This window comes from Sulfuritalea sp. (assembly GCF_017302275.1).
Classification (GTDB): Bacteria; Pseudomonadota; Gammaproteobacteria; order Burkholderiales; family Rhodocyclaceae; genus Sulfuritalea.
Window position 1 is genome coordinate 1 of the sequence record NZ_JAFLDR010000009.1, and the last position, 57,671, is coordinate 57,671.

Here is a 57,671-nt window from a genome sequence, read left to right on the forward strand (position 1 = left end):
CGAGCTGGGCCGGGCGGCCTCTTTCTGGCACGGCGCGAAGGGCATCGATGCCCCCTTCATCGAGCAGCCCTTTCCACGTATATACCGTTTGCCGTGCCACGCCCACCGCCTTGGCTACGTCCGAGCAGCCTTTGCCCGCGAGCAGCATCCGGCCTGCCTTCAATCGCTTCTTTGTTGCGTCGCTTAACCGCTTTTGTGCCATGACAACATTCTCCAATATCACCATTGGAGATACAACGTTTCAGATGATCAAAAGTTGTCCTGTTTTACGGAAATATCAATAACTCCCAACATTTCGCGTGCAATTCATTGCACGCCCCGGTCGCCTGTGGCACAATGCGCGCCTTCCAACGCGGAGTGGTAGTTCAGTTGGTTAGAATACCGGCCTGTCACGCCGGGGGTCGCGGGTTCGAGTCCCGTCCACTCCGCCAAGTCACAAAACAAAAAAAGCGCCTTCCAGGGCGCTTTTTTGTTGCCCGCAGTCCGCAGCGGAGCGACCCACGGCACAACCGTCGGTGCGCTGCGTCCGTGCCGGGCGGGGTATCATCCCGGCTGATTTCCGATTGGGCATCCGCGTTGAAAATTCCTCCCGTTGAACCCGGCACCGTCGGCCCCTGTCCGGTGGCGCCCGACGCCCTGCAGGGCATCGTCCGTCAGCAGACCAATGCCGCACGCTGGAACGGCGCCGGCTGGCGCGAGTTCGTCGCCGAACTGGGCGCCGCAGGCGTTGCGCTTGCCGAAGGCGCGGCGGCGACGGGCATCTACGCCACCGACGCGGGCGGCACCGCTTACGGCCTCCCGCACGGCGTGCTGGTCGCGCGCAGCGCCGCGCAGGTGGCCGCGCTGCTGATGGCGGCGCAGGCGCATCGCGTGCCGGTCACGGTGCGCGGCGGCGGCCTTACCACCGAGGGCGAATCGGTCGCCTATGGCGGCGTTCTGCTCGACATGACCGGCATGGGCCGCGTGCTGGCGATAGATGCAGAAGCAATGACCGTGCGCACGGAGGCCGGCATCTATTGGCACGACCTGGCCGAGGAACTGCGCCGCGCAGGGCTCGACTACCTCTCGGCGCCGCTCAACATGACATCGTCGGTGGGTGGCACGCTGGGTGTCGGCGGCATCGACGTGAATTCGGCGCGCCTGGGTTGCAGCGCCGATCAGGCGATCTCGCTGCAGGTGGTGACGCCGACCGGAGAGATCGTCGAATGTTCCGACAGCGAGAACGCGGATCTCTTTCAGCGCGTGATCCTCGGCTACGGCCAGTTCGGCGTGATCACCGAGGCGACGCTGAAGATCCGCCCCTACACGCCGCTGTCCATGCACTACTACTATTACTCGACCTTGCGCGAGGCCATAGAAGACTTGCAGATGCTGGACGCCAACGACGCCAGCGACTACTCGGGCATCCTCACCATCATGGATTGCGCGGTGAACCTGCTGGTGGCCTTCGATTCGTCCGAGCGCGAGGCCGCGTTCAAGGCCACGTGGGAAAAGCGCCTGCGCGGCCATGGCGAATTCGGCTTCGCCCTGTGCGTGGCCGGTCACTACGCCATGCGGCCGTGGAAGCTCGGCGAAGCGCTGTACCTGCTGAAGCGCAAGCAGGCCGTCTTCCCGGAATTCCGTCGTGCCGAATTCCATCGCGACGGCCGCATGGAAGACCGCACCGTGGTCTTCTCGCGCGCGGTGTGGAAGCACTGGGGCTCGCGCAACATGGTGATCCCCGACCTGGCGACCTCGGCCGACAAGTTCATCGAGGCCGTCGAGCGCGGCAATGCCGTGTGCCGCAAGTTCTTCCCGCATTACACGCTGTATTGCGTCGGCATCAAGCTGCGCGCGGAACACAAACCGCACTACGAGATGTCCTGCGTGCCGCCGGACGCCGCTGGCTGGGCTTACGGCTGCGAGTTCGAGCCGATGATCGAGGACGCGGTGTACAGCCGCGACCATTTCCAGTCCTTCAAGAATGCCATCTACGACATCGGCGTGGACCTCGGCGCCAGCTACTACCGCTTCGGCGGCATGATGAAGGGCTACATCCGCCGCGTCTTCGGCGATGCCCTGGTGGATCGGCATCTCGCCATGAAGCGCCGCGCCGACCCGGCGATGATCCTCAACCGCGACGTCATTTTCTGATGTATTCGAGCGCCCATCCCCGCGCCTACTCGGCCTGCAGCGGCTGCAGTCTTTGCCGCCTGGTCTGCCCCATGTGGCGTGCCCGGCGCGATCCGTGCTACAGCCCGGAAGGCATCGCCAAGGCGCGCCAGAGCGGCGCGGCGCTTGCCGAACTGGCGCCCGCGCTGGAGGCCTGCACGCTGTGCGGCGCCTGCGATCCGGTGTGTCCGGAGGATATAGCCCTGTCGGCCATGATCATGGCCCTGCGTCGCGAACTGCCGCCGCATCCCGAACTCGTCGCGCTGCAGGTCGGCTACCGGCAGGCGGCCGAATCTGCCGCAGCCGACCCGGCGGGCGCGCTGCTGCTGCCGGGTGCCGCCATGCGCGCCGACCCGGCGCTGCACGAGAAAGTGACGGCCCTGCTCGGCATCCGCGCCGCGCAGGACGACGGCGCCGACATTGCCGTGGCGCTGGAAATCGGCGGGCAGATCGCGCCGCAACGCCTGCGCCGCTTCCTCGACGGCCTCGATGGCCGCGGCCTGGTGGTCGGCGACGGCCTGCTGCTGGCCGCATTGAGGCGCTGGCTGCCCGCCGCGCGGCTGCAGGGCCTGGGCGAGGCGCTGGGCAACCTCAACGCCATCCGGCGCCGTATCGCCAGCGCCGACTTTTACGTGATCGAGGCGCGCGCCTACCATGCCGACCATGAACGCCTGGTGGCGCACTACGACGCGCTGCGCAAGGAAAGCGGCTGCGCCATGAACCTCGACCTGCAGCGCATCGCCATGCCTCCGCATGCCAGCGCCTATCCAGGCCTGCGCATCGGTTCGGCGCGCGAGGACCTGGCCCAGGCGCGCTGGCTGCTGCAGGGGCGCAACCCGGCACGCATCGTGGTCGAGAATGCGGCCGAGCGCGAAGTATTCCGGCGCGTGGCCGACGTGCCGGTGCTGCACCTGGCCGAGCTGGCCGCGTCGAACGAGGAAATTCATCATGCGTGATGTCGATGTCGTCATCGTCGGCGCCAGCCTCGCCGCCGCCGCCGCCGCCAAGCGCACGGTCGACGCCGGACTGGAAACAGTGGTCCTCGAACGCAAGGAATTGCCGCGCCACAAGATCTGCAGCGGCATCCTCTCGCCGCGCGGCCACCGCTTCCTGCTGGAGAACTTCGGCCCGCTGCCGCGCGAAACGCTGCACGAGCCGACCTCCTGCCGCGGCGTCACCTTCCATTTCCCCTGCCGCGTCGAAATGCCGATGGATTTCTTCCACGGCACCACGCCGCACCTGCATCGCAAGTATTCCGACCACTGGGCGATCCAGCGCAGCGGCGCCGAGGTTCACGACCAGACTTCCTTCGCCGGGCTCGAGGAACGCACCGACCACATCATCGTCCATGCCCGGCGCGGCGGCGAGCCCATCGAATACCGCGCGCGCCAGGTGATCGGCGCCGACGGCCCGAGTTCGCTGGTGGTGCGCGCGGTCTATCCGGATTATCCCAAGCAGATCCCCTGGTTCTTCGTCGGCCAGAAGTTCCACGAGATCATCGACTGCCCCTTGTCCCCGGATTACTTCCATTTCTGGTTCCACCCAGGCCTGGGACACTACACTTGGAGCCACGCCCGCGACGGGCGCCAGATCGTCGGTGTCGGCTTCAAGCGCGGCGACAATTTCGCCAGGAAGCACCAGGTGGTCGAGCAGTACCTGAAGGACAAGCACGGCGTGCAGCTGAAGCCGGCCGACGATGACCACGAGGGCTGCGCCGAGAACTTCGGCCCCTCGCTGATCAACCGCTACGTCTTCGGCAAGGGCAATGTGCTGGTCACCGGCCAGGCCGCCGGTTTCCTCAACATGATCGGCGAGGGCATGAGCTGCGCCCTGCACTCGGGGGCGATCTCCGGCGAGGCCATCGTCGAAGCGGCGCGACGCAACCGGCCGGTGCAGGAGATCTACCGCAAGATGATTGCCTCGGAAGTACGGCGTTGCAGCGACCAGTGGAACCCGCTCAAGATCGCCTTCGACCGGCCGCATGAAGCGGATTTTCCGGAGGCGCTGCTGAAGCTCTCCTGGCGCGAGCGCAAGCTGGTGTTGCGCGACATGTGGAACTTCATCGTGCTGTTCAAGGAATTTAAGTGGGGCCGCCAGATCGCGGCGGCGGCGCTGCAGCGGCCGCTGCTCGGCGGCTACCCGCTGCAGAAGTGGTTGTAGGTGAGCGAGCCGTGCCGGCGCCACGCCTGCTGCGGACGCTGAAGGCCTGGCTGCGGCGCAAGCCGAAGCTGCCGCGCGAACTGCAGGCCGGCAAGGAGGTGGTCGACGCCGTCGACGCCGGCGGGCTGCCGCTCGATGCGACGCGCATCAACCGCATCGCGCGCGAACTGGGGCTGGAGGTATCGCCGCAGGCGCCGGTCGAGGCAACCGTCATCCGCCTGCGCGCCGCCGTCGAGCGCGGGCTGCAGAATCTCGCCATGCAGGATGCGGCGAAACCGAAAAAGGGAGGAAGAAAATGAACATCCGTAACGTCACCACCACACCCTTCGGCGACCAGAAGCCCGGCACCTCGGGCCTGCGCAAGAAGGTCGCCGCCTTCCAGGTGCCGCACTACCTGGAGAACTTCGTCCAGGCGGTGTTCGACACCATTTTCGACAACGGCCCGGCGCCTGCCGGCATCACGCTGGTGGTGGGCGGTGACGGCCGCTACTACAATCGGCAGGCGATCCAGGTGATCCTGCGCATGGCCGCCGCGACCGGTGTCGCCCGGGTGCTGGTGGGGCAGGGCGGCATCCTGTCCACCCCTGCCGCCTCCTGCGTGATCCGCAAGTACCAGGCCTTCGGCGGCCTGATCCTTTCCGCCAGCCACAACCCCGGCGGGCCCGAGGGCGATTTCGGCATCAAGTACAACACCGGCAACGGCGGCCCGGCGCCGGAGAAGGTCACCGACGCCATCTTCGCCCGCAGCAAGCTGCTGTCCGCCTACCGCATATTTGACGCCGCCGACATCGACCTCGATCGCATCGGCGGCCAGGCGCTGGGCGGCATGACGGTGGAGGTGATCGACCCGGTCGCCGACTATGCCGGCCTGATGGAGTCGCTGTTCGATTTCGCCGCCATCCGCGAGCTGATCGCCGGCGGCTTCGAGCTGTGCTTCGATGCCATGCACGCGGTGACCGGCCCCTATGCGCGGGAGATCATCGAAGGGCGCCTCGGCGCGCCTGCCGGCACGGTAATCAACGGCGTACCGCTGGAGGATTTCGGCGGCGGCCATCCCGACCCCAATCTGACCTATGCCCATGAACTGGTCGAGATCATGTTCGGCGCCGACGCCCCGGATTTCGGCGCCGCCTCCGACGGCGACGGCGACCGCAACATGGTGCTCGGCCGCGGCTTCTTCGTCACGCCCTCGGACAGCCTGGCCGTGATCGCCGCCAACGCCACGCTGGCGCCGGGCTACGCCAAAGGCATCGCCGGCATCGCGCGCTCGATGCCGACCAGCGCCGCCGCCGATCGTGTCGCGCACAAGCTCGGCGTGCCCTGCTACGAAACGCCAACTGGCTGGAAGTTCTTCGGCAACCTGATGGACGCCGGCAAGGTCACCCTGTGCGGCGAAGAAAGCTTCGGCACCGGCTCCAGCCATGTGCGCGAAAAGGACGGCCTGTGGGCCGTGCTGTTCTGGCTCAACATCCTGGCGAAACGCCGGCAGTCGGTGGAGGCGATCCTCCATGCGCACTGGGCGGAATACGGACGCAACGTGTATTCCCGCCACGACCACGAGGCGATGCCGACCGAGGTGGCCAACGGCATCATGGCGCAGGTGCGGACCCGCTGCGCCGGCCTTGCCGGGGCATCCTTCGGTCGCTACACGGTCAAGTTCTGCGACGACTTCGCCTATACCGATCCGGTCGACGGCAGCGTGTCCACCGGGCAGGGCCTGCGCGTCGTGTTCGAAGACGGCTCGCGCATCGTGTTTCGCCTTTCCGGCACCGGCACCGAGGGCGCGACAGTGCGCCTTTACCTGGAAGCCTTCGACGCAGATCCCGCCACCCAGCGCATCGACGCGCAGCTCGCGCTGGCCGAACTGATCGCCATTGCCGATGACATCTCGCAGCTGAAGGCCCGCAGCGGACGCGAGAGGCCGACGGTGATTACATAAAGAAGCCGAAGGACTTGCGTCCCTCGGCCATTGTTGCGTCGGCTTGCGACCGGTTTAAACCGCGGCCAGCGCCTGCTCCAGGTCGGCCTTGATGTCGTCGATGTGCTCGATGCCGATCGACAGGCGCACCATGTCTTCCGAGACGCCGGCCTTCTTCATTTCCTCCGCCGACAACTGGCGGTGCGTGGTGGAAGCCGGGTGGCAGGCCAGGCTCTTGGCGTCGCCGATGTTGACCAGCCGCGTCACGAGCTTCAGCGCATCCTGGAAGCGCGCGCCGGCGGCGGCGCCACCCTTGACGCCGAAGGAAAGGATGCCGGAGGCGCGGCCGCCGCAGTACCTCTGCACCAGCGCGTGGTCGGCGTGGTCGGGCAGGCCGGCGTAATTCACCCAGCCCACCTTGGCGTGGCCCTTGAGGTAGTTCGCCACGGCCAGGGTGTTCTTGCAGATGCGGTCCATGCGCAGGGCCAGGGTTTCGATGCCCTGCAGGATCAGGAAGGAATTGAAGGGCGAGATCGCCGCGCCGGTGTTGCGCAGCGGTACCACGCGGGCGCGGCCGATGTAGGCCGCGGGGCCCAGCGCTTCGGTATAGACCACGCCGTGGTAGGAGACGTCCGGCGTGTTGAGGCGCTTGAAGCGCTCCTTGTGCGAAGCCCAGGGGAATTTGCCAGAGTCGACGATCACGCCGCCGATGCTGTTGCCATGGCCGCCGAGGTACTTGGTCAGCGCATGAACCACGATGTCGGCGCCGTGCTCGAAGGGGCGGCAGAGGTAGGGCGTGGGCACCGTGTTGTCCACGATCAGCGGTACGCCGCCTTCATGCGCGACCTTGGCCAGGGCGGCCAGGTCGACCACGTTGCCCAGCGGGTTGCCTATGGATTCGCAGAATACCGCCTTGGTGCGGCCGTCGATCAGGGCGCGGAAGCTCTCGGGGTTGCGGTAGTCGGCGAAGCGGACTTCGATGCCGTATTGCGGCAGGGTATGGGCGAACAGGTTATAGGTGCCGCCGTAGAGCGTGCCGACCGAGACGATGTTGTCGCCGGCCTCGGCGATGGTCTGGATCGCGTAGGTGATCGCCGCCATGCCCGAGGCCAGGCCAAGTCCGGCGATGCCGCCTTCGAGCTCCGCCATGCGCTTTTCCAGCACGTCGGTGGTCGGATTCATGATCCGCGTGTAGATGTTGCCGGCGACCTTGAGGTCGAACAGGTCGGCGCCGTGCTGGGTGTCGTCAAAGGCGTACGATGTGGTCTGGTAGATTGGCACCGCGACGGCCTTGGTGGTCGGGTCGGGGCTGTATCCGCCATGCACGGCGATGGTTTCGATTTTCATGTTCGGGCTTCCTCCGGTCGATGGGACGCGGAAGTATAGGGTCAATGGGCGCACTTATGAAACGGGTCATGCTCGCGCTGCTGCTGTGGAGCACCCTGGCCTGGGGCCAGGCGCTGGAGATCATCGAGCTGCGGCATCGCAGCGCCGAACAGCTGCTGCCGCAGCTCGCGTCCTTCGTCGAGCCGGGCGGCGCGATCACGGGCATGAACGACAAGCTCTTCCTGCGCGCATCGAGGCGCAACCAGGCCGAGATCCGCGACCTGGTCGCCGCCCTCGACAGGCCCCTGCGGCGGTTGATGATCAGCGTGCGCCAGGACGGCGCCGACAGCGGCGCCGAGCGCGGCGCGGGAGTCTCCGGTCGCGTGGAAGTCGGCGTCCCACGGGGACTTCCTCCGGTCGCCGGCGGCACGGCGATTACCGGCCACGGCCACCTCTACCAGTCCGACAGCAGCAGCCGGCGCGACATCTCGCAGCAGGTGCAGACCATCGACGGCGGCCGCGCCGCGATCCTGGTCGGCCAGTCGCTGGTGCTGCCCTTGCGCCAGGTGATCCTGACCCCGCTCGGCGTCGTGGTCTCCGAATCCCTGGTGCAGCGCGACCTCGGCACCGGCTTCGTCGCCGTGCCGCGCCTCAATGGCGATCGCATCTCCCTGGAGATCAGCCCGCGCGACGACACGCCGGGGCCGCTGCCGGGCTCGGTGAATACCCAGCGCCTGCTCACCACGGTCAGCGGCCGCCTCGGCGAATGGCTGGAGCTGGGCGGTTCGGTCGGCGAACAGAGCGGCAGCACCGGCGGGATCACCAGCTACGGCACCCAGTCGGCGTCGCGCCAGCGCCGGCTTTTGCTCAAGGTCGACGAACTGCCCTAGCCCGGATATTTCACCAGCCCCATGATTTGGGCGCGTAGATATGCTGGACAGGTTGATCGTGATGCGAGCGGGGGTATTTGATCAAATTTTGATCGAATACGCGAACTTCATACGGACGCCCCCCAACCCCCGAAGATCACCATGTCGGGAGCGCTCTCGTTTGTCGCCATGGGGTCGCCAAGGCGTTGGCGGCGACGAGGTAGATGTCGCGCAGCGGATGGTGCGATGCCAGCAGGATGCGGATTCGCCGCGTATTGCGAATCGCCGCCGCGGGTATGCCGTGCCGCCAGCGCCGACTTTTCACCTGCTTCGCCATTCACTGACTCTTGCGTGCCCGGAACGGAGCGCCGGAGTCCGAAGGGAGTCGGAGACCGATCGCCGCTATGTGACAGTTGCCGGCGCGGCGGCCTTTTCGGTCTTTTGCAGCCAGCCCAGCAAACTCGCATACAGCACCTTGGGCGTCACCGGCTTGCCGATATGGTCGTTCATGCCTGCGGCCAGGCAGAGGGCGCGATCCTCGTCGAAGGCGTTGGCCGTGAGGGCCAGGATCGGGATATCCGCCCCGGAAGGCAGTTGGCGGATGGCGCGCGTCGCGTCCAGTCCGTTCATCACCGGCATCTGCATGTCCATCAGGATCAGTGCGCAATCGCCGCCACGCGCCATTTCCACCGCTTCCTTGCCGTTGGCCGCCAGGGCGGGGACCAGGCCGGCTTCCCGCAGCAGGAAGACCATGACCTCGCGGTTCACCGGCTCGTCTTCCGCAAGCAGGATGCGGGTGCCTGCAAAGCGGCGCGCCAGCATCGCCTGCTGCGATTCGCCGGGCGCCGCGGCGGCGGCCAGCGGCGCCGCAACCGCGAGCCGCAGCCGGACCGTGGCCCAGAACGTGCTGCCCTTGCCTTCCTCGCTGACGACGCCCACGTCGCCGCCCATCAGCTGGGCGATGCGCTTCGAGATGACCAGGCCGAGGCCCGTGCCGCCATACTGGCGCGTCATCGAGTTATCGGCCTGGGTGAAGGAGCGGAACAGCCGCGCCTGCTGCTTCGCGCTGATGCCGATGCCCTGGTCGGCCACTTCCAGGCGCAGCAACAGGCCGTCGGCGTCTTCCGCGACGCGGCGCGCGCGCAGGCTGATCAGGCCGCTCGGCGAGAACTTGACGGCATTGCCGACGAAGTTGATCAGGATCTGTTGCAGGCGCATCGCGTCGCCGTGCAACTGGGCGGGCAGCGCCGGATCGATGTCGGAGATCAGGCGGAGGCCCTTGGCCCGTGCGGCTTCCTCCTGCATGTGCAGCGTGTCGTCGAGCACCTTGCCGAGCGAAAAGTCCTGCTCGTCGAGGACCATGCGCTCGGCTTCGATCTTGGACAGGTCGAGGATGTCGTTGATGACGGAAAGCAGGTGCCGGGCGGAATCCTGGCTCTTGTTCAGCCAGTCGATCTGCTGCGGATCCGTCGCCCGGCGCAGCACCATGCCGGTCATGCCCATGATGCCGTTCATCGGCGTGCGCAGCTCGTGGCTCATGTTGGCAAGGAAAGCGCTCTTGGCGCGGTTGGCGGCTTCGGCCGCGTCGCGCGCGGCCGCCAGTTCGGCGGTGCGGGACGCCACCAGTTCTTCGAGGTGGTGGCGGTGTCCCTCGAGTTCGAGTTCGGCTGACTTGCGTTCGGTGACGTCGCGCGAGAGCACCATGAAGCGCGGCTCCTCGCCCGCGGCAACCTCCTTGCGCGCGGCCGACAGTTCGAACCACCGCGTGCCGAGGGGCAGTGGCAGCGCAAACTGGTGTCCGCTCGACCGTCCCTCCCGGTTGGCCTTTTGCAAGGCCTGCAGGCAGGTCGCGGCCGCATCGGCGGGCAGGACATCGCTTACCGTGCGACCGATCAGGCTGTCCGCCGGGGCCGCCAGCAGGTCATCGCGCGGGGAAAACACCTCGTGGTAACGCCCGTCCAGACCGACCTCGAACATCAGGTCAGGGATCGCATCGAGCGTGGCCTGGAGCTGGTTCCGGGTGCCGAGGATTTCGGCCTCTATCCTCTTGCGCTCGACCAGTTCGGCATTGAGGCTGGTGTTGTTCCTTTCCAGCGAGGACAGCATCGCATTGAAGCCGTGCGCCAGCTCGCCGATCTCGTCGTTGCTCACGATCCGCGCGCGCTGGCTGTGGTCGCCTTCGCGTTCGACCTTGCGCATCACTGCGGTGAGATCTTCGATGGGGCGGATGACCGTCCCGCTCAAGCGCCGGAACATCAGGTTGGCAGCAACCAGGATCAGGACGCCGATCAGCATGCCGGCACCGACCGTCAGCAGCATGTCGCGGTTGATCCTGTCCAGGCTGGCGACGATCATCAGGCGCGCGGAACTGCCGGTCGCGGAAACTATGTTGCGGGCCACGCCATGGCGATGCAATGTCGTGAATTCGTCTTGTGCCGAAAGCAGCGCTATGCTGTGGTCGGTCGCGGCGCTGCCGTCCCTCCTGTAGCGCGCAAAGACCTTGCCATCGGTCAGTATGATGGTGGCGTCATGGACATCGGGATAGTGGTGCAGGGCATCCAGCGTCTGTTGGGCGAAGCCGGCGTCGCCGAAGGCCACTGCGGCATCGAGGCTGCCCGCCAGCACGACGGCCTGCGTGTTGAGGTTCTGGTGGGCGATCACCCGCGCCTGCTGGTACAGGTAAGTCAGCGAGATCATGCAGGTGGCCAGGATCGCGGAAATGGCGACGGCGAGGAAGATGCGCGTCAGCCGGGTGGCGATCGGACGCAGGGTCGACGGGGTGTCGCTCATTTCACCGTCCCCGCCAGCTTGAGCAGTTGCGAGCTGAGGCGCAAGCCGGTTTGCCGGGCGACGCCGAGGTTGATGTCGAAACGGTAGCGGCCGCCCACCGGCACCAGGCCAATCATGCCGCCGGCCTCGATGAAATCCGGCGAGTCGCCGACGGTCAGCGCGCCACCTTGCTGTGCCGCGTTGAGCCAGGGGGCGGCGGGCCCCGGAGTTTCCGCGGGAATGTAGAGTACCTGGCAGCCTGCCGCCTCGCCGGGCCGCTGCAAAGGCCTGACGGCGATGGCATGTCCGGGAACCGTTTGGCGCGCCAGGTCGCCCAGGTGGGCCGCCATCTCGGCATCGCCCGGGGCGAGGCAGATGCGCAGCGGCGCGCCCGGCTGCAGCGCGGATTCCGGCCATTCGACAAAGCGGCTGAAGTTCAGCAGGAAGCCCAGCCGCAAGGCCGCCGCGCTCTGCGCGCAGGCGCTACCGGCGCCAAGCAGCAGCGCCAGGGCGAGCAGGAGTGGTTTCAGGCGCGACACGGGAGTTGGTCAGAAGTCGATGCGTACCTGGCCCACCAGGCTGCGCGGCTGGCAGGTGGGAATGACGTCGGAATTGGTGGCCGCCGCCGGCAGGCCGGCCAGGGCATCGCAGGCGCCGTTGTTCAGGTTCTGTCCGGCCAGCGACAGTTCCAGCGTCCTTGTCGGCCGCCATGCCACGCGCAGGTCGAATCCGTCGAAGGACTTGCGCTCGAGTTGCGCGCGTGCCGGCGTCCCCGGGCGCGACCCGGTATGGCGCAGCCAGGCGTCGACATTGATGCTGGCGGTCGGCGTCCATGACAGGCGCAGCGAGGTGATGCTGGCGGGCACCGTGCCCGCCGGATCGATGGTCGTGGGCAGCGCTCGCTTCAGCTGGTTCCAGGTCTGCGCCAGTTGCAGGCGCCAGGCCGGGTCGAAGCGCCAGTCGGCGCTCAGCTCCGCGCCGTTGAGCGCCAGCTCGCCGCCATTGCGCACCTCGACGTTGACGATGGTGAGCGGAAATCCCGGCACCAGAGTCTGGGTGCCGCCGACGCGCAGCAGGTCCTTGTAGCGGTGGCTGAAGGCGACGAAATCGGTGGATAGCGTGGACGCCCATTGCGAGCGCAGGCCGATCTCGGCGGCCTTGAGCTGTTCGCTCGCCTGGGCTTCGGTGCTGTGAAGGACGGTCAGGATGTTGGGCAGGCCGGGTATGAAGACATTGTTGCGTCTGAAACCGCTGTCCACCCGCGAGGGCGCGCGCGCGGCGCGGGAAAAGGCGCCCCAGAGCGTATGCGCGGGTTGCAGGTTCCACGACAGCCGCGCCGTGGGCTGCGTGTCCCAGCCGGAAATCGGGTTGTGGTCGGCGCGCAGCCCGAGCGTCAGGCGCAGGTGTTGCGCGAGCGTGATCTCATCCTGCGCGAAGATGCCGTAGTAGCTCATGCGGCGCGAGGGCACGTTCATGGCCATCATCGGGCTGGGCGCGATGGTGTCGTCGCTGGCGCGGTAGTTGGCGCCCCAGACGAAATCCTGCGCGTCGCCGAGGCCGAAGCGGTGCTGGAAGTCGAGGTCGAAGGTGTCGCGCCGGTCGGTGAATGCATATGGGATGCTCAGCAGGGTGCCGGCATAGGCCGCCTGGACCTGCAGGTTGCCGCCGTCGGCCAGCGCCTGCTCGTAGCGGCCGCGCAGCGTCGTGCCGCGGTGGCGCTCGGTCTGCCGGTCGATGGTGGTGCCGGTGGGAAGGTAGGTGTAGGCGGTGCCGTCGCTGCGGTTGGCGAACCAGTCGGCCGAGATGTCCCAGCGTGCGCCGCCCGCGAGATAGCCGTCGACGCGGACGCCGGCGGACTCGTGGCCGTAGCCGTCCCTGCCGTCGCCGCCCGCCGCCGTCTTCTGCGCGTTGGCATGCTGCGCGGAGCCATAGACGCGATAGAACACGCTGCCGTCGGCATTCTGGCCACCCCAGCGCATGCGGCCGTAGCCGCCCTCGACCGTGCCGCCGCCGACCACCGCCTGACCGCCCTGGGTCGCGGCGGCGGACTTGGTGATGATGTTGATCACGCCGTTCATGCCGTTGCTGCCCCAGACGGCGGCGGCGGGACCGCGGATCACCTCGATGCGCTCGATGTCTTCCAGCGGAAACTGGAAGTCCTGCCACATCACCCCTGAAAAGGCTGGGCTGAAGGCATGGCGCCCATCGACCAGGACCAGCAGTTTCTCGGCGAAAACCTCGGAGAAGCCTCGCGTCGACACCGCCCAGCGATTGCCCGACGAACGCGTGGCATCGACGCCCGGCGCCAGGCGCAGCACTTCGGGCAGCGAGTTGGCGCCCGACAGGCGGATGTCGTCGGCAGTGATGACATGGACAGCGGCGGCGACGTTGGCGAGCTTCTGCGGCTTCTTTGCGACCGAGGTCACTTCGACCTGCATCAGGTCTTCCAGGGAGAGCTGTCCGAGCGGGCTGTCCGGCGGCGCGGCGAGACCGGCGGCGGGCGTCAGCGGCAGTGCGGCGGCCACCAGGAAGATGGCGGTGCGTTTGGATGTCATTGCAGGCTCTCCTTTTTATTTCCCATGTTGCATTCCGTTTCAATGGCCGAAGACGGCCTGCTGCGGGCGAGTCCAGTTCCGTGGCGGGCTGTTCAGGTAATCGCGCGCCTTGAAGTTCGCGCCGAGGCGGCCGACCACGCTCGGCACCTCGGCAATTGCCGCGCTGTTCGCATCGAAGATCATCAGGCCGCCATTGAGGCGCGAATGCAGGGAGTTCCGCATTTCAAGGAAGCGCTGCAGCGATGCCGTGTCGCCGGGATTCACCGTTGCAAGTTCCCCGGCAGCCGCTTCGAGTGCGTTCACCCGCCCGGCAAAAAATGCGTTGAGTTCTGCCGCGAGCAGCGAGGCGGTCGAGAATTGGCGCTCGCCGCGGAGTTTCTGCATGTCCTCGCGCAGCGTCCGGCTGGCGTAATCGGCCAGCGACCAGATGCCCGGCAGGAAAATGGCCAGTGTGACCAGGGTCACGCGTACCTGGAGCGAGCGCCACGGCAGACTGCTCATTTGATCTGCATTCCGTTTCGGGTTCCTGTGCTCGGGAAAACAACCGGATGTCACCGGACGGCCCGGTGCTGCTCCAGTCGGCGTACGGCCAAACCGTTGCTCGATGCGGATCAACGCAGCGGTCACAGCCCAGCTTGCCGGTGGCAATTCTCGCAACGAAACAAGCATCGATAAATCAGTGAATTCCGCGGCGAACTGCGGAACCTACGTAGTCGGCGTCCGGGACGGTCCGCCCCGCACCCGCGTGCTACGATGCCGCGCCCGCCATGACCGATCCCATCCACGAACTTGAGCGCATCTTCGCCCCCGAGGGGCCGCTCGCCGCAACCGTGCCCGCGTTTCGCCCGCGTCCGCAGCAGGTCGAGATGGCGCGGCGCATTGCAGAGGCGATCGCCGGCAATCTTGCCCTGGTCGCGGAGGCGGGCACCGGCACCGGCAAGACCTTCGCCTACCTGGTGCCGGCGCTGCTTTCGGGCGGCAAGGTGATCGTCTCGACCGGCACCAAGACGCTGCAGGACCAGTTGTTCAACCGCGACCTGCCGACGGTGCGCGCCGCGCTCAAGGTCGGCGCCAGCATCGCGCTGCTCAAGGGGCGCGCCAACTACGTCTGCCCCTACCACCTGGAGCGCGCGATGAGCGCCGGGCGGCTGGCTTCGCGCGAGGAGGCCGCGCAGTTGCGGCGCATCGCGCGCTTTGCCGAACGCACCAAGACCGGCGACAAGGCCGAGTGCATCGATGTGCCGGAGGATTCGGGGGCCTGGGCGCTGGCGACCTCGACGCGCGAGAACTGCCTGGGCCAGGAATGTCCGCAGCAGAAGGGCTGCTTCGTTCTGGCGGCGCGCCAGGAGGCGCAGACGGCGGACGTGGTGGTGGTCAACCACCACCTGTTCTTCGCCGACGTGATGCTCAAGGACGAGGGCATGGGCGAACTGCTGCCCGCCTGCAACACGATCATTTTCGACGAGGCCCACCAGTTGCCCGAGGTCGCCGGCCTGTTCTTCGGCGAGAGCGTGTCGACCAGCCAGATCATCGAGTTGGCGCGCGACACGAAGAACGAAGCCATCGTCGCGGCCAAGGATTACCCGGTGCTGCAGGACGCCGCCCAGGCGCTGGACAAAGCCGCGCGCGACCTGCGCCTGGCGGTGAAGGGCGAGAACCTGCGCCTGCCGGCGGCCAGGGTCGAGGGCGAAAGCGAATTCGTCGCGGCGCTGCGCGGCCTGGCCGACGCGATTGCCGAACTCGGGCGGCACCTCGACAGCCAGGCCGAACGCGGCGAGGGGATCGCCAACTGCCTGCGGCGTACCCAGGAACTGGCGGCGGCGCTCAAGCGCTGGCGGGGCGGCAGCGCGGACCCCGCGCTGGCTGGCGCGGGTTTGCCGAATGAAGATGTGGTCAAGTGGGTCGAGGTCTATTCGCAGGCCATGTCGCTGAACCTGACGCCGCTCGACATCGCACCGATCTTTCAGCGCCAGATGGAAGGCCATCCGCGCGCCTGGATCTTTGCCTCGGCGACGCTCGCCGTCGGTACGAACTTTTCGCACTACTGCGGCGAACTGGGCCTGGCCGAGGCCGACACCGCGATCTGGGGCAGCCCCTTCGACTACGAAAGGAATGCACTGCTTTACGCCCCGCCGCACATGCCGGACCCGAACAGCCCGCTTTACCAGGAGGCGGTGGCGGAAGCCGCCTGGCCGGCAATCCGCGCCTCGGGAGGGCGCGCCTTCGTGCTGTGCACCTCCCTGCGCGCGATGCGGCGGATCCGCGAGCTGCTGCAGGAAAAGCTGGCCGGCGAAGGACTCGACCTGCCGCTGCTGATGCAGGGCGAAGGCTCGCGCAGCGAGTTGCTGGAGCGCTTCCGCTTCCTGGGCAACGCGATCCTGGTCGCCAGCCAGAGCTTCTGGGAAGGCGTGGATGTGCGCGGCGAAGCGCTGTCGCTGGTGGTGATCGACAAGCTGCCCTTCGCGCCGCCCGACGACCCGGTGCTCTCGGCGCGGGTTGACCGGATGCGCGCGGCGGGGCGCAACCCCTTCCTCGAGTACCAGTTGCCGCGCGCGGTGATCAGCATGAAGCAGGGTTCGGGGCGGCTGATCCGTGACGAGGACGACCGCGGCGTGCTGATGATCTGCGACCCGCGCCTGATCGGCAAACCCTACGGCAAGGCGATCTGGCGCTCGCTGCCGCCGATGCGGCGCACGCGTGACGTGGCCGAAGTCGAGGCTTTCTTCCGCGAGCCGGTAAAATCGGGCGCATGAACAGCAGCGTCCAACTCGCCGAGCGCCTCAACGCCGATTGCCAGTGCGTCTCGCTCGACAGTCGGCGCCTGGAGGCGGAACTGGAGCGCGTCAGCCCCGGCTTTCATGCTGAAGTCATGGCCGGGCGGCCGCACCTGTTTTCCGCGTCGACGGCCTTCGTCGGCGCCGAGCACGTGGTGCGCATGGCACGGCTGGTCGCCGCGGTCGAGCGCGTGGCCGCGTTGCCTGCCTATGCCGCGCATGTGCTGGCCTGGGCGCCGGAAATCGCGCAGCACCCGACGCCGGTGCGCGGCGTCTTTCTCGGCTACGACTTTCACCTGGGCAGCAGCGGACCGCAGTTGATCGAGATCAACACCAATGCCGGCGGCGGCCTGCTCAACGCCCTGCTGGCGCGCGCGCAGAAGGCCTGCTGCGACGACGTCGAGGCCCTGTTGCCGGGAGACCTCGACAGCGACACGCCGGAGCACCTTTTCCTCGACATGTTCCGCGCCGAGTGGCGTGCGTTCGCCGATCATGCCGGCAACGGCGCCGCGCTGGGGACGGTGGCCATCGTCGACGAGGCGCCGCGCACCCAATACCTCTATCCCGAGTTCGTGCTCTTCCAGCGCCTGTTCGAACACGCCGGCATTCGCGCCGTGATCTGCGATCCGGGCGAACTGGCGTTTCGCCAAGGGGCGTTATGGCACGACGGCCTGCGCATCGACCTGGTCTACAACCGGCTCACGGATTTCCCGCTCGAGGCGCCGGCCAACGCGGCCCTGCGTGCCGCCTGGCTGGCCGAGGCGGTGGCGCTGACGCCGCATCCGCGTGCCCATGCGCTGTACGCCGACAAACGCAACCTGGTCGCGCTCTGCGACGATTCCCTGTTGGCAAGCTGGGGCGTCGATGCCGAAACCCGCTCCATCCTTGCGGCAAAGATTCCGCGCACCGAACTCGTCCTCGCGCACAAGGCCGATGATCTCTGGGCGCGGCGCAAGGCGCTGTTCTTCAAGCCGGCGGCGGGCTACGGTTCGAAGGCGGCCTATCGCGGGGACAAGATCACCAGGCGCGTGTTCGACGATGTGCTGGCCGGCAACTACATTGCGCAGGCGCTGGTGCCGCCGTCCTCGCGCACCCTGAAAGTGGGCGAAGCGCCGGTGGAGCTAAAGCTCGACCTGCGCAACTACGTCTACAACGGGCATGTGCAGTTGATCGCGGCGCGCCTGTGGCAGGGCCAGACCACCAACTTCCGCACGCCGGGCGGCGGCTTCGCGCCAGTGCTGACGGTGCCGTTTTCCGAGGCTGCCACATGAAAGTATTCGGACTCGCAGGCTATTCCGGCTCGGGCAAGACCACGCTGCTGGAGGAACTGATCCCGCGCCTGAATGCGGCCGGGCTGCGGGTTTCGCTGATCAAGCACGCCCACCACCGCTTCGACATCGACCAGCCCGGCAAGGACTCCTACCGCCTGCGCGAGGCCGGTTGTTCCGAGGTGTTGCTGGTGTCCGACCACCGCTGGGTGCTGATGCACGAACTGCGCGGCGCGCCCGAGCCTTCGTTCGACGAACAGCTTGCGCGCTTTTCGGCATGCGACCTGGTGCTGGTGGAAGGCTTCAAGCAGACGCCCATCCCGAAGCTGGAAGTGCATCGGCCATCGGTCGGCAAACCGCTGATCGCCGGCACCGGGGTCGAGACCATCGTCGCCGTCGCCACCGACGAGCCGGCCGCGCTGGCCGGGCAGACATCGCTGCCGGTACTGGAACTCAACGACCGCGACGCGATCGCGGATTTCATTCTTCGCCACCTGGAGTTTCGCCAATGAGCGGGATGCTTGAATTCGACGACGCGCTCGGGCGACTGCTTGCCGGCGCCTGCCCGGTCGGCCAGACAGAGTCGGTGCCGACCCAGTCTGCCGCCGGACGGGTGCTGGCCATGGGCCTGCATTCCGCCATCGACGTGCCGCCACTGGACAACACCTCGATGGACGGTTACGCCCTGCGTTGCGCCGACGTGACGGCCAGCGGCGCCCGGCTCGCCGTGGCCCAGCGCATCCCCGCCGGCAGCGTCGGCCACACGCTGGCGCCCGGAACGGCCGCGCGCATCTTTACCGGCGCGCCGCTGCCGGCTGGCGCCGACGCGGTGGTGATGCAGGAACTCTGCGCGGTGGACGGCGACGCCCTCACCGTGAACCACGTGCCGCATGTCGGTGAATGGATACGGCGGCGCGGCGAGGACATCGCGGCTGGCGCCGAAGTACTGGCGCCCGGCACGCGCCTGACGGCGGCCCATGTCGGTGTCGCCGCCTCGGTCGGTGCGGCCCGGCTCACGGTGTTCCGCCGCCTGCGGGTCGCGCTGTTCTCCACCGGCGACGAACTGGCGATGCCCGGCGAGCCGCTCAAGCCGGGCGGCATCTACAACTCCAACCGCTACACCCTGCGCGCCCTGCTCGAAGGCCTGGGCTGCGCGGTCGACGACATGGGCATCGTGCCCGACTCGCGCGAGGCGACGCGCGCGGCGTTGCGCAACGCGGCGGCGGGTAACGACCTGATCCTGACCAGCGGCGGCGTTTCTGTAGGCGAGGAAGACCACGTCAAACCGTCGGTCGAGGCCGAGGGTTCGCTCGACCTGTGGAAGATCGCGATCAAGCCGGGCAAGCCGCTGGCGTTTGGCTCGGTGCGGCGAGAAGTTATGCCGCCGGCGAAGCCGGGGGCGGTATCCCCTGCGGACGGCGCTGGCGACACGGCGGCATCGGCCGTCGCGGGCCCTGCGGCGGCCTTCATCGGCCTGCCCGGCAACCCGGTGTCGAGCTTCGTCACCTTCCTCATGCTGGTGCGGCCCTTCATCCTCAAGTGCCAGGGCGGGTCCGAACTGCGGCCGCGCGCGCGGGGCCTGCAGGCGGATTTCGATTGCAAGGGCGATCCGCGCCGCGAGTTCCTGCGCGCCCGGATCAATGACACCGGCGGGCTGGACCTGTTTCCCAACCAGAGTTCCGGGGTGCTGACCTCCTGCACCTGGGCCGACGGCCTGATCGACAATCCGCCGCGCCAGGCCATCGCATCCGGCGACACGGTGCGCTTCCTGCCTTTTTCCGAACTGCTATAGTGAAACCATGACAGTCAAAGTGCTCTTCTTTGCCGGCTTGCGCGAGGCGCTGGGCACCGGCTCCGAATCACTGGCCCTGCCCGGCGGCATTGCCACGGTGGGTGGCCTGCGTGACCTGCTCGCGGCGCGCGGCGAGCCCTGGTCGGCGCTGGCGACGACGAAGAACCTGCGCGTGGCGCTGAACCAGCAGATGGTCGGCCTCGACGCCCCGCTCAAGGGCGGCGACGAAGTGGCCTTCTTTCCGCCGGTGACGGGGGGGTGACATGACGGTCAGCGTGCAGGAAGCCGACTTCGACGCCGGCGCCGAGATTGCCGCGCTGTCGGCCGGGCGTGACGACGTCGGCGCCGTGGCCAGCTTCGTCGGCTTGGTGCGCGCCGACAAGGCGGCAAGAGTCGGCGCTGATCATACGGCAGCCGTGCAGGCGATGACCCTCGAGCACTACCCGGGCATGACGGAAAAGGCCCTGCAGGAAATCGTCACCGAGGCACGGGGCCGCTGGGAATTGCAGGGCGTGCGCGTGATCCACCGCGTCGGGCGCCTGCTGCCGGGCGCGCGCATTGTCTTCGTCGCCGTGGCTTCGTCGCATCGCGGCGATGCCTTCGCCGCCTGCGAATTCATCATGGACTACCTGAAAACGCGCGCGCCCTTCTGGAAGAAGGAAGAAACCCCTGCCGGCGGCCGCTGGGTCGATGCGCGCGAAAGCGACGACGCGGCGGCGGGTCGCTGGCAATCCGGAGCGGGTTGAAGCGGCCCGCGTCGGCGACGGGCCGCTTGCCGTCGCGCCCCGACTTCCGCGTGGCTAATCGACCGTATCCAGCGCCGGCATCCACTTCAGGGAAATGGCATACAGCCTTTGCGGGTCGAAGGGCTTGGTGAGGAAGTCGTTCATGCCGGCATCGAGGCAGCTCTTCCTGTCTTCGACGAAGGCGTTGGCCGTGATCGCGATGATCGGCGTTGCCTCCGTTCCGGGCAGGCGCCGGATTTCCCGGGTCGCCGCCAGGCCGTCCATGACCGGCATCTGCATGTCCATCAATATCAGGTCATAGTCCGTACGCCGGACCATGTCGAGCGCGACGCGGCCGTCCTCGGCCGTGTCGATGCGGAAGCCCACGCACTCGAGCAGCATTTCGGCCACGCTGCGATTGACCTCGTCGTCGTCGACCACCAGGATCCGGCGCCCCGCATGGCGCTGTCGCAGGATGGTCTCTGCATTCGCCTCGTCCGGCCCCGGCGCGGAAGGCGAGACCGCGGCCGGTACCTTCTTCAGGCGCGCCGTGAACCAGAAGCGGCTGCCGACCCCCGGCGTGCTTTCCGCTCCGGCATCGCCGCCCATGAGCTCGGCAAGGTGGCGCGTGATGACCAGGCCGAGGCCGGTGCCGCCAAAGCGCCGCGTCATCGAGTTGTCGCCCTGCTCGAAGGAACTGAACAGGCGGGACAGGGTTTCCTGGTCGATGCCGATTCCCGTGTCTTCGACCTCGAAGCGCAACACGAGGTCCTCGGGCGCCTCCAAGACGACGCCGACACGCAGCGTGACGCTTCCTGCCGCGGTAAACTTGAGGGCGTTCACCGCGTAATTCAGCAAGGCCTGCTGCAGGCGGGCCTTGTCGCCCAGCAGCCTGGCGGGCAGGCCGCGTTGCTCGATGCGTAGCGCCACGTTTTTGGCGCGGGCCTTTTCCGCGAGGATGGCCACGACATTGGCGGCTATCCCGCCAATATCGACTTCCGCTTCGTCGATGGAGAACTTGCCGGCCTCGATTTTCGAGAGGTCGAGCACGGCACTGATGATTTCCAGCAGATGCTGGCTGGCGGTGTCGATCTGGTCGAGCTGTTCCGCCTGCTGCGGACCGACGCCGCCGCGTTTGATCAGGTGCACCATGCCGGTGATGGCATTCATCGGCGTGCGGATCTCGTGGCTCATGTTGGCGAGGAAGGCGCTTTTCGCCACGTTCGCTGCATCCGCCTGCATCCGCGCCTGCTGCAGCTCGCGCGTGCGCTGCTGCACCAGGTCTTCTAGATGGTGGCGGTGGGCTTCGAGTTCATCCGCCATGCGCTTCTTTTCCGTGATGTCCTGCAGCGCGGTAAACACCACCGGCTTGCCGTTCAGCTCACTGATGCGGGCGGCCATCAGGCAGGTGCGGATCGCGCCATCGGGGCGGCGGAACTCGCCTTCGAAGCCGGATATTTGGCCGGTGCGTTGCAGCTCCGCGACCAGCCCTGCCCGCTGCCCGGGGTCGACGTAGGCTTGCAGTTCGCCTACCGTCCTGCCGACGATGGACTCGCGGTCGGCGGCGGTCATTTCAAGCCCGGCCTGGTTGATGTCGATGATTCGTCCTTCGTCCGGCGTCGAGATCATCAGGGCGACCGGCGTCGTGGCGAAGACCGCGGCGAGATGCCGCTCGCTTTCGCTCAATTGCGTCAGCGCGGATTCGAGTTTGGCATTGGTTTCGAAGTCGGCGACCAGCTGCCTGCCGGCGAGCAGGGAGTACTGCACCAGCAGAATGTAAGCCACGGTGAGGCCGGCGGCCATCTCGATGCCGAACTGCGGGCTGCTGGTCCCCGCGTGCAGCGCGGGCAACAGCAGCAAGCCCGCATAGAAGGCCATCATCGACACGCGATCCGGCGAGAAGATCATCTGGCAGACGCCGGCGACGCCCATGAGGACCACGAAGATCAACAGATAGGAATGAAAGTCCGTCCCGGGGCCGAGGAACCAGACCGATGAGCCCCAGGCGATGCCGATCACCATTGACAGCGCGGTCATCCGCGGCATGGTGTAGCGCATTGCCGCCTGCCGGTCCGGCGCATTCCGGTGGCGATGGGCGACAAGGATGATCAGCGCCTCCACGACATTGATCAGGCCCAGCCAGATCAGCGCGGGCTCCCAACCAGCTCCGGATCTGGACATGATCCAGGCAACCAGGCATGTTCCCAGCGGCGAGGTCAGGGCGCCGCCGTACTGCCGGTCGACAAAGACGTCGACCCTTCTGGCCTCTACCCTGGTGGCGATTGGGGTTGCGCGGGTGGATGTTTCTGGCATGGGTTCGGTCTTGCGGGGCGGGGAGTGGCGGCTGCGGCGCCAAGTCATGGCAGATAGTATCCCTGTTGCGCCCGCGACCAAAAAAAGGCCGGCCGCTATTGCGGCCAGCCTTCAGGAGGCTCCTCCTCCGGAAAACTTACTTGCGCTTGGCGACAGTCTTTTTGACCGCATCGCCGACGCTGCTCATCGCAGCGGTGGAGGCCTTGCTGATTTGCTCGAAGGCCTGGTTGGCGGTGGCGATCGCCTGCTGGAAGGATTCCATCATGTTCGGCGTCTGGCCGGGCAGGCTCTTCATGAAGTTCTGCAGCGACTCGGTCATGTCCTGGCTGCCCGACGCGAGTTGCTCGGTGACGAGGCGGGAGAACTCGGCGCGCGCGGAGTTGCCGATCTCGGCGATCTGCTGGGCGGCGGCGACCATGCGTTGCGTGGTTTCCTGCGCGTACTGGGTACGCAACTGCATCATCGATTGCGGGTCGCGGGCGGTGGATTGCGCCTTGGCGTTCTCGACGCCGGACTGGAACATCTCCTTGGCCAGCTCGGTTTGCAGGGCCATGATGCGCTGCGAGTTCTCGATCGAAAGCTGGGCCATGCGCATGGCGGCTTCCATGTTCTTGCGGTGCAATTCGCTGAATTGTTCGACTTTGCCTGCCATGTTGCTCTCCTGTGATTGGATTGAAAGATTCAATGTAACACCAATGGCTTACGGGACTCTGACCTATGTCAATGGCCATGCGTTTAGTATCCGGCGTTGTTTTCGCGCCCGAGGTAGCCGATACTGGGCACATTCATTTCAGGTGGCAAAGGATAGTACATGAAGATTCTCGGCGCGGTTCTGGTGCTTTTCGTCGCCCTCGAACACCTGTATTTCCTCTACCTCGAAATGTTCCTGTGGACCAAGCCCAAGGGACTGAAGATCTTTGGCAACACGGCGCAGAAGGCCGAGGACTCGAAAGTGCTGGCGGCCAATCAGGGGCTCTACAACGGATTCCTCGCCGCCGGCCTGATCTGGGGGCTGACGTATCCGGGAGCGGCGGGGCCGCACATACAGGTGTTCTTCCTCGCCTGCGTGGTGGTCGCCGGCATCTACGGCGGCATGACGGTGAAGCCGCGCATCATGTATTTGCAGGCGGGGCCGGCGCTGCTGGCATTGGCGGCGTTGCTGCTGGCCTAGCCGGCAGGCACCGGGCGCTCCTCGGTAGCGGAAAGTCGTGCCTGCGGCCGAGGATTGAAATCGGCCACGCAATCCCCATGTTCTGCGCAATGACATCCTTTCGGGGCTACCTCCATGCGCATCGACAAACTCACTACCCGCTTCCAGCAGGCGCTTTCCGATGCGCAGAGCCTGGCCGTGGGCAACGACCAGCAGTTCATCGAGCCGCAGCACCTGCTGCTGGCCCTGCTCAACCAGGAGGACGGCTCGACCGCCTCGCTGTTGCAACGTGCCGGCGCCAATGTCGGCGGGCTGAAGGCGGCCCTGGGCAAGGCGCTGGAGCGCCTGCCCAAGGTTGAAGGCCATGGCGGCGAAGTCAGCATCGGCCGCGACCTCTCCAACCTGCTCAACATCACGGACAAGGAGGCGCAAAAGGCCGGCGACCAGTTCATCGCCTCGGAGATGTTCCTGCTGGCCCTGACCCAGGACAAAGGCGAGTGCGGCCGCCTTCTCAAGGAAGCCGCCTTGAATCGCAAGGCGCTGGAAGATGCGGTCAAGGCGGTGCGTGGCGGCGAGAATGTCGGCAGCCAGGAGGCTGAAGGCCAGCGTGAGGCCTTGAAGAAATACTGCCTCGACCTCACCGAGCGCGCCCGCCAGGGCAAGCTCGACCCGGTGATCGGCCGCGACGACGAGATCCGCCGCGCGATCCAGATCCTGCAACGGCGCACCAAGAACAACCCGGTGCTGATCGGCGAGCCGGGCGTCGGCAAGACGGCCATCGTCGAGGGGCTGGCGCAGCGCATCGTCAATGGCGAAGTGCCCGAGACGCTGAAGAACAAGCGCGTGCTGGTGCTCGACATGGCGGGCCTGCTGGCCGGCGCCAAGTACCGCGGCGAGTTCGAGGAGCGGCTCAAGGCCGTGCTCAAGGAAGTGGCGCAGGACGAGGGCCGCATCATTCTCTTCATCGACGAGCTGCACACCATGGTCGGCGCCGGCAAGGCCGAGGGCGCGATCGACGCCGGCAACATGCTGAAGCCGGCGCTGGCGCGCGGCGAGCTGCACTGCATCGGCGCCACCACGCTCGACGAGTACCGCAAGTACATCGAGAAGGACGCAGCGCTGGAGCGCCGCTTCCAGAAGGTGCAGGTCGACGAGCCCAGCGTCGAGGCGACCATTGCGATACTCCGCGGCCTGCAGGAGAAATACGAACTGCACCACGGCGTGGACATCACCGACCCGGCGATCGTCGCCGCGGCGGAACTCTCGCATCGCTACATCACCGACCGCTTCCTGCCGGACAAGGCCATCGACCTGATCGACGAGGCGGCGGCGCGGATCAAGATGGAAATCGACTCCAAGCCGGAAGTCATGGACAAGCTCGACCGCCGCCTGATCCAGTTGAAGATCGAAAGCGAGGCGGTGAAGAAGGAAAAGGACGAGGCCTCGCAGCGCCGCCTGGTATTGATCAAGGACGAGATCGACAAGCTCGAACGCGAGCTGGCCAACCTCGACGAGATCTGGCGCGCCGAGAAGGCCCAGGTGCAGGGCTCGGCCCACATCAAGGAAGAGATCGACAGGATCCGCAACCAGATGGCCGAGTTGCAGCGCAAGGGCGCCTTCGACAAGCTGGCCGAGCTGCAATATGGTCGGCTCCCCAAGCTCGAAGCGCAACTAAAGGCGGCAGAAAAAGTCGGCGCTGACGGTACGGCGAAGAACAAGCTGCTGCGCACGCAAGTCGGCACCGAGGAGATCGCCGAGGTCGTTTCGCGCGCCACCGGCATCCCGGTCAGCAAGATGATGCAGGGCGAGCGTGAAAAACTGCTGAAAATGGAAGACAAGCTGCACGGCCGAGTGGTCGGCCAGGACGAGGCCGTGCGCCTGGTGTCCGATGCCATCCGCCGCTCGCGCGCCGGCCTGTCGGAGGAAAGCCGGCCGTATGGATCGTTCCTGTTCCTCGGTCCCACCGGCGTGGGCAAGACCGAACTGTGCAAGGCGCTGGCCGAATTCCTGTTCGACGCCGAGGACCACCTGATCCGCATCGACATGAGCGAATTCATGGAGAAGCATTCCGTCGCCCGCCTGATCGGCGCGCCGCCGGGCTATGTCGGCTACGAGGAGGGAGGCCACCTGACCGAACAGGTGCGGCGCAAACCCTACAGCGTGATCCTCTTCGACGAAGTGGAAAAGGCCCACCCGGACGTGTTCAACGTGCTGCTGCAGGTGCTCGACGATGGCCGCATGACCGACGGCCAGGGCCGCACCGTGGATTTCAAGAACACCGTGATCGTGATGACCTCCAACCTCGGTAGCCAGATGATCCAGCAGATGGCCGGCTCGGATTACCAGGTGGTGAAGATGGCCGTGATGGGCGAGGTCAAGACCCACTTCCGCCCCGAGTTCGTGAACCGCATCGATGAGATCGTGGTCTTCCATGCGCTCGACGAAAAGAACATCGCCGGCATCGCCCGAATCCAGTTGAGGTACCTGGAAAAGCGACTCGCTCGGCTGGAGATGACGATGGAGGTCAGCGACGCCGCGCTGGCCTTGATCGCCGAGGCCGGCTTCGATCCGGTGTTCGGCGCGCGGCCGCTCAAGCGCGCGATCCAGGAGCGCATCGAGAACCCGCTCTCGCGGCTGATTCTCGACGGCACGCTGGGCGCGAAGGATCGCGTCAAGGTCGGTGTTGGGAAGGGACAGCTCAGCTTTACGAAGGCTTGAAACCGGCGCGTGCCTGCCTATACCCCGCCAAGGGCGGTTGATTTGTCCATTCTTGCCTGTCTGCAACTTTTGGACGAGTCAGGCGGGCGTTTCAAGCAACTTCACCGGAAACAGCATCGTAAACGTCGTTCCACTGCCAAGTTCGGTTTCGGCGAAAACCGCGCCATGATGGCTTTGGGCAATGCCATAAACCGCCGCCAGCCCCATGCCGGTGCCTTTCCCTTCATCCTTTGTTGTAAAGAAGGGCTCGAACAGGTGTTTGAAAACTTCCGGTTCGATGCCGGTGCCGGTATCCGCCACGGATACGCTGGCGTATGTTCCAGTCGCACATGTCAATCCGTGTTTGCGGCGATACTCTTTGTTAACGTCCACGGTCTTTGTAGTAAAAGTCAGTGCGCCGCCGTTTTTCATTGCGTCGCGTGCGTTGAGCCCCAGGTTCAGTAGCGCACTTTTGATCTGATCGACGCCACCGTCGAACACGGGAAGCTGCGCATCGGCAACATGCGAAATGGCGATGCTGTGCTTTACCGCACTCGAGAGCAGGGGAATGAGTTCCTGGATCAGCGTGTTGAGGTTCACAGGCCTGACAGGGAATTTCTTTTTGCGTGAAAAGGCCAGAAGCTGCGAAGTAAGTTCTGCCGCGGTTGCAGCGGCCTTCTCCACATTGAGAGCCCATTCGATCAGTGGCGAATCTGGTTCGAGCTTTTTGACGAGGAGAGCACTGTAACCAAGAATGATGTTGAGGTAATTGTTGAAGTCGTGCGCAATGCTGCCGGCCAGATGGCCGATCGCTTCCATTTTCCTGGCCTGCGTGAGGAACTCGTTGACTTTTTCAAGCTCGCGGGTACGTGCTTCCACCCGTTGTTCGAGTTCGTTCTGCAGCAGCATGAGTGACGCCTCCGCTTTTTTGCGCACGTCGATTTCATTACGGAGGTCCGCTGCGAGTCTTCCGAAATACCCCAGCAGAAGTGCAACACCGATGTGCACCAGGATACTGATGATCGCTTCCGGTGGATATGACCTGGTAAATTCAGGAGCGAGAATGAGAAATGCCGTGGATGTCCATAGATGGTTCAACGCCACCAAGGCGAGGCCGGCAACCGCACCGTTTCTCCACGCGATATAGCTGACGAATACTATCCCGAAGGTCGGAAGCGCCGAAGAGCGGACGAAGTGAAGCGCGACAAAAAGCAGGACAAAGTAGACAAGCGAAAACAAAAGGATGACGCCGGCAAGAACAAGGGTCTGTTGTCGGGGCATGTTCTTGCTCTCGGAAGGGTCTGGTGGATCCGGCGCCTCGGATGCGGATTGATCACGGTTTTTGCCAGAATCCATTGTTTGCTGTCCCTGCTGTCCGTTCGATTTCATGACAGAATAACCCCACTAAGGCTACGGCTTCAAGCCGAAGATCATCGTGACCCGGGTCGGCCAATTGATCTTCGACTGTCTCAAATGCGTTGCGGTGGCTTGTATCCCGGCGCCCCGGAGAAGGGCACGCGCACCGCAGGCGCTGAGTATCGCCTTTGCCGGGATGTATGTGCAGGGCGCCTCCACCCGCAAGTGACGGACATCCTGGTGAAACTTCCGGGACCAGCGGTGTGGATCTCCCAGCCCCGGGTTAGTTGCGGCGCCGAACAACTCGATGCCGGCCTGTCCGTCAGGCGCAACCGACCGCTGGATGAAACCCCGTATGTCTTTCTCGGTGCGCGCGACGAGCGTGTGCGTGCAGGTGGCGCCTGGTCGATTGCGCGGTGGGGGTGGCGGTCGGCATCTCGCGGGCCGGTCATCGCCGCGTGCCATGAGCAACTGGCGGAGCATGGCGGTGCGGCCGATCTCGGCGACACGGCCCTGCTGGACTCTGCGCTGGCACGTCCCGAAAATTCCGCCGCCCATGGCAAACCCGATGTCGCGTTGCTCGCTGCCGCGCATGGGTTCGGCCTCGTTCGCAAACATCCCAAATTGGACGGCAACAAGCGTGCCGCGCTGATTGCGACCGAACTGCTTCTCGCGCTCAACGGTTCCGATCTTGTTGTCGATAATGCCGAATGCGTGCTTGTCGTTGTCGCTCTTGCCGCGGGCGAACTCGCGGGGGGGGGAATTCCCTGCGTGGCTTCGCGCCCACGTCGAGCCGCGCCAGCCGAAAGCCTGGTCAGCGCGTTTCGGCGGCCTTCCACGCCGCCACCCGTGGGTCCATGAAGCGCCGCCACAGCGGCGGCAGTAGCGCCAGCAGCACCAGCGAGGCATAGCCGGTTGGCAGTTGCGGCGCTTCGTCGTGGTGGCGCAGAATCTGGTAGCGGCGCGCGGCGAAGGCGTGGTGGTCGGAGTGGCGCTGCAGGTTGAGCAGCGCGAGGTTGGACAGGTGGTGGCTGTCGTTCCACGAATGGCGCGGCGTCACCCGCTCGTAGCTGCCGTCGGGGCGTTGGCGGCGCAGCAGGCCGTAGTGCTCGATGTAGTTCACCAGTTCCAGCAGCACGATGGCGACGAAGGCCTGCAGGGCGAAGAAGCCAAGCCCCGCGGCACCCAGCCACGCCGTCATTCCTGCCGCGAACAGCAGCGTCAGCCCGTGCCACAGGTACATTTCATTGCGCCAGTGCCAGGCCGGCAGGCCGCGCGCGCGCAGGCGTTCGCCGGCCAGCTGCCAGGCGCGCAGCGGATTGACCAGCAGTGAGCGCAGCAGGAAGGCATAGGCCGACTGGCCCAAACGCGCCGTCGAGGTGTCGCGCGGCGTGGCGACATCGACATGGTGTCCGTAGACGTGCTCTACCTTGAAGCCGCCGTTGGCGACCAGCGCCAGCAGGATGCCACCGGCATTGCGCTCCAGCGCCGTCGGCTTGTGGATCAGCTCATGCGCGTAGGTAATGCCGATCGCGCCGCCGACGATGCCGACCGCCAGGCACAGGCCGAGTGCGCCCAGCGGGCTCTGTGCCGCCAGCGCGACCGCCGCGGGCGCGGCCCAGAGCAGCATCAGCGCGTGGGCCGGCAAGGCGGCCAGCGGCAACAGGCGGTAGCCCGTCGCGGCGGAAAGGGCGGCATCGCTTCCGGGCGGCGGATTGCGTGTGTCGATTCCGATCCAGGTGTCGATCAGCGGAAATGCCACGAACACCCAGAACGGCGTCAGCAGGTTCCCCAGGCCGGGCATCCCGCCGAGGTCGCCGAGCGCGTAGCCCAGCAGCGGCAGGCTGAGGAACTGCAGCAGGACCAGCCAGGCGACGCGGAGGTTGTAGGGGGTGCGTTCCATAGGGAGCAATGTAGCACCCCCGCCGAAGCGCTGCCGACCGTCGCCCTGCCTCGGGTTCGATCAGCCGCCGTGCCGATTGCCGCGGCCCTGCTGCCAACCCGCGTGGCGACCATTGTTGCCGTTGCTCGAAGTTGCCGCGTTGCCGCTTGCGGCGGCCGGGCGCCAGGCGGCCGGCCGCGCCTGCGCCGCATGGCGCCAGTCGGCGCGAGTTTCCCTGCGTTCTTCGGCATGCTGGCTCCAGCGGCTGTGCTGGCTGCCTTGCCAGTTGCCATGGCGGTTGTCCTGTTGCTGTCCGCGCCAGTGGTCGCGACGGTCCTGGTGGCGGTCGCGCAAGTCGCGCCGCAGTTCGGCGCGGTCGCGGCCGATCTCGCGCAGATCCTGGTGGATCTCCATGCGCTCGCGGTGCATCGCGCCGTAGTCGCCGGCCGCGCGGGCGCGGGCGTAGTCGGCGCGGTCCTCGGCCAGTTCGCGGTAGTCGGCGCGCAGTTCGCGCCTGTCCTGGCGGATCTCGCGGCTGTCACTGCGCCATTCGCGGCCATCGTCGTTGGCGTGGGCGGGCGCGGCGATGGCGCCGAGTGCAAACAGGGCACTGGCGATCAGGCTAAGTTGCAGTGTTCTTGCCTTCATGGTGGTCTCCTCGGTTGTCGGGCGGCGCCCCTGCGCCGCCCATGGGACGCAAGATAGGCAGCCCGGTAGCGGCCGTCTGTTACCGAGTGTCAGTGGATATTTCAGCCATGGATATCGGTTAGCATCGGCCTATGTCCCCCACTACCACTTTCCGCGCCGATGCTGCGGTGATCGCGCTGGTCGGCGTGGCCCATGCCACTTCGCACCTGTTTCACCTTTTGTTACCTCCGCTGTTTCCGCTGCTGATGCCCGATTTCGGATTTGGCTACACCGAGGCGGGCTTCCTGATGACGGTGTTCTTCGCCATCTCCGGCGTCGGCCAGGCGCTCGCCGGCATCGTCGTCGACCGTTACGGCGCGCGCCGGGTGCTGATGGCTGGAGTCAGCCTGCTGGCGATTTCCGGCCTGGCGCTGGCGGCGGCGACCAGCTACGCGATGCTGGTGCTGGCGGTGGCGTTGGCCGGCTTGGGCAACGCGGTGTTCCATCCGGCCGACTTCTCGCTCCTGAACAAGAAGGTCTCGCCGGCGCGTCTGGGCCATGCCTTTTCCGTGCACGGCCTGTCGGGCAACCTGGGCTGGGCGCTGGGCGCGGCGGTTTCCGGCACGGCACTGGCGGGGGCCGGCTGGCGCGGTGCGGGCATTGCCGCGGCCATGGTGGCGCTGGCCTCGGTGATGGCCTTGCTGTTCGCGCGGCCTCTGCTCGACGACGAGCGGCCAAGAGTCGGCGCCGGCACAACGGCGCAGGGACCGGTTTTCGGCTTCCTCAGAGTGCCGGCGATCTGGCTCGCGTTCATGTTCTTCCTCTTGATCACCGCGGCCTTTGGCGGCCTGCAGAGTTTTTCGGTACCGGTGCTGGGCGGCATTTACGGGATTTCCGCCGCGGTCGCCGTGGCCGCACTCACCGGCTACCTGCTGGGATCGGCGGCCGGCATGGTGGTCGGCGGCTTCGTCGCGGTCAAGGTTCATGCCCACGATCGCGCCGTGGGCGGTGCATTGATCGGCGCCGCCGTGTTCGCCTCGGTGCTGGCCAGCGGCCTGCCGCCGGCATGGAGCGTGCTGCCGCTGATGGTCGGCGTCGGCGTCGGCGTGGGCCTCGCCGGCCCCTCGCGCGACATGCTGGTGCGCCGCGTCGCCACCGAATCGCTGCCCGGCGGCAAGGAATCGCCCGCCTTCGGCCGCGTCTATGGCTTCGTCTATTCCGGGCTCGATGTCGGCCTGGCACTCGGGCCGCTGGCCTTCGGCATGCTGCTCGACGCCGGCGGCCGTGACGGCGTGTTGCCCGGCGTCGCCCTGCTGCAGGTGCTGGCGGTGCTGACGGTGCTGGCCATGGGGCGGCGGGTAGCCGTCAGATCTTCGTAGCCCTTCCCGTCCAGTATGGCTCGCGCATTTCGCGCTTGAGGGTCTTGCCGGCGGCGTTGCGCGGGAAGGCGTCGAGGATGATGACTTCGCGTACGCGCTGGTAGCGCGCGGCGACACGTTCGTTGATCCAGTCGCGCAGTTCGTCGGCGCCGGCCGCGCCGCCCGGCTTCAGCACCACCGCGGCAACCGGGGTTTCACCCCAGGTGTCGTGCGGCACTCCGAACACGGCGACCTCGGCGATGGCCGGGTGGCGGCTGGCGATGTCTTCGATGTCGCGCGGATAGACCTTGACCCCGCCGGAATCGATCATGTCCTTCTTGCGATCGACCAGGTAGAGGTAGCCTTCCTCGTCCAGGTGGCCGATGTCGCCGCTGTAGATCCAGCCGCCGCGCAGGGTCTCGGCGGTCAGTTCCTGTTTGCGCCAGTAGCCCTGCATGACGAAGGGGCCGCGGCCGACGATTTCGCCCGGCTGGCCGGGCGGCAGGTCGCGGCCGCCGTCATCGACGATGCGCACCGCGCTGAAAGGCGGCGGGCAGCCGACTGAGCCGGACTTCCGGACTGCATCGGTCTTGTCGAGGATGGTGACGAAACCTTCGGTGAGCCCATAAAGCTCGTGGAAGCGGTCGGGCAGCAGGGCGTTCAACTGGTCCTTGCGCGCCTGCGGCAGCGGCGCGCCGAGCGAGAGGATCATTTGCAGCGAGGCGAGCTGGCGCGGGTCGAAGGCGGGCGAATCGAGCAGGGCGATGATCTGCGCCGGCACCACCATGACGTGGGTGACCTGTTCGGCGGCGATGGTGGCCAGCATCGCGGCCGCGTCGAACTGGCGGTGCAGGATGTAGGTGGCGCCGAGGTGGAAGGCCGGCATCAGCGTGACGAAGGCGCCGTTGAAGACGATGGCGCCGGTGTGCAGCACCACCGATTCCGGCGTCATGCGCCAGGCGGCGCCCAGCAGTAGCGCGTACATGGCGCGCACGCGGTGGCTGTGCATGATGCCCTTGGGCAGGCCGGTGGTGCCCGAGGTGTACATGATGTTGAACAGGTCGTCGGCGCCCACGCCCGCATCGGGCGGCGGGCCGTCGGGCGCGGCGGCGGCCAGCGCCGTGTAGCTGCCCCAGGGCGGCAGGTCGGCGTCGGTCAGCAGCACGCGGCCGGGTTCGAGCGTCGCCAACTCGGGTAGCACCTGTTCGACCACCGGCAGCAGGCTGCTGCCGGTGACGAGGCAGGTGGCGCCGGCGTCGTTGATCAGGCTGGCCAGGCCGCTGCCCGTCAGCAGGGGCGACAGAGGTACGGCCACCGCGCCGATGCGGGCGCAGGCCCAGTAAAGGTCGAGCTGTTCCAGACAATTGGGCAGCAGCGAGGCGACGCGGTCGCCCTTGCCGACGCCGAGCGCGCGGAACATGTGGGCGACGCGGTCCGCGCGCGCGTGGTACTGCCGGTAGTCGAGGCGCCGGTCCTCGAACACCACCGCCGTGGCCTGCGGCCGGTAGCGGGCATGGTGTGCGAGCAAGGACGAGAGTTCCACGATCGGCTCCTTCTGTTGATCCCGGCGCGGGGCACTCCGGCGGCATGAGGAGGACCGCGCCGCGCGCCAGCTATTTGTTGGGCATGGTCCATACGCCGTCCCATGCGGCGGGGGGTGGCGTGCTGCCGTAGATTCGGCAACGTTCGAAATAGATCTTCGACGGTCCGTCATTCGGATTGGCCGCGAGGGCGACGCTGAAGCAGTGTTCGGCGCCGCCCCAGTCGCGCTGGCGATAGCGCAGCAGGCCTTCGCTGAAGGCGGCAAGCGCCTCCTCGCGATGGGGAAAGCTGTCTTCCGAGTGGTGGCCCAGCGCTTCGTAGATGGCCACCGGCTTGTCCCGCCCACGCACGCGGATCAGGTCGATTTCGCGGGCGGCGGCATGATCGCGGACCGCCGTCCAGGTGGCATCGCAAAACAGGATCGAGGTGCCGTAGAACTTGTTGGCGCTTTCCAGGCGTTCGGCAAGGTTGACCCGGTCGCCGACCACGGTGTATTCCATGCGCTTGAGCGAGCCGATGTTGCCGGCAACGACGTGGCCGGTGCTGATGCCGACGCCGATGCGGATGGCTTCGTCGCCGCGCTCGGCGCGGCGCCGGTTGAGGTGGTGCAGCGCGGTCAGCATCTTGTTGCCCACCATCACCGCGTTGCTGGCGTCCTCGTCGCTTTGCAGCACCGAGCCGAACACGGCCATGATCATGTCGCCGATGTATTTGTCGAGCACGCCGTTGTGGGCGAAGACGATGTCCACCATGTCGGTGAAATACTCGTTGAGCAGCGCCACGGTCTCCTTCGCGCCGAGGCGCTCCGAGATCGAGGTGAAGCCGCGAATGTCGGAGAACAGCACGCTGACGTCGCGCCCGGTGCCGCCGAGTTCCACCTCGCCGCTCGCCAGCAGTTGGTCCACCACCGACTTGCTCATGTAGCGCGACATGGTGTTGCGCAGGCGCTTTTCGCGAGTGATGTCCTCCATCATCAGCATGTAGCCGATCGGCTCGTCGCGCAGGCTGTTCAGTTGCACCGTGACCAGGTTGACCGAGATGGTCTCGCCGCCTTCGATGAACAGGTCGGTATCGACGGTGATGTCGGTAGCTCCGGTCGCCCGCACCTTGTCCAGGCTCTTTGCCACCCAGCTGTTGCGACCGTAGAAGATGTCATCGAGCCCGTGGCTGATCAGTTCCCCGTCAGCGCGGCGCAGGATGCGCCGGGCTGACTCGTTGACCTTGCGCAGGGTACCGCCCGCATCGAGCGTCAGCACGGCGTTGTTCATGCTGTGCAGGATGGCTTCGTTGTAGTTGCGCTCGGCGGTGATTTCCTCGAACAACTGCGCGTTCTCGATGGCGACCGCCGCCTGCGCCGAGAACGCGCGCAGGCGCCGCTCGTCGGAGCTGCCGAAGGCGCCGCCCTTGCGGTTGAGGATCTGCATCACGCCGATCTTGCGCTCGGCCCGGGCGATGATGGGCATGCACAGCATGCTGTGGGTGCGGTAACCCGTGTGGCGGTCGAAATCGGGATTGAAGCGTGAATCCGAATAAGCATCGGCGATGTTGATCACCCGCCCTCTGCTGAAGCACTCTCCGGCAATGCCGGCATCGGCCGGGAAACGGATCTCCTCGCCGGCGATGCCGCCGGCGACGCGGGAGTAGAGCTCGTGCGTGTCCGCGTCGTAGAGGAACAGGGTGCCGCGGTCCGCCTCGAGCAGGGAGGTGGCCGCGGCCATGATCCTCGCCAGCAGCGGACCGAGGTGGATCTCGGCGACGATCGAGATGCTGACTTCCAGCAGCATGGCCTCCTCGCGCTGCTGCCGCTCGACCTTCTCGAACAAGCGCGCGTTCTCCAGTGCGGCGGACGCCTGCAGCGAGAGGCCTTCGAGCAGGCGCTTGTCTTCGCTGTCGAAATCGCCCGCCTGCTTGTTCAGCACCTGGGTGATGCCGATCACCTCATGGTTCTTGTTGCGGATCGGCACGCATAGGATGTTGCGCGTGCGGTAGCCCGTGCGCCGGTCCACCTCCTGGTTGAAGCGGGGGTCGGCATAGGCGTCGGCAATGATTTCGGCAGTGCCGCTGGTGAACACCGATCCGGCGACGCCGAGATGGCAGGGGAAGCGGATTTCGCCGATGGCATCACCCTGCATTACGCGCGAGAACAATTCTCCGGTTTCGGCGTCGTGCAGGAACAGCGAACTGCGGTCGGCGTTGAGCGCCTCGGTCACGACCTCCATCAGGCGCGGAAAAAGCACGTCGAGCGAGAGGCTGTCGGATACCCGGTTGGCGATGTCGGCCAGCGCCGAGGTGCGGCGCAGCATTTCGGTAATGCGGAAAAACAACTCGGCCTTGCCGGCCTCGTCGAGTCCGTGCAGCAGTTTCTCGATATCCTCCTGATGCAGGCGGTGTTCGAGGATCTGGCGAATGGTTTCGAAGCCGATTTGCATGCGCGACCCGGGGCCAAGCCCGGTGAGCAGTGGATGCGGGCATTGTAACCACAATCGCCATGAGGCATTCCGCCGCCAGCGGCGGCAGGCCGCGGGAATCAGCCGCCGAGTTCGGCGTGGCGCCGACAAGACAACAGGTGGTCATTCACCATGCCGGTCGCCTGCATGTGGGCATATATCACGGTCGGACCGATGAAGCGGAAGCCGCGCCGCTTGAGTTCCTTCGACAGGGCTTCCGCTTGCGGGGTGATGGCGGGAACCTCCGCCATCTCCCGCCAGCGGTTGATGCGCGGCTGGCCATCGACGAAGGACCACAGCAACTGGTCGAGGGATCCGCCCTGTTCGTAGAGTTCCAGCGTCGCGCGTGCGTTGTCGATGCTGGCGGCTATCTTCAGCCGGTTCCTGACGATGCCGGCATCGCCCAGCAGGCGGGCGACATCCTTTTCACCGTAACGCGCGATCTTGGCCGGATCGAAGCCATGGTAGGCGCGTCGGTAGTTTTCGCGCTTCCTGAGGATGGTGATCCAGGACAAACCGGCCTGTGCGCCTTCGAGGATGAGGAACTCGAACAGCGCGCGTTCGTCATGGCAGGGTACGCCCCACTCGGTATCGTGATAGGCGGTGTAGAGCGGGTCGCTGCCGCACCATGGGCAGCGGGTCGGGGTGCTGGGCATCGCATTCCTAGGTCGTTCGCGGCCGGACTCGCCGCGCTGCTACGTAGTAACCGCAGTTTGCCGCGCAAAACACGGATAAACAAGCTGCTGCGCGTTTGGGACCATAATTGCCCAGATCAATCGACCTTTTCCCGACGCAATCGCTGCATGCCACGGCAGGCTGCGCGGGGAGGAAGGCCGCCACCGGAATCCGCACGGTATGACATCCAGGACGCGAACCTCGCCTCGGCATCTTTTCCTCGCGCCTGCCGCGCGGGCGCTGCCGCGCTGGCTGGAAGCCTTCCCCGGGGCCATTGTCGCGGCACCGGAGCGACTGCCGCGAGCGCTGCCGGACGACACATTGGTCTGGCTGCACCTCGATCCCGCGGTACCGGCCTCGGACCAGATTGCCGCACTGCGCGCCAAGGCGAACAATGTCGCGGTGATCGCACTGGCGAACCGTCCGCAGGATGAAGAGGGCCTCGCCCTGTTCTCGGCGGGATGTCGCGGCTACTGTAATGCCCACGCCACGGCCGGCAACCTGCGCCGCATCGCCGGCGTGGTACGCGCGGGCGGGCTGTGGATCGGTGCGGAACTGATGCGACGCCTGCTGGTGGCGACGCAGGCCGCGTTGTCGCGCTCGGCGACGCCAACCGCGGATGGGGACGATCGCGACTCCCTCCTCGCTCTTCTCACCCATCGCGAGCGGCAGGTCGCGGAGTGCATCACGCAGGGTTGCAGCAACAAGGAAGTGGCTCGCCAGCTGGCGATCACCGAGCGCACCGTCAAGGCCCATGTCGGCTCGGTCCTTGAGAAGTGCCAAGCGCGCGACCGGCTGCACCTTGTCCTGCTGCTGAACGGGCATCGGTCGGCACCCCCCGATTTGACGGGTGACACGGCGGTGAAGGCCGTAGCGGTCCCTGGTCGTGCACGCCCTCAGCCGCGAACCTGAACGGGCCACCCGTACCGTTCGCCCGTCCGCATGAGCCGTTTCGCGGCACGATCCTTCACCCCACTGCTGCGGCGGCCCCGTTGGCGCAAGGCGTTGGCCTGGCTGCTGCCGTTGTTAGCCGTGTCGGCGGCGGCCTTCGACTTCGACCGTTTGCAGCAGTTGCTGGTCGTGCGCTTCGGCGTTGCCCAGGTAACGCTGCTGCGCGACTGGCAACAGGTGCTCGCCGAGGCGGCGGCGCCCAAGCTCAGCGAACGGCAGAAACTGACCCGCGTCAATGACTTCCTCAATCGACGCGTTGCGTTCGACGACGACCACGCGATCTGGGCGCAAAGCGACTACTGGGCGACGCCTTTGGAAACCATCGGCCAGGGGCGCGCCGACTGCGAGGATTACGCGATCATCAAATACTATTCGCTGAAGGACGCCGGAATCTCCCAGAACAAGCTGCGCCTGGTCTATGTCAAGGCCAGGATCGACGGTTCCGGCGGTCCGCAACTGCAGGCGCATATGGTTCTTGCATACTATCCGACGCCCGATGCCGAGCCGCTGGTGCTGGACAACCTGGTTCCGGATATCCGTATGGCATCGCAGCGCAAGGACCTGTATCCGGTTTTCAGCTTCAACAGCGAGGCGATCTGGAGCGGTGTCGCCGGCAACGCCACCAAGGGGCGCGGCGGCACCGGGCAACTCTCGCGCTGGCAGGACCTGCTCAACAGGGCGCGCAGCGAGGGTTTCGAATGAACATGGATCAGCAGGAAGGCAAACGTGAAACAACGGGTTCTGAGCGGCTGCTGATAGCCGAGCGAAGCCGGCTGAAAAGTAGCGTCCCCGCGCGGAGCGAGGCGGGAATTCGCGACGCATGCGTCGCGCCGCCGCGGCCCGCTGGCTGTGCGAAGCCAGCTGCGGGCCGCGCAGCGGATGGGAGGGCGGGTCTTCAATCCGCCTTTCGCGTGTTTCATCCTCGGCGCGCGGGTCTCGCTGCAATGAATGTTAGGAAAGGAAGTTCGTCATGTCGATGTACCGCCAACTCTGGTTAGCCATTGTTCTCAGCATGCTGCTGGCGCTGGGCGGCAGCCTGTTCGCCACGCTGCTGTCCGCGCGCGCCTACCTGGAACAGCAACTGAGCATGAAGAATGCCGACAATGCCGCGGCGCTGGCCCTGTCGCTGAGCCAGCAGGCACCCGATGCGGTCACGCTCGAGCTCACGGTGGCTGCGCTTTTCGACAGCGGCCACTACGAGTACATTCGGATACTTGATCCGAACGGCAGGATCATGGTCGACCGGGTGGCGGCCACTGGCGACGCCGGTGCCCCGGAGTGGTTCGTGCGCCGCCTGCCGATCGCCGACGAGCCCGGCGTCGCGCAGATCACCAATGGCTGGAAGCAACTGGGAAGCGTGTCTTTGCTGAGCCACAGCCGGTTTGCCTATCAGGCGCTGTGGACCAGCACGCAGGAGATGGTCGCGGCACTGGCGCTGGCCAGCTTCATCGGCGGCTACCTCGGCAGCCTGATCCTGCGCCGCCTGCGGCGGCCCCTGCAGGCGGTGATCGACCAGGCGGTGGCGATCACCAACCGGCGCTTCGTCACCATCCCGGAACCAAAGGTGCCCGAACTGCGCAAACTGGCTAGCGCCATGAATGCCACCGTGCTGCGCCTCAAGTCGATGTTCGAGGAGGAGGCCGCGCGGCTGGAGGCCGTGCGCCGTGAGGCCAATTTCGATCCGCTGACCGGACTCGCGAATCGTGACTTCTTCATCGCCCAGTTGCGATCGTCGGTGCAGGGCGAGGACTCCACCGGTGGTACGCTGTTCCTGATCCGCGTCGCCGACCTGGTCGGCATCAACAAGCGGCTGGGCCGCGCCGCGACCGACGACCTGCTGCGGCGCGTGGCCGAGACAATCGGCGCCCCACAGGGACTTCCGTCGGTCGCCGGCGGTACGGCGCAGGTCGATGCGCTGGCGGCGCGCATGAACGGCGCCGACTTCGCGCTGCTGCTGCCCGGCCGGCAGGCCGGCCGCGAGGTCGCCGAGGCGCTGCTCGAGTCGCTGGTGGCGTCTATGGAAGCCTATGTCGATGGCGGACCCTCGGCCTATATCGGCATGGGGACCTTCAAGCAGGGGACCGGTCTGCGCGTGCTGTTGTCACAGGTCGATGCCGCGTTGATTGCGACGGAAGCCGAGGGACTGAATGCGGTGCGCGAAGCCGTGGTGGCGACCGATGACGAAATGCCGACCGATGGTGCAGAGTGGGGTCGCATCATCGAACAGGCGCTTGAGCAGCGCTGGTTGCGCCTGGTGTCCTTCCCGGTGGTCGATATGGAGGGCGGGCTGCTGCACGTGGAGTGCCCGCTGCGCCTCAAGTTCGATGCCGACGGCGACTGGCAACCGGCCGGGAGCTTCCTGCCGATCGCGCAGCGCCTCGGCTTGGCGCCGCAACTCGATTTCGCCGCACTGGAACTGGCGCTCGAATCGCTCGAAGGCCAGGATGTGCCGACCGGCCTGGCCATCAACCTCGCGGCGAGTTCGATTGCCGGGGCGAATTTCCGGCGCAAGCTCGACATGTTGCTGCATCGCCATCGCAAGGTCGCCAGCCGACTCTGGGTCGAAGTCGCCGAGACCGGCGTGCTGAAGCACGTCGACGCCTTCCACGAACTTTGCACCCTACTCCGGAGCCACGGTTGCCGGGTCGGTGTGGAACACTTCGGCCGCCAGTTCAGCCAGATCGGGCAATTGCACGACCTTGGCCTCGAATACATCAAGGTCGATGCCAGCTTCATCCGCCACCTCGACACCAATCCGGGCAACCAGGCCTTCCTCAAGGGCGTCAGTTCCATCGCCCATTCGATCGGGACGCTGGTGATCGCCGAAGGGGTGGCGAACGAAGCCGAATTTGCGGCCCTCGGCGGCCTCGGCTTCGACGGAGCGACTGGCCCCTGGGTGAAACTGGCGGACGCGCCGGTGTAACGTCGAGGTTCGCGCTTTCTTAACTTGAAACAATTCGCTCGGAGTGAGTGGTACTAGTTGAGCGAAGCGAACTGTTTGGTAGCCCCGCCCTGGGGCGGGAACGGGGGTGGGGGGCCTTGAATTTGCCGTTCGCGTGTTTCACTTCCGAGGGTGGCCCTGGGTGTCATGAGCGCTAGTTCAGGACCAGCACGCCGCGCTTGAGGCCGTGGTCCTCGGGGTGCGCCGAGAGCACGAATCCGAGGCTGGCGACGAAGGCCAGCATGCGCGTGTTCTCGGCGAGGAAATCGCCATGCATGTAGCGCAGGCCGCTGCTGCGCGCGGTGTCGATCAGCGTGCCCATCAGGCGCCGCGCGAGGCCCTTGCCCTGCCAGTCGTCGGCAACGACGATCGCGAACTCGCAGGATTCGCCGTCGGGACTGGTGGCGTAGCGCACCACCCCGATTTCCTTTTCGGCGCCGTTGTCGTCGACCGTGGCGACATAGGCCATCTCGCGGTCGTAGTCGATCTGGGTCAGCCGCACCAGTTGCGCCTGCGACACTTCGCGTATGGTGTTCATGAAGCGCATGTAACGCGATTCTGCGGACAGCGCCTTGACGAACTCGTGTTCCATGCGGATGTCCTCGGGCCGGATCGGGCGAATCGTGACCTGGGTTCCATCCTTGGCCTGGAAGCCGCCCTTCAGGTGAGAGGGATAGGGATGGATCGCCATGTGGTCATAGCGGCCGGCAGTGATCGGCGTGTTCTCGATGGTGATCCGCGCGTCCACGGCGACCGCCCCGTGCTCGTCGACGATCAGCGGGTTGATATCCATGTGGCCGATCCACGGCAGTTCGCAGACCATCGCCGAAACGCTGAGGAGAATCGCCTCTATGGCCTCCATGTTGACCGGCGGCATGTTGCGGAATTTGCCAAGCCGGGCTGTGGTCCGCGTCGACGCCAGCATGTCGGCCACCAGCACCGGGTTGAGTGGTGGCAGCGCGACGGCACGGTCGCTGTAGTTGGCTTCCACGCTGGTTCCGCCGGGCCCGAAGACGATGGTGGGGCCGAATATCTTGTCGCGCATCATGCCGACCATCAGTTCGCGGCCGTTGGGTTTCTGGATCATCGGTTCGATGGCGATGCCGTTGATATGCGCATCCGGACGGACCTTCTTCACTTCGTCCATGATTTCCAGCCAGCCATCGCGCACCGCGGCGAGGCTGTTCAGGTTCAGGCGAACGCCGCCGGAATCGCTCTTGTGGGCAATTTCGGGTGAGTCGACCTTCATCACGACCGGCAGTCCGAGTTCTTCCGCCAGAACCATGGCCTCGGAGGCGGAGCGGGCGACCACGGTTTGCGCGATGGGGATCCTGAAGGCGGACAGGATGGCCTTCGATTCCATTTCGCTGAGCACCTTGCGCCCTTCCATCAGCGCGGTCTCGATCACCAGGCGCGCCGATTCGAGGCGCGGTGGAGCTTGTTCGGAGATCGAGGCCGGGGTTTGCACCAGCAACTGCCGGTTGCGGTAGTAGTTGGAGACGTGCGAGAACAGGTCGACCGCCGGCTCGGGGGTGCGGAATGTAGGAATGCCCGCGCCCTGGAACAGTTTTCGCGCTTCGCTCACCTGTTCCTCTCCCATCCAGCAGGTCACCAGGGGCTTGTCGCTGTGGCGCGCGATCTCGATCACGGTGCGCGCCGCCTGGGTCGGATCGGTCATTGCCTGCGGCGTAAGAATGGCGAGCACGCCATCGATGTTGTCGTCGTCGATGCAGGCCTGCAGCGCCACGCCATAGCGCGCCGGATCGGCGTCGCCGAGGATGTCGAGCGGATTGGACTTCGACCAGTTCGGTGGCAGCAGTTCGTTCAGCCGGCTTTGCGTGGCGGTATCCAGCTGGGCCAGCGGGATGTCTATGTCTGCGGCATGGTCGGCCGCCATGACGCCGGGACCGCCGCCATTGGTAATGATCGCCAACCGCTTGCCGCGCGGACGAAAGTGCGAGAACAGGGCGGACGCGGCGGCGTACATCTGGCCGACGTTGGCCAGGCGGACCACGCCGGCACGGCGCAGCGCGGCGTCGAACACGTCGTCGGCGCCCACCAGCGCCCCGGTATGGGAGAGCGCGGCCTTTTCGCCGGCCGGATGCTTGCCGACCTTGATCAGTAGCACCGGCTTGCAACGTGCTGCCGCGCGCAAGGCGCTCATGAAGCGCCGGGCGTTCTTGATGCCTTCGATGTAAAGGAAGATGTTCTCGGTGCGCGGATCGGAGACCATGAAGTCGAGCACTTCGCCGAAGTCGATGTCGCTTTCCGCGCCGAGCGAGACGACGCTGGAAAAGCCGATCTTGTTCGGCAGCGCCCAGTCGAGGATCGCGGTGCATAAGGCGCCCGACTGCGAAATGAGGCCGATCGTGCCGGCATGGGCGAAGCCATGGCCGAAGGTCAGGTTGAGCTGGTTGCCGGGGCGCATCATGCCGAGGCAGTTGGGGCCAAGCAGGCGCATGCCATGGCGCCGCGCGTTCTCCAGCGCCGCGCGTTCCAGCGCCGCACCGCGCGGACCGGCCTCGGCGAAGCCGCCGGAAATCACGATCGCGTTCTTGCAGCCGGCGCGGCCGCAGGCGTCGACGATGTCGGGGACGGTGGCGGCCTGGGTGCAGATCACGGCGACATCGAGGCGTTGCGCGATGGTGTCGACCGAGGCGTAGCTCTGCTGGCCGAACACCGTTTCGTGCCTGGGATTGACGAAATACAGCTTGCCCTTGTAGCCCGAATCCAGCATGTTGCGGACCAGGGTGACGCCTATCGAGTTCGGCGTTTCCGAGGCGCCGATGATGGCGATCGACTGCGGTTCGAAGAGGGTGTGCAGGTAGTGACGTTCGTTATGCATGGCAACGCTCCACAGCCGCGGGGTGGCGTGTTCTCAATGGGTTGGTGCGGTGCAGCATAACACCTTCCCACCGCGGATAACCGAGGAAATCCCCTACAAACGCCTTGTCGCTTCCGCCCGGCTGTTTTTGTGGTGGCCGTAGTGCCGGTCGGCGCTGAGAATGTGGTTTACCAGCCACCCGGAAAGGAAGCGCTTGATGCGGAATCCGAGATAGACACGATCTTCGTCGCCGCGCAGGATTTCGCTGCGCAATTCGTCGAAATACTCGAAGAATCGCCGATGCTGTCTATTGTGCAGGTCAATGAAGGGGTACTCCTCGCCTTTCATCATCCCTTCCTCGATGTCGAAGACCAGGATGGCGGATGACTCGATCTGCGCCAGCAGTGGCGTCGCCAGTTCCAGCGCACCGACGTTGATCGCGCGCGCCAGGGCGTTCATGTCGGCGAGCAGGGCCTTATGCGCCGTATCGACGGTTTCCGGTCCGAGCGAATAGTTTTCGTGCCACAGCGGCGGGCTGTCGCCGCGCACGCCATTGGTGACGCGGGCCAGCGGGCTGCAACGTTCGAGGTAGACATGGGCGGCGGTATCGTTGGGAACCGCCGCGACGTAGTCGACCAGACGCTTCCCGGCACTGACTTCGTCGTCGATGTGGTAGTAGGCAAGTGCTTCCTCGAAGCGCTTCCATGTCTGACGCTTGGCATCCGCGAGCATGGGCGGATCGCCGTCGAAGACTTCATACACCGATTGCGCGCCCTGCTTGCCGCGTACGTGGGTGCGGTCGAGGAAGCGGATCGACCATTCCCGCGGCTGGTCAAGGCAGTAAAGAGTGTTTTCGCTGATCAGCAGCGAGACGCGGTATTCCTTGGTCAGGCGCTCCAGTCGCGCAGCGAGGTTGACCGCGTCGCCGATCACCGTGCCGTCCATGCGCGCGGCGCCGCCGATGGTGCCCAGCATGACGATGCCGGTGTTGATGCCGATGCCGATCTTGATCGGGCGATAGCCGGCGCGTGCGCGGCCGTCGTTGTACTCGTCGAGCCGCTTCAGCATCGCCAGGCCGCAGCGCAGCGCCGCGTCGGGCGAATCGGGAAACAGCGCCATGATCGCGTCGCCGACGTACTTGTCGATGAAGCCTCCGTGGGCGGTGATCACCGGTTCCATCTGAACCAGGTAGGAGTTCAGGAAGTTGAAATTTTCCTGTGGGCTCATCGTTTCCGAGAGCGAGGTGAAATCGCGGATGTCGGCGAAGAGGATCGTCATCTTGCGCTCGACTTGCTGACCGAGTTCGACCTTGCGGATGTCCTCGATGCCCAGCAGGTTGAGGAACTGGCGCGGAACGAAGCGGCTGTAGGCCTCAGTGATCGTGCTCAGCCGCTCGCGCAGGGCATCGGGATGATCCTGAGCATTGCCAAATTGGGGTTTCAGCTTTAAGGGCATGCGGATTCGGGCACCGGCAGCGTTTCGAAACTTCGTTTCAACATAAAATGATACCCGACATGAGGAAGATATGAACCCTCCCCGCCGTTGGGCCGCGCCCCGAAGGAAGTTCCCTTGGGGGACCCCAAGGGGGCGCAGCCAACCCATGGAGCCGCGCAGCGGCCAATCACAGCCACTCCCTGCCTTGGGGCGAAGGCAGGGTTTCGCGGAGCACGGCTCCGCGCAGCCGCAGCAGGCCGGCTATGCAGAGCCGGCCGTGGGGTCGGGGTTTCGGGGGAGGTAGTCCGGTGAGCGACGCACCTTCGGCCTGGATTCGACGCTTCCTGCCCATGGTCGCGGCCGGTGGCACCGTCCTCGACCTCGCCTGCGGCCGTGGTCGTCACGCCTTGCTGCTGGCGGAACGCGGCCATCGTGTCGTGGCGGTGGACCGCGACGCCGCCGCGCTCGCCGAAATCGCGGCGAAGGCGCCGGATGTGGAATCGGTGCAGGCCGACCTCGAAAGCGGGCCCTGGCCCTTCGCCGGGCGGCGCTTCGCCGGCATCGTGGTGACGAACTACCTGCATCGGCCCCTGCTGCCGCGACTGATCGACTCGCTGACCGAGGGTGGCGTGCTGCTGTACGAAACTTTCATGGTCGGCAACGCTCGATTCGGCAAGCCGTCCAGCCCCGAATTCCTGCTGCATCGCGACGAGTTGCTCAATGTGGTGCGCGGCAAACTGAGCGTGGCGGCCTTCGAGCAGGGTGAGGTCGTGACGCCGCGGCCGGCGGTGGTGCAACGGCTTTGCGCGGTGCGCGGCGAGCCTGCGCTGCCGCCGTAGTCGCAGATCATCGCTGCCGGCAGCCGTCCATCTCCCGCTGTTGCCCGTTCGTCGCATTCGGCTGGCGATCGTGGGTGCCTTGCCGGAAACTGCAGCCATCCCGTCATTGCGGGCACCTTCCAAGGAGAGAATCATGGTCTGCCGTTCCCGATATGTCGATGATCCGTCACATTCCGTAGCCGAGCGCGATGCCCGCCGCCAGGTTGGCATGCTGCGCGCCTTCTACCACCACCTGATGGTGTTCGTGGTGGTCAATTGCGGGCTCCTGGCGATCAACCTGATCGCTTCTCCCGGACGCCTGTGGTTCTACTGGCCCTTGCTGGGCTGGGGCATCTGGCTCACCCTGCACGCGCTAAGCACGTTTGGCGGCAGGCGTTGGCTGGGGGCCGAGTGGGAAGAACGCAAGCTGCGCGAGTTGCTGGCCGACAAGGCCGTGAAATAATCGCGCTATGACGAAACTGTTCGCAACGCTGGCCGGCACCATTGTCTTCAGTACGCTGATTGCGGGCTTCCTGTCCGCGATCGGTTTTGGCGGTGGTTTCGCCATCAACCTGGTGTTCTCGCAGTGCATCGGCCTCAGCATCGCGATGCTGCTGCTGGCTGTCCTGCATGCGAACCTGCCGCCGCTGTTGCGCGGCCTGGCGGCGGCGGCCGGCATCGTTGTCGGGGCGGCGTTGGGCGGCTTCCTCGGGCGCCTGCTGACCGGCGTCGGCAGGTCCGCCGACGGCGTCCATGAAGCGCAGTCGCTGCTGCTCGGACTGGTTTTTGGCGCGATCGCCGCCGGGTTTTTCTGGCTGCGCGAGCGCAATTCCAGTCTTCGGCGCGATCTCCAGGCGCGCGAACTGGCCCGGCTGGAGGCCGAGAAGCAGGCCCTGGCCGCCCGATTGCGCCTGCTACAGGCGCAGATCGAGCCGCATTTCCTGTTCAACTCGCTGGCCAACGTGGCGGCCCTGATCGATGTCGATCCGGGGCGCGCCGGCAGCCTGCTCGACGCGCTGATCCGCTACCTGCGCTCCAGCCTGCAGCGCACCCGCGCCGAGGGCGGCTCGCTCGGCGACGAAGTGACCCTGCTCAAGGCCTACCTCGACATCCTGAAGATACGCATGGGCGATCGCCTGGACTACGCCTTCAAGATTCCGCCGCACCTGCTTGGCCGCGAATTTCCACCGATGCTGTTGCAGCCGCTGGTCGAAAACGCCATTCGCCACGGCCTCGAACCGAAGCTGGGCGGCGGCTTCCTGCAGGTCGACGCCGCAGTGGCCGACGGATGCCTGCGGATCAGCGTCGCCGATGACGGCGTCGGCATCGCCGAGGCGCCCGGCGAGGGCGTCGGCCTGTCCAACATCCGGGCGCGACTGCTGGCGCTCTACGGGCCGGCGGCGCGGTTGGAGGTGGCCGCAAAAGTCGGCGCTGGCGTCACGGCGACGCTTGACCTTCCGCTGGAGGCCGCGCCATGAAAGCCGTGATCGCGGACGACGAGTCCTTGTTGGCACAGCACCTGCGTACCCGTCTCGCCACCCTGTGGCCGGAACTGGACATTGCCGGCATCGCCGCCAACGGCATCGAGGCGCGCGACATGATCGAGACCCTGCGTCCCGACCTGGCCTTCCTCGACATCCGCATGCCGGGCCTGTCCGGGCTGGAGGTGATCCCTGCGTTGTCGCCGGCGGCGCGTGCCGCCTGCCGCGTGGTTTTCGTCACCGCCTATGACGAGTTCGCGGTGCAGGCCTTCGAGCGCGAAGCGGTCGATTACCTGCTGAAGCCGGTCGCCGACGAGCGCCTCGCGCTGGCCGTCGAACGCCTGCGGCGGCGGATCGTCGCGGCGCCGCAGGACGACCTGTTGCAGCGCCTGCAGGCGCTGCTGCCGAAAGCGGCCAGTCACCTGGAGTGGGTGCGCGCCTCGGTGGGCAACGAGGTCAGGCTGGTGGCGGTGGACGAGGTCTGCTATTTCCAGGCGGCCGACAAATACACGGCGGTATTCACGCGCGACGCCGAATTGCTGATTCGCACGCCGATCAAGGAGCTCGCCGAACAGCTCGACCCGGAGAAATTCTGGCAGGTGCATCGCGGCACCCTGATCAATGCGCGCCAGGTGGTTTCCGCGCGCCACGATGCGCTGGGCCGCGTCAGCCTCAAGCTGCGCGATCGCGCCGAAACCGTGGCCGTCAGCCGCGGCTATGCGCACCTGTTCAGGCAGATGTAGCGAGGATTTGCAGCGCGAGTTCGTCGAGCGCGGCCGGGTCGAGGCGTTCGGTTTGGTAGCGCGCCGCATCGCCGAACGAGGCGTAGTTGTTCGCCTGCGAGCGCTGGTAGAGCGGATCGTAGTGTTGCGCCAGGAGTTCGGCGACCAGCGTCGGAAAATCTTCCAGGGCGACCAGTTCACACCAGCGGGCCAGCGTCTCGTTGCTTTGCAATCCCTTGAGGTGGCCAAGGCGTTCCAGCAGCCAGGTCGGGTCGGCCACGGCATAGTCGTAATCGCGCAGCAGGAAATCGACGCGTGCTGCCAGCGGCGCCTCGATGCACAGGGTGGGCGCGCGACGCATGGATTCGAGCAGCACGTCCGGCACCTGCAGGCGCCCGATCTTGCGGCTTTCGGCCTCGACGAACACCGGCTGCGCCGGGTCCAGCGCCGACAGCGCGGCCAGCAGTTGCGATTCGAAGCCCTTCTGCGCCGGCTGCGGCTGCCAGGGCAGGTTGCCCAGCACGGAACCCTTGTGCGCCGCCAGTTCCTCCAAGTGCAGGATTTGCGCGCCGCGCGCCGCCAGGGCCTCGAGCAGGCGGCTCTTGCCGCTGCCGGTGGCGCCGGTGACGACGCGAAAATGGAAAGTGGGCGGCAGCAGCGCGAGCTGTTCGACCACGTGCTGGCGCCAGCGCTTGTAGCCGCCCTGCAGCCGATGCGCGTCCCAGCCGATCTCGCGCAGGATGTGGGTGAAGGCGCCGCTGCGCTGGCCGCCGCGCCAGCAATAGACCAGCGGCCGCCAGTTCTTCGGCTTGCCCAGCAGATGCTGTTCGATATGCCGCGCGATGTTCTTCGACACAAGCGCGGCGCCGAGCTTTTTCGCCTCGAACACCGATACCTGTTTGTACAGCGTGCCGACGCGGGCGCGCTCCTCGTCGTCCAGCACCGGCATGCTGATCGCGCCGGGCAGGCGATCCTCGGCGAATTCGCCCGGCGCGCGGGCGTCGATCACGGCGTCGAATTCCGCGAGCTGCTGTACGGTCGCGATGCCCTTGGGCAGCTTTTCATCCATGGCGAGGGGGCGGGCCTGGAGACCCTAGCCGAGCAGCGGCTTCAGCGCGGCCCAGACGTGGTCGAGGATCTTCGGCTGCGCCGCGGCGGTCGGATGCAGGCCGTCGGCCTGGAAGGCCTGCTGGTCGAGGGCGATCGGCTCCAGCAGGAAGGGCAGCAGGGCGATCTTTTCGCGCCGCGCCAGGTCGCGGAAGGCGTCGTCGAAATCCTTCGTGTATTGGGGGCCATAGTTGGGTGGCAGGCGCATGCCGACCAGCAGTACCCGGGCTTGCCGCTTCTTCGCCAGAGCCACCATCGCGGCGAGGTTTTCCTTCATCGCCGCCACCGGCAGGCCGCGCAGGCCATCGTTGGCGCCGAGTGCGAGAATGACCACGGAAGGCTTGAACTGTCCGAGCGCCGCATCCAGCCGCGCGCGACCGCCGGCGGTGGTTTCGCCGCTGATGCTGGCATTGGTTACCGTCGCGGCGGAACCGTTGGCCTGCAGGCGCTGTCCGAGCAGGGCCGGCCAGCTCTGGCTGACGGCGATGCCGAAGCCGGCGGAAAGGCTGTCGCCGAACACCAGGATGCGCTTTTCAGCGCCGTGGGCGGGTAAGCTGAGGAACAGCAGGGCAATTAACGTGAAAAAACCTGCTCGAAGGCGCCGGTTACATTCGAGCGCAGCGAGCAAATCAGTAGCCTCCCCTTGCGGGGAGGATGGGAGGGGCGGGCGTCTAACTCGCCCTTCCGTCGTTTCATTATCGGATGTGCGGCATCGCTGCATGAAAGTTAGGCAGGAGGCAAGTTTCTTGAACATGATCGAAAAGCGTCTGGCGACGGACACGGTAATCGAGGTGAGCGCCCTGGGCAAGGTGGTGCCCAGCGGTGACGGCACGCTCACGATTCTGCACGAGATTTCGTTTGCGGTGAGGGCGGGCGAGGCGGTGGCCATCGTCGGCGCCTCGGGTTCCGGCAAGTCGACCCTGCTCGGCCTGATGGCCGGCCTCGACCAGCCCTCGTCCGGCAGCGTGCGCCTGGGCGGGGAGGATCTGGGCGGGCTCGACGAGGACGCCCGCGCCGAATTGCGCGGTCGCCTGCTGGGCTTCGTTTTTCAGTCCTTCCAGTTGCTGCCGGCGCTCACCGCGCTGGAAAACACCATGCTGCCGCTGGAACTCGCGGGTCGCGCCGATGCCCGCGCCTCGGCCTCCGCCATGCTGGCGCGGGTCGGGCTCGGCGCGCGGCTCGGGCACTATCCCAAGCACTTGTCGGGCGGCGAGCAGCAGCGCGTGGCACTGGCGCGCGCCTTCGCCATGCGGCCGCGGCTGCTGCTGGCCGACGAGCCGACCGGCAATCTCGACGCCGCCACGGGCGAGCAGATCATCGCGCTGATGTTCGACATGAACGCGGAAGCCGGCACCACGCTGATCCTGGTCACCCACGACGAGGCGCTGGCAAGGCGTTGCGGACGGACTTTGCGCCTGGCGAGCGGGCGGCTGGAAACGTAGCGGCGATCTTCAAAAGTCGGCGCTGGCCGCACGGCGGCAGGGTCTGGAACGCTGCGGCTTTGATGACCGATTCCAGCATCCCAGCTTCATGTTTCTGGTATAAACCGGAGCAGTCCCTCGCAGGAAAGACCGCATGGCCAAGAAACCCTCTTCCGTCGCCAAGTCGGCTGCCGCGGAAGCCGACATCCTCAGTTACCGCCATCCCGACCGGCGCAAGAACAATCCCGAGGTCGGCATGGTCACGCCGGCCACCGATCCGGACGACGGCAAGACCACCTGGCAGCATGATCCGCATCTTGACCCGAGCCTGAGCTGGACCGGCAAGGCCGAGCGCCTGAGCTTCGAGGTCGATACGGTCAGCCTGCACGTGCATGAGCGCATCGACCCGGCGAGCATCCTGTCCGCCGCACGAAAAGTCGGCGCTGGCGAGACGGCGAAAAGCGCGGCGAAAGACAAGGCCAAGGGAGCGAAAGCCGCGCAGCAGCGCGCCATGCAGCCCGGCCTGTTCGACGCGCCCTTCGAGAGCCTGCCGCTGCGCGACGCGATCGACTTCTACAAGCACGACAAGGGCTGGAGCAACCGGCTGGTGGCCGGCGACTCGCTGCTGGTGATGAACTCGCTGTTGCAGAAGGAAGGCATGGCCGGGCAGGTGCAGGCGATCTATTTCGACCCGCCCTACGGCATCAAGTACGGCTCCAACTTCCAGCCCTTCGTGAACAAGCGCGACGTCAAGGACCGAAAGGATGAGGACCTGACGCAAGAGCCGGAAATGATCAAGGCCTTCCGCGATACCTGGGAACTCGGAATTCATTCCTACCTGACCTACCTGCGCGACCGGCTGCTGCTGGCGAAGGAGTTGCTCTCCGAGTCGGGCAGCGTGTTCGTGCAGATTGGCGACGAAAACCTCCATCACGTTCGGGAAATACTAGATGACGTATTTGGCGCAGAGAATTTCGTAAGTGTTATCACCTTCAAGAAGACCGCAGGGCAAACATCACTTTATCTGCCGGGCACAACTGACTTCATCATTTGGTATGCAAAAGATCCAGCGCGCCTCAAGTTTCGCACCTTGTTTCGTGAGCGGGCTATGGGAGACGACGGATCAGATGCCTATACATCGGCTCGACTTGCAAACGGTTCTATCCGGCGCCTAGCTGCTGAAGAGCTTTCGGGTGCGACTGCCATTTCTTCCGACGTTCGTCCTTTTAGATATCAGCTTGCTACGAGTCAGCGCGAAGGTCGTCCTTCTGGCGAAGGATCGGCCATGCACTTCCCAGTTCGGCTAAAGGGTGAAGACTTCTACCCAACTGCAAATCGAGGTTGGACTGCGACATCGGGAGGCATGGAGCGGCTTGTAAAAGCGGGGCGCATGGCTAAGCAGGGTGCCAATGCAACGTATGTGCGCTATCTCGACGATTTCCCTGCAATTCCAATAACCAACTTTTGGGCAGACACTCAGTCTGGCAGCGGAATGGACAAGGTGTATGTAGTCCAAACAAGTCAGAAGATCATCGAACGCTGCCTCCTGATGACCACCGACCCCGGCGACCTCGTGCTCGATCCGACCTGCGGCTCGGGCACCACGGCCTACGTCGCCGAGAAGTGGGGCCGGCGCTGGATCACCTGCGACACCTCGCGTGTGGCGGTGACGCTGGCCAAGCAGCGCCTGATGACCGCGAGCTACGACTACTACGAGCTGCGCTATCCGCACGAGGGCTTGCGCGGCGGCTTCATCTGGAAGACGGTGCCGCATGTCACGCTGAAATCCATCGCCAACAACCCGGACATCGACGCGATCTACGAACGCCTGCACCCGGCCATCGAGCAGGCGCTGGCCGAGTTGAACAAGGCGCTGAAGGCCGAGGCGCAGGAATGGGAAGTTCCCTTCGATTTCCCCGAGGGCGCCGACGAAAAGGCACGGCTGGCCTTCGCGGCCTTCCACGCCGCGCGCCAGGCGATGCAGAAGGCGATGGACCGTTCCATCGCCGGTCACGCCGATCAGGAAACGCTCTACGACCAGCCGGCGAAATCGAAGTCCAAGCTGCGCATCACCGGGCCGTTCTCGGTCGAGGCCGTGCCTTTCCCGACCGTGCAGGCGCTGGATGATGAGAGTCGGCGCTCGCGGGACGGCGCTCAGTTGGGTACATGGTCAGCCGATGCGAGCATTGCGCGCTCCGGCGAGTCCTCGCGCCAGCACCAGTGGCGAGACGAACTGCTGAAAACCGGCATCCGCGGCAAGGGCGGGCAGATGCTGAAGTTCGCCGAGCTGGAAACCCTGCCGGGCACCAAATACCTGCACGGCACCGGCCATACCGAAGACGGCCAGCGCGTCGTCGTGCATTTTGGCCCCGAGCATGCGGCGCTGGAACAGCGCGCGGTGACCAATGCGCTGGAAGAAGCCGGCAACCTGTTCCCGCTGCCGAAGATGATCGTCTTCTGCGCCTTCACCTTCGACCCGGAGGCGGCGAAGGACATCGACCACCTGAAGGGCATCACCGCGCTCAAGGCGCAGATGAACACCGACCTGCTGACCGAGGACTTGAAGAAGGCGCGCTCGTCGAACCAGTCCTTCTGGCTCATGGGTCAGCCGGACGTGGCGGTGCGCAAGCGCAAGGACGGCCTGTTCGAGGTCGAGGTCAATGGCTTCGACTATTTCGACACCGCCAAGGGCGAACTGGTCTCGGGCGGCAAGGGCCGCATCGCGATGTGGTCGCTCGACACCGACTACGACGAACGCTCGCTGTTCCCGCATCAGGTGTTCTTCCCGCTCGCCGGCAAGGGCGAGGGCTGGGAAAAGCTGAAGAAGGACATCCGCGCCGAACTCGACGAGGACGCGCTGGAAGCCTTCCACGGCACCGTCTCGCTGCCCTTCGCGGCGGGCGATAACCGGAAGGTGGCGGTGAAGATCGTGGACGACCGGGGAATCGAGTCCTTGCGCGTCGTGGGATTGGATTGAGGCGGCGATGACCGAGCAGCAGTTGTCCCTGTTTGACGACCTGGGCTACTACGAGGGTGTCGACGTCGAGTACAAGGGCGCCAGGGGCGGCTTGCCGCGAGACCTTTGGGAAACCTATTCCGCCTTTGCCAATACCGACGGCGGCACGCTCTGGCTTGGGATCACGCAGCGCAACGGCAAGCTCGATGTCCATGGCGTGACCGAGGCAGAAAAGCTCGTTGCGGACTTTTGGAACACCATCAACAACCGCGGCAAGGTCAGTCGCAACCTGCTGACCACGAGTAGCGTCGGGATTGTGGCGGTGGACGACAAGCCGGGCCATGCGGTGATTCGCATCGACGTGCCGCGCGCCGGCAGGCGCGAGCGACCGGTGTTCATCGGCAGCGATCCCTTTCACGGCAGCTTTCGACGCAATTACGAGGGCGATTACCGTTGTCGCGATGACGAGGTTCGGCGCATGTTCGCCGATCAGGCGGAGGAGCCGCCGGATGCGAGGATTCTCAAGGGCTTCTCGCTCGACGATCTGGATACGGATTCGATACGGCAGTTTCGCAATCGCTTTGCCTCACGCGATCCCAATCATCCCTGGCATCGGGAGGATGATTCCGGGCTGCTGGTGAAGCTGCAGGCTTGGCGCCGGGACCGTGCCAGCGGGATTGAAGGGCTGACCGCCGCCGGGCTGTTGATGTTCGGCAAGCTGGAGGCAATCCGGGCACCTGAGGCGATCCCAGGGTTCCATCTGGATTACCGTGAGCGCCTGGCCGATGATCCTGCAGTTCGCTGGACGGATCGGCTGACTCTGGATGGCACCTGGGAGGGAAACCTGTTGCAGTTCTATCAGCGGGTGATCCTCAAACTGGGTAGCGGACCAGGAATCAAGGCACCGTTTCAGACCGATGCCGAAGGCTATCGCTTGTCGGGCGGGCCGGTGCATGAGGCCTTGCAGGAGGCCCTGGTCAATGCCTTGATCCACGCCGACTACAGCGGCCAAGGCGGCATCGTGATCGACCGATATCCGAACCGCTTCGAGTTCTCGAACCCTGGAACACTCCTGGTTTCACGGGAGCAGATTCTGCATGGCGGTGTCAGCGAATGCCGCAACAAGTCATTGCAGCTTATGTTCCAGATGTTGGGGGTGGGCGATAAGGCTGGCTCGGGCATCGACAAGATCAGGCAGAGTTGGGCGGCCGAACATTGGCAGTCGCCCAGCTTCAAGGAAACCATGCGGCCCGACCGGGTGCTGCTCACCCTGCCGATGGTCAGCATGTTGCCGGAGGGAACCGTCGAGGAATTGCGCGTTCGCTTCGGTGATGCGTTTGAGCAACTTGATCGGCACGAAGTACAGGTGGTGGTTGCGGCGGCGCTGGAAGGCGAGGTTAGCAACCAGCGCTTGCAGGAGATCCTCCCGCTGCACCGGGTCGACATCACCAAACTGCTCCAGGGCTTGGTCCGCAAGAATCTTTTGGTTCCCGAGGGATTTGGCCGCTGGACGCGGTATGCCTTGCCGGGGCAAATCGAACCGGAGGCCAACGGGGGTAGGTCGGAGGCTAACGGGGAGAGCTTGTTGTCTAACGGGGAGTGCTCGCCTGCTAACGGGGAGAGCTTGCTCGCTAACGGGGAGAGCTGGACGGTTGATGGGGAGCTGGTTGAACGGGTGCGGTCGAGCCAACGGGCACCCACAGAGTTAGTTGAGCAGGCGATATTGTCACTCTGCTCGGAAAGTTTCCGGACCTTGTCCGAACTGACACAGGCATTGAACCGGAGTCCGAAGCGCTTGAGGAATGCCTACTTGCCAGCGCTGGTCGCCCGGGGAGCGCTGGAACTACGGTTTCCCGGTCAAGCCACCCACCCGGATCAGGCCTACCGGACAGTGATTCAGGGCATATCGGACACATGAACTCGCTGATCCTCAATTCTCCCTATGCCGAGCCAAACCGCCATTGGCAGCAGGCCAAGGGCGGTGAGTTGGTCGAGCTTGAAGGTCGCCGTCCCGCCAGCTACGAAATCTTCGACATTCGCAACAACACGCGGCGCAGTGAGCCGCTGGAGCGGGTCAACGAGATTCGCGGTCGCGTCGCCGCCTGGCGCGCGGCCGACTATCCGGGCGCGACGGCGGTTACCCGCCGCCTGCTGGAGCACTGGAACGACCGCACGGCGCGCCTGTACCCCTTCTATTACTGCCAGATCGAAGCGATCGAGACACTGATCTGGTGGGTCGAAGGTTCACCGGAGTTTCGTCAGGGCATATTCCTGCCCGGCGACGGCGGGCCGTGGGAACGCCTGTGCAGCAAGATGGCCACCGGCACCGGCAAGACGCTGGTGATGGGCATGATCGTGGTCTGGCAGGTGGCAAATGCGCTGACCTATCCGAAGCGCAAGGATTTTTCGCGGGCGATCTTCGCCGTCGCGCCGGGGCTGACGGTCAAGGAGCGCCTGCGGGTGCTGTATCCGGGCGAAGCCGACAACGTGTATGACCAGTTCGCGCTCTGTCCGTCGGAAGCCATGCGCCAGCAGGTGAACCGGGCGGAGATCCTGGTGGAGAACTGGCACGCGCTGATGCCGCTGGAGCCGACAGTGCGTTCCGTGGTGAAGAAGGGCCGCGAGTCCGACGAGGCATTCACCCGGCGTGTGCTGGGCAAGCTGGCGGGCAGCCGCTACCTGGTGGTGATCAACGACGAGGCGCACCACGCCTATCGCGTGCCGGCCGATGTGAAGATCGGCCGCAAGCAGGCGGCGGAACAGGGCATCGATCTCGACGAGGCGACGCGCTGGATCGAAGGACTGGACCGGCTGCACAAGACGCGCGGCCTGCTGCGTGCCTTCGACCTCTCGGCGACGCCGTTTGCGCCGACCGGCAAGGCCAATACTGAGGCCGGTTTGTTCTCGTGGATCGTGTCGGACTTTGGCCTCAACGACGCCATCGAGGCCGGGCTGGTGAAGACGCCGCGCGTGGTGGTGCGCGACGATGCCTTGCCCGATGCCCGGACTTTGCGCTCGAAGCTCTATCACATCTACCGCGATGCCGAGGTGGCGGACGACCTGAACCGGCGCGGCGCCGAGCCGCACGAGCCGCTGCCCAAGCTGGTGCAGGATGCCTACACCCTGCTGGGCGCCGACTGGCGCGCGGCATTGCAGGACTGGCAGGCGGCGGGCCATGTCTCGCCGCCGGTGCTGCTGACAGTCTGCAATCGCACGGAAACGGCGGCGCGCATCGAGCATTACTTCAAGAAGGGCAATGCCCACTGGCTGGAACTGCACGATCCGGCGCGCACTTTGCGCGTCGATTCCCGCGTGCTGGAGAAAGCGGAGCAGGGCGAGAGCGCCGCCAGCGACAAGGACTACGAGGCGGAGTTGCGCGCCATCGTCGACGTGGCGGACATTCCGGCGGAAAGGCGTGAGCGGCTGGCGCCGCTTTCCAAGGAGGAACTGCTGCGCGAGATCGTCGATACCGTGGGCAAGACCGGGCGCGCGGGGCAGGACGTGAAGAACGTGATTTCCGTGGCCATGCTCTCGGAAGGCTGGGACGCGAAGAATGTCACCCACATCATGGGCCTGCGCGCCTTTACCTCGCAGTTGCTGTGCGAGCAGGTGATCGGTCGCGGCTTGCGGCGGGTGTCGCACGACAAGGACGAAAACGGACTGTTCAAGCCGGAGTTCGTCAATGTCTTCGGCGTTCCGCTGTCGATCTATCAGGAAGTTGGCGGTGGTGATACGCCGCCGCCGCCGCGTCCGAGCACCCAGGTCGAGGCCTTGCCCGAGCGCAATGCGCTGGAAGTCCGCTGGCCCAATGTGCTGCGCGTCGATGTCGTGATGCGGCCGACACTGGCGGTGGATTGGCACAAGGTGCCGGCCCTGACGCTCGATCCGGCGACGACGCCGGTGGTGGCGGAAATCGCGCCAGCCCTGGGCGGTGCGGCGGATCTCGACAAGATCACACGCATCGACCTGGAACTGCTGCCGGAAGAATTCCGTTTGCAGCGTCTGGTGTTTCGTGCGGCGCAAAAGGCCTTCGAGCAGACGGAAGGCCGCTTCAAGGGGCAACGGGATTTCCTGGCAATGCAGTTGATCCGGCTGGTGGAGAGCTTTCTTGGCCGCGACAAGCTGGACATTCCCAGCCTGTTCCATCAGGACGAAGCCCGCCGCCGCATCCTGATCGCGCTCAATCTCGATGGCATCGTGCAGCACCTGATGCGCCATGTCGAAGAGCAGAACCGCGAGCGGCTGGAGCCGGTGTTCGACGAGGAAATGCCGCTGGGCAGCACGCGTGCCATGCGCACCTGGTACACGACCAAGACCTGTCACCGGACGCAGAAGTCGCAGATCAGCCACATGCTGGCCGATTCGGCCTGGGAGCAGCATGCGGCCAACCTGATGGAGATGGATGCCCGGGTTGTTGCGTTTGCCAAGAACGACCACCTTGGTTTTCAGATTTTCTACCTGTGGAACGGCGTGCGCCGACGTTACCTGCCTGATTTCCTGATCCGCATGAGCAACGGCAAGACACTCGTGCTCGAAATAAAGGGCGAGGATTCCGAGCAGAACCGCGCCAAGCGTGCCGCGCTCGATGCCTGGGTCAGCGGCGTGAATTCAAAGGGCGGGTTTGGGGTCTGGTGCTGGGACGTGGCGTTGAAGCCACATGAA

At 65.8% G+C, this 57,671-nt stretch carries 46 protein-coding genes and 1 tRNA gene (1 of these 47 running past the window's edge); 28 read left to right on the forward strand and 19 right to left on the reverse strand.

Going from position 1 to position 57,671, the window contains the following annotated elements; translation table 11 throughout:
• A partial coding sequence (locus tag J0M27_RS06655) for a helix-turn-helix domain-containing protein (protein WP_294988879.1) occupies positions 1–202 on the reverse strand: 202 nt, incomplete at its 3' end.
• A 152-nt stretch (positions 203–354) separates the two neighbouring features.
• On the opposite strand from J0M27_RS06655, the gene J0M27_RS06660 reads away from it, so the two are divergent.
• The 6 genes from J0M27_RS06660 to J0M27_RS06685 all read left to right on the forward strand — a co-directional run bounded on the left by J0M27_RS06660 (position 355) and on the right by J0M27_RS06685 (position 6,250).
• Positions 355–431: transfer RNA gene (locus tag J0M27_RS06660), tRNA-Asp, on the forward strand.
• Between the two features lie 145 nt (positions 432–576).
• Positions 577–2,133, forward strand: coding sequence for an FAD-binding oxidoreductase (locus J0M27_RS06665; RefSeq protein ID WP_294988882.1), 1,557 nt, complete (start codon positions 577–579; stop codon positions 2,131–2,133).
• Positions 2,133–3,107 carry a 4Fe-4S dicluster domain-containing protein gene (locus J0M27_RS06670; RefSeq protein WP_294988884.1) on the forward strand — a complete coding sequence of 325 codons (975 nt, stop codon included), beginning with the start codon at positions 2,133–2,135 and terminating at the stop codon, positions 3,105–3,107. Before J0M27_RS06665 ends, J0M27_RS06670 begins: the two co-directional genes overlap by 1 nt.
• The gene (locus tag J0M27_RS06675) at positions 3,100–4,311 is read left to right on the forward strand and encodes an NAD(P)/FAD-dependent oxidoreductase (RefSeq protein WP_294988887.1); all 1,212 of its coding nucleotides are present in this window, start codon (positions 3,100–3,102) and stop codon (positions 4,309–4,311) included. Before J0M27_RS06670 ends, J0M27_RS06675 begins: the two co-directional genes overlap by 8 nt.
• An 11-nt stretch (positions 4,312–4,322) precedes the next feature.
• Positions 4,323–4,610 carry a hypothetical protein gene (locus J0M27_RS06680; protein ID WP_294988889.1) on the forward strand — a complete coding sequence of 96 codons (288 nt, stop codon included), beginning with the start codon at positions 4,323–4,325 and terminating at the stop codon, positions 4,608–4,610.
• A complete protein-coding gene (locus J0M27_RS06685) occupies positions 4,607–6,250 on the forward strand; it encodes an alpha-D-glucose phosphate-specific phosphoglucomutase (RefSeq protein WP_294988892.1) in 1,644 nt (547 codons plus the stop codon). The genes J0M27_RS06680 and J0M27_RS06685 overlap by 4 nt, the downstream gene beginning before the upstream one ends.
• A 54-nt stretch (positions 6,251–6,304) precedes the next feature.
• On the opposite strand, the gene J0M27_RS06690 is transcribed toward J0M27_RS06685, so the two are convergent.
• Entirely contained in the window at positions 6,305–7,576 is a 1,272-nt protein-coding gene (locus J0M27_RS06690) for a bifunctional O-acetylhomoserine aminocarboxypropyltransferase/cysteine synthase (RefSeq protein WP_294988895.1), read from the reverse strand.
• A gap of 68 nt (positions 7,577–7,644) precedes the next feature.
• Here J0M27_RS06690 and J0M27_RS06695 point away from each other — a divergent pair, with 68 nt between their 5' ends.
• Positions 7,645–8,445, forward strand: a complete 801-nt coding sequence (locus J0M27_RS06695) for a hypothetical protein (RefSeq protein WP_294988898.1) — start codon at positions 7,645–7,647, stop codon at positions 8,443–8,445.
• 136 nt (positions 8,446–8,581) lie between these two features.
• Here the strand turns inward: J0M27_RS06695 and J0M27_RS06700 are convergent, their stop codons facing one another.
• From J0M27_RS06700 to J0M27_RS06720, 5 genes are all read right to left on the reverse strand, one after another.
• Positions 8,582–8,761 (reverse strand): hypothetical protein, encoded by a 180-nt coding sequence (locus tag J0M27_RS06700; RefSeq protein ID WP_294989164.1) that lies wholly within the window; start codon positions 8,759–8,761, stop codon positions 8,582–8,584.
• A gap of 65 nt (positions 8,762–8,826) precedes the next feature.
• On the reverse strand, positions 8,827–11,214 hold the full coding sequence (locus J0M27_RS06705; protein WP_294988901.1) for an ATP-binding protein: 2,388 nt from the start codon (positions 11,212–11,214) through the stop codon (positions 8,827–8,829).
• A complete protein-coding gene (locus J0M27_RS06710) occupies positions 11,211–11,732 on the reverse strand; it encodes a YfiR family protein (protein WP_294988904.1) in 522 nt (173 codons plus the stop codon). Before J0M27_RS06710 ends, J0M27_RS06705 begins: the two co-directional genes overlap by 4 nt.
• A gap of 9 nt (positions 11,733–11,741) precedes the next feature.
• Positions 11,742–13,748 (reverse strand): TonB-dependent receptor, encoded by a 2,007-nt coding sequence (locus J0M27_RS06715; RefSeq protein ID WP_294988907.1) that lies wholly within the window; start codon positions 13,746–13,748, stop codon positions 11,742–11,744.
• 39 nt (positions 13,749–13,787) lie between these two features.
• Positions 13,788–14,363 (reverse strand): hypothetical protein, encoded by a 576-nt coding sequence (locus tag J0M27_RS06720; RefSeq protein ID WP_294988910.1) that lies wholly within the window; start codon positions 14,361–14,363, stop codon positions 13,788–13,790.
• 152 nt (positions 14,364–14,515) lie between these two features.
• Here J0M27_RS06720 and J0M27_RS06725 point away from each other — a divergent pair, with 152 nt between their 5' ends.
• From J0M27_RS06725 to moaE, 6 genes are read left to right on the forward strand one after another with little or no spacing between them, the layout of a single operon-like run.
• Positions 14,516–16,501, forward strand: a complete 1,986-nt coding sequence (locus J0M27_RS06725; RefSeq protein ID WP_294988914.1) for an ATP-dependent DNA helicase — start codon at positions 14,516–14,518, stop codon at positions 16,499–16,501.
• Positions 16,498–17,793, forward strand: coding sequence for a hypothetical protein (locus tag J0M27_RS06730; protein WP_294988918.1), 1,296 nt, complete (start codon positions 16,498–16,500; stop codon positions 17,791–17,793). The genes J0M27_RS06725 and J0M27_RS06730 overlap by 4 nt, the downstream gene beginning before the upstream one ends.
• Positions 17,790–18,302: a molybdopterin-guanine dinucleotide biosynthesis protein B gene (gene mobB / locus J0M27_RS06735; protein ID WP_294988921.1), complete on the forward strand. Its 513-nt coding sequence runs from the start codon at positions 17,790–17,792 to the stop codon at positions 18,300–18,302. Before J0M27_RS06730 ends, mobB begins: the two co-directional genes overlap by 4 nt.
• On the forward strand, positions 18,299–19,582 hold the full coding sequence (glp, locus tag J0M27_RS06740) for a gephyrin-like molybdotransferase Glp (RefSeq protein ID WP_294988924.1): 1,284 nt from the start codon (positions 18,299–18,301) through the stop codon (positions 19,580–19,582). The genes mobB and glp overlap by 4 nt, the downstream gene beginning before the upstream one ends.
• Before the next feature lie 7 nt (positions 19,583–19,589).
• Positions 19,590–19,844, forward strand: coding sequence for a molybdopterin converting factor subunit 1 (gene moaD, locus J0M27_RS06745; RefSeq protein WP_294988927.1), 255 nt, complete (start codon positions 19,590–19,592; stop codon positions 19,842–19,844).
• 1 nt (position 19,845) lies between these two features.
• The gene (gene moaE, locus J0M27_RS06750; protein WP_294988930.1) at positions 19,846–20,328 is read left to right on the forward strand and encodes a molybdopterin synthase catalytic subunit MoaE; all 483 of its coding nucleotides are present in this window, start codon (positions 19,846–19,848) and stop codon (positions 20,326–20,328) included.
• A gap of 54 nt (positions 20,329–20,382) precedes the next feature.
• On the opposite strand, the gene J0M27_RS06755 is transcribed toward moaE, so the two are convergent.
• Together J0M27_RS06755 and J0M27_RS06760 are read right to left on the reverse strand one after the other, a co-directional pair.
• A complete protein-coding gene (locus J0M27_RS06755) occupies positions 20,383–22,620 on the reverse strand; it encodes a response regulator (RefSeq protein ID WP_294988932.1) in 2,238 nt (745 codons plus the stop codon).
• Positions 22,621–22,756: 136 nt separating this feature from the next.
• A complete protein-coding gene (locus J0M27_RS06760) occupies positions 22,757–23,272 on the reverse strand; it encodes a phasin family protein (protein WP_294988935.1) in 516 nt (171 codons plus the stop codon).
• Between the two features lie 159 nt (positions 23,273–23,431).
• On the opposite strand from J0M27_RS06760, the gene J0M27_RS06765 reads away from it, so the two are divergent.
• Together J0M27_RS06765 and clpB are read left to right on the forward strand one after the other, a co-directional pair.
• On the forward strand, positions 23,432–23,791 hold the full coding sequence (locus tag J0M27_RS06765; RefSeq protein ID WP_294988938.1) for a DUF1304 domain-containing protein: 360 nt from the start codon (positions 23,432–23,434) through the stop codon (positions 23,789–23,791).
• A gap of 114 nt (positions 23,792–23,905) precedes the next feature.
• Complete coding sequence (gene clpB / locus J0M27_RS06770; protein WP_294988940.1) at positions 23,906–26,488, forward strand: ATP-dependent chaperone ClpB; 2,583 nt, start codon at positions 23,906–23,908, stop codon at positions 26,486–26,488.
• A 78-nt stretch (positions 26,489–26,566) separates the two neighbouring features.
• On the opposite strand, the gene J0M27_RS06775 is transcribed toward clpB, so the two are convergent.
• The gene (locus J0M27_RS06775) at positions 26,567–27,856 is read right to left on the reverse strand and encodes an ATP-binding protein (protein WP_294988943.1); all 1,290 of its coding nucleotides are present in this window, start codon (positions 27,854–27,856) and stop codon (positions 26,567–26,569) included.
• A gap of 192 nt (positions 27,857–28,048) precedes the next feature.
• Between J0M27_RS06775 and J0M27_RS06780 the strand changes: the two genes are divergently transcribed.
• Positions 28,049–28,684: a Fic family protein gene (locus tag J0M27_RS06780; RefSeq protein ID WP_294988946.1), complete on the forward strand. Its 636-nt coding sequence runs from the start codon at positions 28,049–28,051 to the stop codon at positions 28,682–28,684.
• On the opposite strand, the gene J0M27_RS06785 is transcribed toward J0M27_RS06780, so the two are convergent.
• A complete protein-coding gene (locus J0M27_RS06785; RefSeq protein ID WP_294988949.1) occupies positions 28,638–29,726 on the reverse strand; it encodes an alkane 1-monooxygenase in 1,089 nt (362 codons plus the stop codon). The genes J0M27_RS06780 and J0M27_RS06785 overlap by 47 nt on opposite strands.
• A gap of 60 nt (positions 29,727–29,786) precedes the next feature.
• Positions 29,787–30,353, reverse strand: coding sequence for a hypothetical protein (locus tag J0M27_RS06790; protein WP_294988952.1), 567 nt, complete (start codon positions 30,351–30,353; stop codon positions 29,787–29,789).
• Positions 30,354–30,484: 131 nt separating this feature from the next.
• Here J0M27_RS06790 and J0M27_RS06795 point away from each other — a divergent pair, with 131 nt between their 5' ends.
• Complete coding sequence (locus tag J0M27_RS06795; protein WP_294988955.1) at positions 30,485–31,711, forward strand: MFS transporter; 1,227 nt, start codon at positions 30,485–30,487, stop codon at positions 31,709–31,711.
• On the opposite strand, the gene J0M27_RS06800 is transcribed toward J0M27_RS06795, so the two are convergent.
• The 3 genes from J0M27_RS06800 to J0M27_RS06810 all read right to left on the reverse strand — a co-directional run bounded on the left by J0M27_RS06800 (position 31,698) and on the right by J0M27_RS06810 (position 36,335).
• Positions 31,698–33,233, reverse strand: coding sequence for an AMP-binding protein (locus J0M27_RS06800; protein WP_294988958.1), 1,536 nt, complete (start codon positions 33,231–33,233; stop codon positions 31,698–31,700). The genes J0M27_RS06795 and J0M27_RS06800 overlap by 14 nt on opposite strands.
• 70 nt (positions 33,234–33,303) lie before the next feature.
• The gene (locus tag J0M27_RS06805) at positions 33,304–35,661 is read right to left on the reverse strand and encodes an adenylate/guanylate cyclase domain-containing protein (protein WP_294988961.1); all 2,358 of its coding nucleotides are present in this window, start codon (positions 35,659–35,661) and stop codon (positions 33,304–33,306) included.
• Between the two features lie 98 nt (positions 35,662–35,759).
• Complete coding sequence (locus J0M27_RS06810) at positions 35,760–36,335, reverse strand: DNA-3-methyladenine glycosylase I (RefSeq protein ID WP_294988965.1); 576 nt, start codon at positions 36,333–36,335, stop codon at positions 35,760–35,762.
• A 199-nt stretch (positions 36,336–36,534) separates the two neighbouring features.
• Here J0M27_RS06810 and J0M27_RS06815 point away from each other — a divergent pair, with 199 nt between their 5' ends.
• The 3 genes from J0M27_RS06815 (at position 36,535) to J0M27_RS06825 (ending at position 40,228) form a co-directional block, all read left to right on the forward strand.
• Entirely contained in the window at positions 36,535–37,266 is a 732-nt protein-coding gene (locus J0M27_RS06815; RefSeq protein ID WP_294988968.1) for a response regulator transcription factor, read from the forward strand.
• 30 nt (positions 37,267–37,296) lie between these two features.
• The gene (locus J0M27_RS06820) at positions 37,297–38,007 is read left to right on the forward strand and encodes a transglutaminase-like cysteine peptidase (protein WP_294988971.1); all 711 of its coding nucleotides are present in this window, start codon (positions 37,297–37,299) and stop codon (positions 38,005–38,007) included.
• Between the two features lie 268 nt (positions 38,008–38,275).
• Positions 38,276–40,228 carry an EAL domain-containing protein gene (locus J0M27_RS06825; protein ID WP_294988974.1) on the forward strand — a complete coding sequence of 651 codons (1,953 nt, stop codon included), beginning with the start codon at positions 38,276–38,278 and terminating at the stop codon, positions 40,226–40,228.
• 172 nt (positions 40,229–40,400) lie between these two features.
• Here the strand turns inward: J0M27_RS06825 and J0M27_RS06830 are convergent, their stop codons facing one another.
• Both J0M27_RS06830 and J0M27_RS06835 read right to left on the reverse strand, forming a co-directional pair.
• On the reverse strand, positions 40,401–43,091 hold the full coding sequence (locus J0M27_RS06830) for a GNAT family N-acetyltransferase (protein WP_294988977.1): 2,691 nt from the start codon (positions 43,089–43,091) through the stop codon (positions 40,401–40,403).
• 93 nt (positions 43,092–43,184) lie between these two features.
• The gene (locus J0M27_RS06835; protein ID WP_294988979.1) at positions 43,185–44,525 is read right to left on the reverse strand and encodes an adenylate/guanylate cyclase domain-containing protein; all 1,341 of its coding nucleotides are present in this window, start codon (positions 44,523–44,525) and stop codon (positions 43,185–43,187) included.
• A gap of 287 nt (positions 44,526–44,812) precedes the next feature.
• On the opposite strand from J0M27_RS06835, the gene J0M27_RS06840 reads away from it, so the two are divergent.
• From J0M27_RS06840 to J0M27_RS06855, 4 genes are all read left to right on the forward strand, one after another.
• Positions 44,813–45,343 (forward strand): class I SAM-dependent methyltransferase, encoded by a 531-nt coding sequence (locus tag J0M27_RS06840; protein WP_294988983.1) that lies wholly within the window; start codon positions 44,813–44,815, stop codon positions 45,341–45,343.
• A 133-nt stretch (positions 45,344–45,476) separates the two neighbouring features.
• A complete protein-coding gene (locus tag J0M27_RS06845; protein WP_294988985.1) occupies positions 45,477–45,785 on the forward strand; it encodes a 2TM domain-containing protein in 309 nt (102 codons plus the stop codon).
• 7 nt (positions 45,786–45,792) lie between these two features.
• Positions 45,793–46,800, forward strand: a complete 1,008-nt coding sequence (locus J0M27_RS06850; RefSeq protein WP_294988988.1) for a histidine kinase — start codon at positions 45,793–45,795, stop codon at positions 46,798–46,800.
• Positions 46,797–47,546, forward strand: coding sequence for a LytTR family DNA-binding domain-containing protein (locus J0M27_RS06855; RefSeq protein WP_294988991.1), 750 nt, complete (start codon positions 46,797–46,799; stop codon positions 47,544–47,546). Before J0M27_RS06850 ends, J0M27_RS06855 begins: the two co-directional genes overlap by 4 nt.
• Here J0M27_RS06855 and mnmH read toward each other — a convergent pair.
• Both mnmH and J0M27_RS06865 read right to left on the reverse strand, forming a co-directional pair.
• Positions 47,533–48,594, reverse strand: a complete 1,062-nt coding sequence (gene mnmH, locus J0M27_RS06860) for a tRNA 2-selenouridine(34) synthase MnmH (protein WP_294988994.1) — start codon at positions 48,592–48,594, stop codon at positions 47,533–47,535. The two genes, J0M27_RS06855 and mnmH, sit on opposite strands and share 14 nt — an antisense overlap.
• 24 nt (positions 48,595–48,618) lie before the next feature.
• Entirely contained in the window at positions 48,619–49,260 is a 642-nt protein-coding gene (locus J0M27_RS06865) for an arylesterase (RefSeq protein ID WP_294988996.1), read from the reverse strand.
• 124 nt (positions 49,261–49,384) lie between these two features.
• On the opposite strand from J0M27_RS06865, the gene J0M27_RS06870 reads away from it, so the two are divergent.
• The 4 genes from J0M27_RS06870 to J0M27_RS06885 all read left to right on the forward strand — a co-directional run.
• Positions 49,385–50,074, forward strand: coding sequence for an ABC transporter ATP-binding protein (locus tag J0M27_RS06870; RefSeq protein WP_294989158.1), 690 nt, complete (start codon positions 49,385–49,387; stop codon positions 50,072–50,074).
• A gap of 133 nt (positions 50,075–50,207) precedes the next feature.
• Entirely contained in the window at positions 50,208–53,030 is a 2,823-nt protein-coding gene (locus tag J0M27_RS06875; protein ID WP_294988998.1) for a site-specific DNA-methyltransferase, read from the forward strand.
• Between the two features lie 7 nt (positions 53,031–53,037).
• Complete coding sequence (locus J0M27_RS06880) at positions 53,038–54,927, forward strand: ATP-binding protein (RefSeq protein ID WP_294989001.1); 1,890 nt, start codon at positions 53,038–53,040, stop codon at positions 54,925–54,927.
• Positions 54,924–57,671: the 5' portion of a BPTD_3080 family restriction endonuclease gene (locus J0M27_RS06885; protein ID WP_294989004.1), read on the forward strand. Its footprint extends 33 nt past the window's final position; the window shows 2,748 of its 2,781 coding nt (coding positions 1–2,748); the start codon lies at positions 54,924–54,926; its stop codon lies beyond the right edge, outside the window. Before J0M27_RS06880 ends, J0M27_RS06885 begins: the two co-directional genes overlap by 4 nt.

Coding starts and splice junctions, on each gene's coding strand:
- J0M27_RS06730 (WP_294988918.1), top strand. CDS start 16,498: ATGAACAGCAGCGTCCAACTCGCCGAGCGCCTCAACGCCGATTGCCAG.
- J0M27_RS06820 (WP_294988971.1), top strand. CDS start 37,297: ATGAGCCGTTTCGCGGCACGATCCTTCACCCCACTGCTGCGGCGGCCC.
- J0M27_RS06790 (WP_294988952.1), bottom strand. CDS start 30,353: ATGAAGGCAAGAACACTGCAACTTAGCCTGATCGCCAGTGCCCTGTTT.
- J0M27_RS06785 (WP_294988949.1), bottom strand. CDS start 29,726: ATGGAACGCACCCCCTACAACCTCCGCGTCGCCTGGCTGGTCCTGCTG.
- J0M27_RS06875 (WP_294988998.1), top strand. CDS start 50,208: ATGGCCAAGAAACCCTCTTCCGTCGCCAAGTCGGCTGCCGCGGAAGCC.
- moaE (WP_294988930.1), top strand. CDS start 19,846: ATGACGGTCAGCGTGCAGGAAGCCGACTTCGACGCCGGCGCCGAGATT.
- J0M27_RS06715 (WP_294988907.1), bottom strand. CDS start 13,748: ATGACATCCAAACGCACCGCCATCTTCCTGGTGGCCGCCGCACTGCCG.
- J0M27_RS06870 (WP_294989158.1), top strand. CDS start 49,385: ATGATCGAAAAGCGTCTGGCGACGGACACGGTAATCGAGGTGAGCGCC.
- clpB (WP_294988940.1), top strand. CDS start 23,906: ATGCGCATCGACAAACTCACTACCCGCTTCCAGCAGGCGCTTTCCGAT.
- J0M27_RS06825 (WP_294988974.1), top strand. CDS start 38,276: ATGTCGATGTACCGCCAACTCTGGTTAGCCATTGTTCTCAGCATGCTG.
- glp (WP_294988924.1), top strand. CDS start 18,299: ATGAGCGGGATGCTTGAATTCGACGACGCGCTCGGGCGACTGCTTGCC.
- J0M27_RS06670 (WP_294988884.1), top strand. CDS start 2,133: ATGTATTCGAGCGCCCATCCCCGCGCCTACTCGGCCTGCAGCGGCTGC.
- J0M27_RS06765 (WP_294988938.1), top strand. CDS start 23,432: ATGAAGATTCTCGGCGCGGTTCTGGTGCTTTTCGTCGCCCTCGAACAC.
- J0M27_RS06805 (WP_294988961.1), bottom strand. CDS start 35,661: ATGCAAATCGGCTTCGAAACCATTCGCCAGATCCTCGAACACCGCCTG.
- J0M27_RS06815 (WP_294988968.1), top strand. CDS start 36,535: ATGACATCCAGGACGCGAACCTCGCCTCGGCATCTTTTCCTCGCGCCT.
- J0M27_RS06695 (WP_294988898.1), top strand. CDS start 7,645: ATGCTCGCGCTGCTGCTGTGGAGCACCCTGGCCTGGGGCCAGGCGCTG.
- mobB (WP_294988921.1), top strand. CDS start 17,790: ATGAAAGTATTCGGACTCGCAGGCTATTCCGGCTCGGGCAAGACCACG.
- J0M27_RS06690 (WP_294988895.1), bottom strand. CDS start 7,576: ATGAAAATCGAAACCATCGCCGTGCATGGCGGATACAGCCCCGACCCG.
- J0M27_RS06755 (WP_294988932.1), bottom strand. CDS start 22,620: ATGCCAGAAACATCCACCCGCGCAACCCCAATCGCCACCAGGGTAGAG.
- J0M27_RS06810 (WP_294988965.1), bottom strand. CDS start 36,335: ATGCCCAGCACCCCGACCCGCTGCCCATGGTGCGGCAGCGACCCGCTC.
- J0M27_RS06830 (WP_294988977.1), bottom strand. CDS start 43,091: ATGCATAACGAACGTCACTACCTGCACACCCTCTTCGAACCGCAGTCG.
- mnmH (WP_294988994.1), bottom strand. CDS start 48,594: ATGGATGAAAAGCTGCCCAAGGGCATCGCGACCGTACAGCAGCTCGCG.
- J0M27_RS06775 (WP_294988943.1), bottom strand. CDS start 27,856: ATGAAATCGAACGGACAGCAGGGACAGCAAACAATGGATTCTGGCAAA.
- J0M27_RS06760 (WP_294988935.1), bottom strand. CDS start 23,272: ATGGCAGGCAAAGTCGAACAATTCAGCGAATTGCACCGCAAGAACATG.
- J0M27_RS06685 (WP_294988892.1), top strand. CDS start 4,607: ATGAACATCCGTAACGTCACCACCACACCCTTCGGCGACCAGAAGCCC.
- J0M27_RS06725 (WP_294988914.1), top strand. CDS start 14,516: ATGACCGATCCCATCCACGAACTTGAGCGCATCTTCGCCCCCGAGGGG.
- J0M27_RS06855 (WP_294988991.1), top strand. CDS start 46,797: ATGAAAGCCGTGATCGCGGACGACGAGTCCTTGTTGGCACAGCACCTG.
- J0M27_RS06705 (WP_294988901.1), bottom strand. CDS start 11,214: ATGAGCGACACCCCGTCGACCCTGCGTCCGATCGCCACCCGGCTGACG.
- moaD (WP_294988927.1), top strand. CDS start 19,590: ATGACAGTCAAAGTGCTCTTCTTTGCCGGCTTGCGCGAGGCGCTGGGC.
- J0M27_RS06850 (WP_294988988.1), top strand. CDS start 45,793: ATGACGAAACTGTTCGCAACGCTGGCCGGCACCATTGTCTTCAGTACG.
- J0M27_RS06795 (WP_294988955.1), top strand. CDS start 30,485: ATGTCCCCCACTACCACTTTCCGCGCCGATGCTGCGGTGATCGCGCTG.
- J0M27_RS06675 (WP_294988887.1), top strand. CDS start 3,100: ATGCGTGATGTCGATGTCGTCATCGTCGGCGCCAGCCTCGCCGCCGCC.
- J0M27_RS06845 (WP_294988985.1), top strand. CDS start 45,477: ATGGTCTGCCGTTCCCGATATGTCGATGATCCGTCACATTCCGTAGCC.
- J0M27_RS06880 (WP_294989001.1), top strand. CDS start 53,038: ATGACCGAGCAGCAGTTGTCCCTGTTTGACGACCTGGGCTACTACGAG.
- J0M27_RS06700 (WP_294989164.1), bottom strand. CDS start 8,761: ATGGCGAAGCAGGTGAAAAGTCGGCGCTGGCGGCACGGCATACCCGCG.
- J0M27_RS06835 (WP_294988979.1), bottom strand. CDS start 44,525: ATGCCCTTAAAGCTGAAACCCCAATTTGGCAATGCTCAGGATCATCCC.